Here is a 57,671-nt window from a genome sequence, read left to right on the forward strand (position 1 = left end):
TCTCCCAGATGATATTTGCGTCTTTCCCATCAGATTTGCGTCTTCCAGTTGATATTTGCGTCTTTTCCTCCGGATTTGCGTCTCCCGGTTGATATTTGCGTCTTTCCCATCAGATTTGCGTCTTCCGGATGATATTTGCGTCTTCCGCACACGATATTTGCAGTTTCGCACACGGATTTACATCCCACCCAAGTCGTCATTTCCAGAATTTCATCAGCTTCCTGCTCACAAGGGACCAGGAGAACCGTCCCTCTGGCTCACCCTTGGTTCACAAATGTGTATTTTGTTTCCCAATGGTATTGTTCGTCCTTTTTGGTTACGACGGATGGGAAGTTTGGGTGGTGAATGGCGTCTGGTAATCCTTGTGTCTCTAGGCAAACACCTAGGTATGGTCGAGCTTCGCCACCTCGCATGTTGAAGCCTTTTAGCGTGTTACTTGTGTAAACGACGACTGCTGGTTGGTTTGTTTCAACAACAAGGCGACGACCAGATGCCTCATCATATAGGTGAACGACTTTTTCGTCTAGCATAAATGGATGGTCATAGCCCTGGCCAACTAGTGCAATTTGTTCGTCATTTGATTTCGGTCCATCACTGATTTTTCTACCATTTTGAAAATCAAAAACGGTTCCTGTAACATCAAGGAGTTTGCCGGTTGGTAGAAATTCTTCGTCCAGTTCAAGAAACTTACTACTTTTTATCGTAAGCTCATGATCAAGTACGTCATTTTTGACATCACCTGATAGATTAAAATACGCATGGTTTGTAATGTTAAGAAGGGTGTCTGCATCCGGAACGCCTTTTGCTGAAATCACAAACTCATTTTCTTTATTAAGTGTATAAGTAACAGTCATTTCAACGGTTCCAGGGTAACCCCCTTCACCATCTTCACTACGATATTTGAACTCAACACCGACTCTATTTTCTTCATTCAAAATCTTTGAGTCCCACACTACCTTGCTAAATCCTTTTACCCCACCATGGATATGGTTATTGTTTTCATTTTGGTCAAGGGAATACGTTTCACCGTTTAGTTCAAATTGTCCGCCTCTGGTACGACCTGCGGTACGACCGACAATTGCGCCTTGGTAGCTAGTATCAGCAAGATACCCTTCAAGGTCGTCAAAACCAAGTACGACATTTTCCAGGTTACCATTTCGGTCTGGTGCGAGAATTTCTGTGATAATGCAGCCATAGTCAATGCAAGTCACAGTTAGCCCATTGTTATTTTTTAATGTAAATGCTTGAACCTCTTGATTTTCGAATGCTCCGTAATGATATGCAGTAACTTCCATATTCGTAATCTCCTATCTATTTTATAAAATGCCTTTTTTCGCCTAGGTTACAGCATATGTATCCTATTATTTAGTAAACTTTTCTATAAATCTCTTAAACGCCGTTTGGCCTGCTTCATCGCGTTTGTATACGCCAGCATCCTCGAGCACACGCATGAACTTTTTACCAACTTCGCGTTTAACAAGTTCATGAACGTCCTCTTTTGTTGGAGTATACGCTTTCAGCTCTTCTGCCCATTCCTGATGAATTGGATTGACTGAGTCGGTTTCACCGATTACGTATTTTTCAACCTCTAACAACTCGGTTTTCAGTCGAGCTGGCAATACCGCTAACCCCATCACCTCGATTAACCCGATGTTTTCCTTTTTAATATGATGCACATCGGCGTGAGGATGAAAAATGCCTAATGGATGCTCGTCGTTTGTGCGGTTGTTACGAAGCACAAGGTCGAGCTCGTATTTTCCGTTTCGTTTCCGGGCGATTGGTGTAATCGTATTATGCGGCGTGTCATCTGTGAACGCAATGATATCAACCACTGGGTCACTGTATGCGCGCCAAGACTGTAAAATATGGTCTCCCGCTTCAACCAAGGCATCTCTGTCACTACTTCTTAGGCGAAGGACAGACATCGGCCATTTTACGGTTGAACATTCAACATTACTGAAACGATTCCATGTGAATTTTATATCATCCTCCGCTTTCGCCATCGCAAAATCATAATTTCCACCCTGATAATGATCATGGGTTAAAATCGAACCTCCCACAATCGGAATATCCGCATTTGAACCAATGAAGTAGTGTGGAAATTTTTCAACAAAGCCTAACAGACGTGCAAATGTTTCCTGACTGATTTTCATATCACGATGCTCTTCACAAAGCAAAATACAATGCTCGTTGTAGTACACATATGGCGAGTACTGCAAATACCAGTTTTCGCCATGTAGTGGAACCGGGATAATGCGGTGGTTGGAGCGAGCCGGATGACCGATGCGGCCCGCATACCCTTCATTTTCCACACAGAGCAAGCATTTTGGATATTTCTCACCGGTGGTTTTTGTTTCTTTTTCAAGTGCAATTTGCTTTGGATCCTTTTCCGGCTTTGACAAATTAACCGTGATATCAAGCTCGCCGTACTTTGTTTCCACCTTATATTCAATATTTTTTTCGATTCGCTTCATTTGGATATAGTTGCTATTCTTACTTAACTCATAAAAATAGTTCGTCGCGGCAACCGGATCTTTTTGATGCAGCTCGTAAAAATGACGTGTGACCGCGGACGGAAGTGGAATCATCGTGTTCATAATTTTGCTTGCGAGAATTTCTTTTGCATCAAAATAGTCCTCAATGATGCCATTCTCACAAGCATAATCCACCAATTCCTCAACCAACGTTGGGATGTCTTTTTGGGGTGAGGCAGTTGGCTCAAAGTCCTCAAGCCCAAGTAAGGACAAAACCTGATTACGAACGTAAACACTGTCTTCTTTTTCAATGAGTCCGACTTTGGCGGCTTGCTCCGTTAGCTGTTGTACACTGCCGTAAATATTCATTGCTCATCATATCCATTTGGATGATTGACATGCCAATTCCAAGCATCCTTAATAATTTCGTTGATAGACGTGCTCTTTGGCTCCCAGCCAAGCACTTCCTTCGCCTTTCCAGAAGATGCAATAAGAATGCTTGGGTCACCAGCACGGCGCTCCCCAATTTTTACTGGAATGTCACGCTCTGTCACTTCTTTTGCGGCCTCAACCATTTCTTTTACAGAGAATCCACTGTTGCTTCCAAGGTTAAAATAGTTGCTGTCTCCACCATTTTGGAGGTATTTTAACGCTAAAATATGCGCATTGATGAGGTCCTCGACATGGATGTAATCACGGATACATGTGCCATCTGGAGTGTCATAGTCTTCACCGAAAATTGTAATGAAATCTCTTTTTCCTAATGCTGCTTGTAAAATAACCGGGATTAAGTGTGTTTCAGGATCATGGTCCTCACCAATTTCACCAGTTGCACGTGCACCTGCCACGTTGAAATAGCGAAGTGACACAAATTTGATGTCATGCGCAATCTCAGACCACTTCATCATTTTTTCCATCGCAAGCTTTGTTTCGCCATACGTGTTCGTTGGAACCGTTGGCATGTCTTCTGTGATTGGTACTTGCTTAGGCTCACCATAAGTTGCAGCAGTTGATGAAAAGACAATGGATTTGACATTGTTGTTTTTCATTGTTTCAAGGACAACTTGAGTTCCAAACACGTTATTATCGTAGTATTTTAACGGATCAACCATTGACTCACCAACAAGGGAATTCGCTGCAAAATGGATGACCGCGTCAATGTTTTCTTTTTCAAAAACGGATTGTAGAAAAGCTCGGTCACGAATGTCACCTTGATAGAACTTCGCCTTTGGGTGAACCGCATCCTTATGACCTGTTTGAAGATTGTCAACGACCACAACGTCCTCATTTGCGTCAATTAATTGATAAACGGCATGTGAGCCAATATAACCCGCTCCACCTAAAACTAAAATACTCATTTTGATTCGCTCCTTTTGGGACAGTACTTTCTCGTCCCATCCTATTTTAAAGGGTCAGTAAACCTGTCCCCATGTCCCGCAGTTCTTTCGCACCATCGCCAATGCTCACTTCATAGAAGGATGCTGGATAGCCAATGGTTTCTTCGTAAATTTTCCCGATAGTTTCGATGATCTCTTGCGCTTTGTCTTTTTCAACCAGGGCAATGGCACAGCCACCGAAGCCAGCACCTGTCATACGCGCACCGAGCACACCATCTTGAGCCCACGCTGTTTCTGCAAGTGTATCAAGTTCCTTGCCAGTCACTTCATAATCATCACGTAATGAAAGATGTGACGCATTTAGTAAACGGCCGAATTCTGTAAGGTCCCCCGCTTTTAGCGCCTTAAGAGCCTCTAGTGTTCTTTCGTTTTCATATACCGCATGCTTCGCACGTTTCTGTAGAGTTCCATTCTCGATTAGATGCTTGTGCTGTTCGAATTGCTCACTTGTGATGTTACCGAGCGCTTGAACGTCTAGTTCCTTTTGAAGTTGGACAAGTGCCTGTTCACATTCACTACGGCGCTCATTGTATTTTGACTCCGCAAGCTCACGGCGCTTGTTCGTATTCATGATTAAAATAAGATGTTCGTCTAGCTCGATTGGTGCGTATTCATACTTTAATGTATCACAATCTAGTAAAATTCCTGCATTCTTCTTACCCATTCCGATTGCAAATTGATCCATGATACCGGTATTGACACCAATAAACTTATTTTCCACAATTTGACCAATTTTTACAAGTTCAACGCGGTCAATCGTAAGGTCGAATAATTTTTCAAACATCACACCAGACACGAGCTCAATCGAAGCAGAGGAAGAAAGGCCGGCTGCATTCGGGATGTTACCGTAAAAAAGAACGTCCACACCAGTTGAGATATTATAACCATGTTCACGCAAGTAGCGGAGCATGCCCTTCGGATAATTTGCCCAATCGTGAGCCTTATTGTAATCAAGATTAGAAAGGTCGAACTCAATCACACCAAGGCCCTCAAAGTTCATCGAGTACATTCTAATTTTGTCATCTTGTCGTTTTCTTGCAAGCGCATACGTTCCTTTCGTGATGGAAGCCGGAAACACATGACCGCCATTGTAGTCGGTATGCTCACCAATGAGGTTGATGCGCCCAGGAGCGAAGAAAGTTCTGTAATCGCTTTCGTTAAAGACTTCTATAAATCTATCAGAAACTTGTTTAAAATCCATGATTTGCCTCCCATTAATTCGTATCTATCTCCATTGTAGAAGGCTAAGTAAAAAACGTCAATAAGTTTTAGTTAAAGTTTTACTAAAACTTTTGTGGTGGGGGGCTATTCTCCTGCGCCAAGGGGACGGTTCTCCTGGTACCCAAAAGTCTGAATTGAGTGACAAAAAGGAGCCACAGGAACCGTCCCTGTGGCTCTGTGGCTCTTAATGAAAATACATTCTAAATCCAATGATAATCAGCAAAAAGGATAGCATTTGCATAATGACTCTGCTTGGTATTTTTTGCGAGAGATAGACTCCTATTTGTGAGCCAATGATAATCCCAGCTCCCCCGAATGCGACGATCATCCAATCGATATTCCCGTGCCATACTTGAAGTAAAACACCTACAGAAGAATACAAGCATAGGGAAAAGATAGAGGTTGCGGTAGCGATATGAGTTGGAACACGAAAGATGTATACCAAAATCGGAACAAGCATCCAGCCTCCACCAATCCCAAGATAGCTTGAGAGAATTCCCATGAAAAAACCAAGCGGAATGAGCCACTTGGCACTTAATCTTGTATTTACTTGAAGAGTAGAGGTGAGGTTAGTGGTTAATTCCCCCGTTGCTGCGGCTTCATTTATCACTTCCTTAGTCACATTCTTCTTTTTTAGCAAATTTGTATTTTTTATCACTAAAAAGAAGCCTAAAAAGACGAGTACACTAGCAAAGAAAAAATAAAAATAAGAAGAAGAGTAGGTTTGAAGAAGCTTCACACCGATAAATGACCCTGGGAACGCACCTATTCCTAACTTGATTCCTGTGCGGTAATCAATTCGATTTTGTTTTGCATATCCAAAAACACCAGACAATGAGTTAATTAGTACAATGACTAGTCCTGTTCCTGCAGCAATAATGGGATCGATATGAAAGAGTAGCAAAAGTGCCGGTACAAACAGAAAGCCTCCTCCAGCCCCAACAATTGCCCCATAACCACCGGCAAATATCCCAATTGCCACGAGTAAAACACCTGTTACGATATCCATTATTACGTTCCCCCTATGTATGACTCCCTATTAACCTATCAAACTTTCTAGTTGTAGTAAAATAACAATGTATAATAGGGCATAACAAAACGTAATATTGCTTACGATGTAGAATACTATGTCCACATTCTTATATAATGAAAAAAATGCTACGATTGAAATGGCGGTTAAAAGGGGGCATACCATGAACATTGAGAATTTTAAACTCTTTTGCCTCGTGGTTGAAGAGGGGAGTATCACGAATGCTGCCCGAATGAGTTATATCTCTCAACCAGCTGTTACTAAAAAAATAAGCCAGCTTGAAAATGAGTATGGTACCCTGCTTTTTGAGAGAAACGGCGGGAAACTTGAACTAACAAACGCTGGGGAGGTTCTCTATCCATATGCGAAAGAAGTTATTGAAAATGTCAAAAGATCATTTGATGCTGTTCAAAAAATGATAGGCAATGAGGGTGTAAATTTACATATAGGCGCAAGCTTAACGATTGGTGAATATCTATTACCTCAGATTCTCGGAACGATAAAAAGAGCATATCCAAATATAACGTTCAGTCTAACAATAGGGAATACCCCACATATGATTGCATTGCTAGAAAATAATGAAATTGATATTGCTCTGGTAGAAAGTCATGTAGAAAATCCAATTTTAACAATTGAAAAATTTGCCGAAGATGAGCTGATTTTAGTCACTTCGAATGAACACCGATGGAAGTATCGCAATTCAATAGAAATAAGTGAATTGGTCGATGAAAAAATGATTTGGCGGGAACCTGAATCTGGTTCTCGTTTGATTGTTGAAAATTACCTTCGTGACTATGGAATCCTAGAGGACATTGAGAGTGAAATGGAACTTGGCAGTATTCAATCTATCAAAAGTGCTGTCGAAGCAGGTCTAGGGATCAGCATTCTCCCGAGGATTACAGTCTTGAAGGAACTTGAACTAGGAACATTGCGTCAAGTCAATGTGACCAACTTTTCACTCACGCGGACACTATGGTTGGTTCAAAAACCTCACCGTTTCCCAAAAATAGGCTTGCAACATTTCATTGATTTTATCCGGAATCATTAGGGGAACCAAGGGGACGGTTCTCCTGGTCCCCAAAAATCTGAATTAAGTGACAAAAGGGAGCCACGAGAACCGTCCCTCTGGCCCAAAAGGGTACCACAGGAACCGTCCCTCTGGCCCTGGCCACCTCTGGCCCAACATAAAAGAGGAGCAACCTATGCAGGTTACTCCCCTTTTATTATGCGCTTTAGTAGTATGGCTAGTTTTGGTTTAAGATATGCTCGATTTTGGTTAATTCTTCTTCTGTAAAGGATAGGTTTTGTAGGGCAGCTACGTTATCCTCGACCTGACTCACCTTACTTGCTCCTACTAACGCTGATGTTACACGACCCTCACGGAGAACCCATGCTAGTGCCATTTGTGCGAGGCTTTGTCCTCTCTCAACTGCTACTTCGTTTAATTGTTGGATTTTTTTCAACACATCTTCTGTGATTTGATCTTTTTTCAGGAATGTGTTTTCCTTTGCCGCTCTTGAATCAGTTGGGATACCGCCAAGATATTTATTGCTTAACAATCCTTGGGCCATAGGAGAAAATACGATGGAGCCTACGCCATTTTCAGTTAACACATCCTGCAGGCCATCCTCAATCCAGCGGTCAAACATTGAATATCTTGGTTGATGAATGAGCAATGGTGTGCCTAGTTGTTTTAAAATGCGAATGGCTTCCAATGTTTGCGTTGGATTATAGTTAGAAATCCCGACGTACAATGCTTTGCCTTGTCGTACGATTTGGTCAAGGGCACCCATTGTTTCCTCAAGTGGTGTGTTCGGGTCTGGACGGTGTGAGTAAAAAATATCAACATACTCAAGGCCCATTCGTTTTAAGCTTTGATCAAGGCTGGAAATCAGATATTTTCTTGAACCCCAGTCTCCATATGGTCCTTCCCACATATGGTAGCCTGCCTTCGTGGAAATCACCATTTCATCACGGTATGGCGCAAAATCTTGTTTCATCATCTTTCCAAACATTTCTTCTGCACTACCTGGCGGTGGACCGTAATTGTTCGCCAAGTCAAAGTGGGTAATTCCAAGGTCAAAGGCCCTTCTTAAGATGTTTCGACCATTTTCAAACGAGTCGACACCCCCGAAATTATGCCATAACCCTAAAGAGATGGCTGGTAACAATAACCCGGACTTGCCCACACGATTATACTTCATTTCATGATAACGACTTTCATTTGCTTGATAAACCATATGTATCCCCTTTCATTTCTTGTTTTTACCATTTTACTACAATAAAACAGCATGGTCACTGTTTTTAATCACAAAACAGGGCGGCCCTTTATGAGAGCCACCCCCGTTAAGTCTATTTTTCTTTAAAAATCTCCATCAGTTCAGCCGTTGCATCATCTGTGTTTTGAACATACGAAACAAGGTTCTGCATTTGATCGTTCTGGTTCTCAATGGAGGCTGTAATTTCCTCAAGCGATGCAGTTGTTTGTTCAATGATTGCTGCAAATTCACTAACGGATGTTTCAATGGAAACAGAAGAGTTCCCGATTTGGTTCGAGATTTTTTCAAAATGCTTCACTGTTTCATTTAACTCAGAAACAGTGTCATCGATTACCGTGAATACCCCTTTTGTATCCTTCGTAAGCTTGACACTCTCGTCCATTTTTTCTGCGTTTTCCGTCATTTGCTTTTGCGTTAAAGTGGTGCTTTCGTTTACCTCTTTTAAATTCTCGGAAATGAGGTTTGCTGTGTTAGATGTTACCTCCGAAAGCTTGCGAATTTCAGATGCTACGACCGCAAATCCTTTGCCACTATCACCCGCTCTAGCTGCTTCGATTGATGCATTCAACGCAAGCAAATTCGTTTGTGATGCGATTTCCTGAATACGGTCCGTAAAACCGTTTGTCTCATTAATTTTTTCAACTAAAAGATTCATTGTCTCAGACATTGAATTTACGGAAGCCTGGAAGTCCGTGATTTTTGAGAGTAAAAGCTCAATCGTTTCGTTTCCATTGTCAGCCGCTTGATTCGCATTTTCTGTTTGAAGGCTCAGGTGATTTGACCCTTTTACAAGTTCTTGCACAATTTTATTAAGGTCCTCAATCGACTCGGTGATGGTTGACGCTGCCTCATTTTGCGTATTCATTCCAGATGAGATTTCAGAAACGGCGATTGTCATCTCATTAAAGGAATGCATTTGCTCCTCACCTTGGCGACGGATGTTTGTAATGTTCTCACTGATTGTCTGTGAATTCTCCTCAAGCTGTGCAGCATGCTGCTTTCTCATTTCTAACAGTTGCTCGGTATGCTTATGAGTCTCCTGAATATCCTGAGTTAATCGCCCTGTAACTAAGCTTTGGAAAAACAACGTCGCAATAATTATCGCAAAAATCATATAGTAGATGATAATTTCCTTCGGTGCATAGCCAAACTCCTGACCTCTTGTTACAAAAAATAAAACCGTCAACGTAATCGCACATGCTACCCCAAAGAATAGCGTTTGTCGCTTATTGTAGATTGCAACCGTTGTCAATAAGTATAAAGGCAAAAGAATAATGGGCGGTGATTGCGAACTTAACATAATGACGAAAAGAACGGATGTAATCCCAACCATCGCAATGTAAGGTAAAGCAGATAAAAATAACTTCCGGTAAACAAGTGAAAAAAAGATGGATAAAAAAACCGCCCCACCAATGGCAATCGTGAGGATCATGTGAAGTGGCTGCTGAATCGAAACCTCTACAATGATTGCTAGAATGATAGAAATAAGTGAAACAATACCAACCAATTTGTTTTTGCGGATAAGGTCTTCCCTTTTTAAATCTTCGATGGATAAAATGGTTTCATTCATTAAATTGTCCCCCAATTGTTTATCTTCCTCTATTTTACATTTTTTTCATATAAATGAACAGACATTCACCATGGAAATTTTTGTTTAAACAAACGTTTGTTTAAACGACTTTTTCGTGTTCAATCAAACGTTTGTTTAGCAGTTGGGACTTACAGTCACAAGAGGTTGAGAATTCAATCAAACGTTTGTTTGAATTAAAATGTAGAAGTCAAACAAACGATTGTTTGAGGGGTATGTTCGGTAAAAAATATGCTTGTCACCACGATTAAATTTAAACCGTATATTAACCCACCATTTGTGTTAGCTTAAGTAAAAAATGCCTTAGGAGGAGTTGTATGCAAAAATCTGCATTTGCGCTATTGTTGCTATTCATGATGGTTCTTTCTGCTTGTTCTGGTGATAAGGAAGAAAACAAAGCAACTAAGGACAAGGAATCAACGGAAGAAACTCAAGATGAACAGATTAATGTGGACAAGGGTCTAATTAATGTCGAAGTCACACTGCCCGCATCCATGTTTGAAGGGCAGGATATTGATAAGGTTATTGCCGATGCAAAGGCAGAGGGAGTGAAAGAAGTTACCAAAAATGAGGATGGCTCCCTGACATATAAAATGTCGAAGGCGAAACATAAAGAAATGATGAAAGACATGGAAACATCGATAAACGAAACGATTGAAGACATGAAAACGGGTGAAGATTATGTGTCAATCAAGGATGTTACCCATAACAAAGATTTCACAGAGTTCACCTTAGTAGTTGATAAATCGGCATACGAAAATAGTATGGACGGTTTTGCTGTATTTGGTCTTGGAATCTCAGGTGCCTATTATCAAATGTTTAATGGTGTTAGTGAAGACGATTATCAAGTAACCATATCGGTAAAAGACCAGGCTACAGGTGAGGTATTTGATAAAGTTGTGTACCCAGATGATTTAGAAAAAGAAAATACCGAAGAAACAGAATAAAGCATAAATAAAGTTAGAGGAGGAAGAAATGTGATTACCCATTTCAAACTGATTGCAATCGGATTTTTGTCCATTTTTTTACTAGTAGCATGTGGACAAGATACAAAGGACATCGAGGTAAAAGAGGATGAGCCTCAACAAGAACAAGCTGAGACAGAAAAAGCTGATGATACGGAGAAAAAGGAAAACACGGAATCAAAACTCGGTTCAAGATCTAACCCTGTACCGTTTCAGAAAACGGCAACTGTGGATGATGAGCTTTATAATGACCAAGGAGATGCCTTCGCGATCAAATTTGATTTAACGGTTTTAGAAGTAACTCGTGGTGAAGAAGCATTCAATAAGCTGAAAGGGATGAATGAGTATAACGAGCCTGCCCCTGAAGGATATGAGTGGGTGTTGGCAAAAACAAAAGTAAAATTTGTTGAATCTGAAACGCAAGATATCCCACTTTTTATTGATGGTGTCATGAATTTTACCATGGTAAGTGAAAGTGGCGATATTTTTAGCGGCGATGTTTATGCAGTCACAGATCCTGATTTTAGTTTTGAAATGTATGTAGGGAATGAAAAAGAAGGCTATATTTCAGGTCTAGTCAAAACAGGAGAAAAGGCACAGCTTCGATATGAGGAATTCTTAGGTGGAAATGTCTTCTTTAATTTGCAGTAACACACAAAAAGCAGGCTAGACGTAGTCTGCTTTTTTATTTTCACATAAAAAAGAACCGAAAAAAGATCCGGTTCTTTATCGTAAATGATTATTTTTTCTTAAATTCATTGTAAAGAGCAACAATAATATCAATGTTATTATCAATAAAGTTTAGACGTTCTCTTGAAACCTGTGTCCACTCATCAGATAAATGGCTGGTCGATAAAATATGTCGAAGGCTGAAAGAATAGGTCTGATTCAATTCTGAAATGACATAGCTAACGCCAGTATGTTGTGACTTACTCACAATGCTATCGATATCCTTCTTTAACCAGTCTGGTGCCAATTCAACAGCTCGCTTTAAAAGTTGTTCATATTCTTCATTAAACATGATTTTTACTCCTTATGTGAGTTTTCTTCATCTATCATACAACTACAATAATTATACCGCTAATGCAAAATTAGACAAACTAAATAATCGATTTTTTTGCAGATAAAATAAATGACTGATACTGCTATGAATTCATTACAAGTTTTTCATTTATTAAAAAGGGGTAACAATTCATTTAAGAGTTGGTAATTCCAGATATATCGACAATTTATAAAGAATCGCTGCACTATAATAACAAGTAGTAAAGGTGAATTTTGTAGTAATCAAATTTCAATACTACATACAGTAAAAGTTCAGACCCTCAAACTAACTTCAGTATCTTTAGCACCTTTTCCTGTCATTTGCTTTTATCGGAAAAGGACAAATGATGGAGGAATTTTATCATGGCCATAGTTAGCTACGTAAGCATATATCTCTTCGGTTCTATTTGTATAATTGGGCTGATGAATACGATTTTTAATCTAGTAAGTGAGACAAATACTAGAATCAATGAGGAAAGCGAATCTAAATAGATAGATTATGCAATTGCTAATATTAGAGAACAGTCTTTTTCGAAACAGAGGTGATAAAAATGGGAACTTTTCTACGATATGCGGTGCAGGTAAAAAAGAAAGACCTTATTAACAAGCTAATTAAACGAGGCATTTATAAAAAAAATGACAAACATCTGTATGAATTAACGTTGAGTGAACTTGAAAAAGAGTATGAAGTATATGACGTTACGAATGACCTTGTGGCTATTTCAGAAGAAAGATCAAATCCTTAGGATCCATCCAACTGTAGTTTGGCCAATAATTTAAATTTATAGCTGTTAGCCATGACTTATTGAACAATAACCTTCTCTTCTGGCTGTTATTCCACTTTTTCGGCCAATAGCACTACCTCACAAAAAATGCACATTAAAAAGGGCAGCCCACGGCTGCCCTCCAACATATTAATTCAACTTCGATCTCAAATACGCATCAATAAACAAATCAATTTCGCCGTCCATGACGCTTCCTGTATTACCAACCTCTACATTTGTACGGTGGTCTTTCACCATGGAGTATGGGTGGAAGACGTAGGAACGGATTTGGCTGCCCCAGCCGATTTCCTTTTGTTCACCACGGATTTCGTCTAGTTCGGCTTGCTGTTTTTCAATTTCGACCTGATACAATTTAGACTTTAACATTTTCATTGCTTGTTCGCGGTTTTTGATTTGGGAACGCTCGTTTTGACACGTTACAACTGTATTCGTTGGTAAGTGGGTGATACGAACGGCAGAGTCGGTGGTGTTAATGTGCTGACCGCCCGCTCCACTTGCGCGGTACGTATCAATTTTTAAATCTTCACTGCGAATTTCGATTTCGATGTCATCACTAAACTCTGGCATAACTTCACACGATACGAATGAGGTGTGACGGCGACCTGATGAGTCGAACGGTGAAATCCGTACAAGACGATGTACCCCTTTTTCAGCCTTCAAATAACCATAAGCATTGTGACCTTTGATTAAAAGGGTCACACTCTTAATTCCCGCTTCATCTCCTGGAAGATAGTCAAGTGTCTCCACTTTGAAGCCCCTTTTCTCGGCCCAACGAGTGTACATGCGAAGAAGCATGGAACCCCAGTCTTGTGATTCCGTACCACCTGCACCTGGGTGGAGCTCTAAGATTGCATTATTTTTATCATAAGGTTCGCTTAAAAGAAGCTGTAGCTCAAATTCGCTTACGCTCTTCGACAATTCCTGGATTTCCTCGTCTAGTTCAGCCTGTAAATCTGCATCTGGCTCTTCCTTCACAAGCTGATAGGTTAGCTCAAGATTCTCATAGGAATCATGTAGGTTTGTAAATTCAACTACCTGATCTTTTAATGCATTTGCTTCATTAATAATCGTTTGTGCTGCATTCTGGTCATTCCAGAAGTCAGGCATTGACATCATTTCGTCAAGCTCCGTGATGCGCGCTTGTTTGGTCTCTAAGTCAAAGAGACCCCCTGAAGCCCGCTAATTTCTTAGCCATTTTATCTAGTTCATGCTTAATTTCTACTAATTCCATAATCTTTCCTCCAAGATGTAATGTGTATTTTCTATCATTAGCTTACTCACTTTTTCAGGATTAGACCCATTTTTTCGAAGGAAAAGGTGAGAGCCATCTCTCACCTATCCAAACGTTATGATTTGGGACAAGGAACCTGTCCCCATGTCCCATTATTTACCGTGACAGTTTTTGAATTTTTTACCGCTACCGCAGTAACATGGGTCGTTACGGCCGATGTTAACTGCTTTTTGAACAGGGCGTTTCTTCGGCTTTTCATCTTCGCCGCCTTCTTTTGGCTGAACAGCCTGGCCCTTCGCTACTTCTTCACGTTGAAGATTGTTGCGAATTTGTGCTTTCATCACGAATTTTGCAACATCGTCTTCGATGGAAGCAACCATGTTTTCAAACATCGCAAAGCCTTCAAATTGGTATTCGCGAAGTGGGTCGTTTTGACCGTACGCACGTAAATGAATACCTTGACGAAGCTGATCCATTTGGTCGATGTGGTCCATCCATTTGCTATCAACAGAACGAAGTACAACTACACGCTCGAATTCACGCATTTGTTCTGGTTCAATTTGAGCTTCTTTTTCATCATAGCGCTCTTTGACTTTTGCAAAGATAAGCTCGGACATTTCTTCTGGTTCTTTTCCACGTAGGTCGTTCTCATTTATGTCGCCTTCATTTAATAGGTTTGCATTGACATAATCAACGATACCTTTGTAGTTCCAGTCTTCCTCCACCTCATCCTTTGGTGTATGGGCATTAATAACTCGGTCTAGAGAAGACTTAATCATATTTTCAACAACATCACGAAGATTCTCGGAATCAAGAACCTCGAAACGCTGTTTGTAAATAACCTCACGTTGCTGACGAAGGACATCGTCATATTGTAAAAGTTGTTTACGAGCATCAAAGTTATTACCCTCAACGCGTTTTTGTGCAGACTCAACCGCTCTTGAGACCATTTTACTTTGAATTGGCTGGGTATCATCCATGCCAAGACGCTCCATCATATTTTTCATATTATCAGAACCAAAACGACGCATCAGCTCATCTTCCATTGAAAGATAGAACTGTGTGACACCTGGATCCCCTTGACGACCAGAACGTCCACGAAGCTGGTTGTCGATACGACGGCTCTCATGTCGCTCTGTACCGATAACAGCAAGACCGCCAAGTTCTGTAACACCTTCGCCAAGCTTGATGTCAGTACCACGACCAGCCATGTTTGTTGCGATTGTTACCGCACCTTTTTGACCCGCTTGCTCAATGATTTCAGCCTCACGTGCGTGGTTTTTCGCGTTCAAGACATTATGCTTAACGCCTTTTTTCAATAAGTACTTCGAAATAATTTCAGACGTTTCAATCGCAACTGTACCAACTAAGACAGGTTGTCCTTTCGCATGGCGCTCAGCGATATCCTCCGCAACCGCGCGGAACTTGCCCTCAATGGATTTATAAATTAAATCAGGACGGTCATCACGCGCAATCGGACGATTCGTTGGAATTACAACAACGTTCATATTGTAAATGTTGCGGAATTCCTCTTCCTCTGTCTTTGCAGTACCCGTCATACCTGAAAGTTTCTCATACATACGGAAATAGTTTTGGAACGTAATTGTCGCAAGCGTCATACTTTCATTTTGAATTTCGACGCCTTCCTTCGCCTCAATTGCTTGGTGAAGGCCTTCACTATAACGACGTCCCTTCATGAGACGACCTGTGAATTGGTCAACGATGACAATTTGATCTTCTTCAACGACATAGTCAATGTCACGATGCATACTTGCATTCGCTTTTAACGCTTGGTTGATATGGTGAATCAACGCCACATTTGAAATATCAAACAGGTTTTCAACGCCAAACACTCTCTCAGCCTTTGTAATCCCCTCTTCAGTAAGCTGAACACCTTTCGTTTTTTCATCATAGGTGTAGTCTTCTTCTTTTTTAAGAGTGGTTACAAATCCGTTTGCTTGAACGTATAGTGATGTTGATTTTTGAGCGGAACCGGAAATGATCAAAGGCGTACGCGCTTCATCGATGAGGATTGAGTCAACCTCGTCAATCACGGCAAAATAAAGCGGACGCTGCACCATTTGTTCCTTATAAAGGACCATGTTATCACGTAAGTAGTCAAAACCGAATTCATTGTTCGTACCATACGTAATATCAGCGCGGTATGCTTCAATTTTTTCCTCACGAGACATCGAGTTTAAGTTCAACCCTACAGTTAAGCCTAGGAATTCGTAAAGCTGACCCATCTCGTGGGCGTCACGGCTTGCAAGATATTCGTTGACCGTAACAACGTGAACACCTTTACCAGTAATCGCGTTCAAATAAACAGGCATTGTGGAAGTTAAGGTTTTACCTTCCCCAGTTTTCATCTCAGAAATATTTCCTTCGTGCAGGGAAATACCCCCCATGAGCTGAACGCGGTATGGATGAAGACCCAAGACACGCTTCGCTCCTTCACGAACAACAGCGAAAGCTTCAACTAGTAAATCATCAAGTTTTTCACCTTTTTGATATCGTTCCTTGAACTCTTCGGTTTTGTTGCGAAGGGCCTCATCAGAAAGCTTCTCCACTTCAGGATGAAGAGCCTCAATTTTATCGGCAAGTGTTTCCAAGCGCTTGATTGTGCGTTTGTTTGGATCAAAAACTTTGTTTAAAATTCCAAGCATTATGTACGCTCCTCTATCGTAAAATTCACATCAACTCTGGGCTGAATGATTTTCTAGAAAACTTTAATGAAATAAATATCTTCTATTTTACCACTAAATAGGACAAGGGTAAAATATTATCAAGTTTCGCGATGTGAGGGGTTTCGACAATAATGAAAAGTACAAACTATTATAAGATGAAGTTTTTTTAGCATTATGGTTTTTGAGTGTATATAAGCTGAAAATATCAATAAATGAATAAAAGCCTGCATATTTTCAGCATATTAATGATTTTGGGTAAATAAACAAACGGACCAGTTAGTTGAACAAATTAATTTATGTCTTCTGCAATTCTTTTTAATTCTTTCGCACGAGAAATGATAAAGTTAGTCATATACTTTTCCAAAAATAATTTATCCGCAATAATTCCAATTGGTCCAAAAGGGGGCTTATATTCAAATGTATCAATCATTATCGTCCCACCTTTTTTTCTATGAATTGATGGGTATGTGTAAAAGAACTAAAAGCTCCTTTTACCATAACGTCAACAAAAACGGTGGGCTTTTCCATATGAATGATTTTTGCTGTTAATCTTTGTTTAATACCAAAGTGAGTAGCTTCCCAAGTAACGGTATCTCCCTTTTCTAACAACCCCTGCGTGACTCCATCAATAGCTTTTTCCTTAGTTTTAGCAGTAGTTTTAGTATGTATTTCTACGTTTCTTGCAAGGTCAAAACATACATCCACAGGTGCTTGGATAAATTGCTTATGCTTAATAATAGGCATACGCTATCTCCTTTGTAAGAACATTTTTTTTCATAGTTACTATTCCGCTCTTCTGCCCCGTTTGCTTAATAAAGAATTCAATAAAAAAGTGCTTAATCCTTCTTAAATCAATACACCCGTTACTTGAATAGAAAAATTAAAATTATTGAGTAGGTTTCTTTGTCTTTTTACTAATAAATAACTCTTTAATAAATGCACCTAAACCCAAAAAAGTACCCCGTAGGATACTTAAATTGCATAACTTATTTGATTCCGGCCATTTTGTTTGGACGCATATAAAGAGTTGTCTGCTTTTTCGATGGCTTGATAGAGTTGTGTCGGGTGTGTGAGCTCGGAAACGCCAATTGATACTGTGATTGTGAGCTTTTTGTTTTCCGCATAAAAAGGTGTTGACTCAATCCCGCTGCGAATATCAGAAACAATCTTCATTAACTGTTCCTTCGAATCCGCCTCTAAACATAAAATGAATTCCTCGCCACCATACCTTCCGAGTAGAGACTTCTGGGATGGGATGATTTTACCTAAGGTTACTGCGACATTTTTTAAAACCATATCACCATTCAAATGTCCGAACGTATCATTGATTTTTTTAAAATAATCAATATCAATCATCACAATGTAGTTCTTCTGGTCGTACGAACTCTTTTTAATACGATTTTCAAAATAACGCATATTATAAAGCCCTGTTAGAGGGTCACGTTCTGCATAAAACCGAAGCTTTCGCTTAAGCTCGACTTCCCGGTTCAGCTGAAAAATGAAAAAATACAGGATTAGCGCGGACACCTGGAGTGCCAACAGTCGAACCATATAAATCTCTTTAAAAACGTCAACCCCATTTGGCACGAGAAAAAGAATCGGTATATCCGATATGAGCCAGCAAATCGTCATTAACATGAACAAGGTACCGGGTCCTGGCATCGCTTTTTCTTTTTTATAAAAAAGAAGGGCCAGGAATACGGGTAATATCATGCCGAAAAACACGCCTGGCAAAGCTCCCACTCCACCTAAGCCAAGCCTCCAGCTAACCGCTATGAGTAGGGCAGGAATCGCATGCTTCCATCCCAACAAAAGAGAAAATATCACCAAAGGCACAAGACGAAGGTCAAACTGATAATCCCCATAGCGAATAGGCAAATAGAAAAGCGTAACTACGCTTGCCGATGTGATGATGAGAACGCTTGCGGAAAAGAGGTACTTGTTTATCATTTTTCGATTCGATACTAATATACTAATGCATAGATACATGAACAATATGATTGCGATATTGGAAAGAGTGGATTGCAAAATAGTCGTCATCAGGATCCCTGCTTTATTTTATAATCAATTGTGAGAGTTGTCCCTCAATTGTATTATCTACGATGTGGAAGGAAATGTCATGAGGGTTTTCCCCTATTTTAATAGGAAAAAGTTCCTGAAATCAAAGAGACACAGCCTAAGGAATAGACTGTGCTCTCAAAATATAGTTTATTTAGCTTGGTTCAATAATACCGTATTTGCCATCTTTACGGCGATACACGACATTTGTTGTATTGGTTTCAGCGTTTGTGAAAACGAAGAAATTGTGGCCAAGCATATTCATTTGTAGAATCGCTTCTTCACTATCCATCGGTTTCAAATCAAAACGCTTTGTACGAACTAATTCGTAATCTTCGTCTTCGATGTCCTGAACCGCAGTAGCTGTAGCAGCTCCACCATTTCCAAACATCGTTTTAGTAGAACCTTTTTCACGAAGCTTACGATTGACTTTTGTTTTATGTTTACGGATTTGACGCTCTAGCTTATCGGTCACAATGTCGATTGCCGCATACATGTCTTCATGAGATTCCTCTGCACGAAGTAAGAGCTGTGGCATCGGAATCGTAACCTCTATTTTATGATCCTTTGCATTATTCACTTTTAAGTTAACATTTACGTTTGCATCTGGAGTGTTGTCAAAATAGCGTTCAAGCTTTCCGAGTTTCTTCTCAACATACTCTCGCAATGCTGGAGTTACCTCAATGTTTTCACCACGAACGTTGTAATTCATACATGAACTCCTCCTTTTAACTTCGACTAGCAATCGCCAGTCATTATAATGCATTGGACACAGCCAAGACCCTTTTTAGGGTATCCAACCTGTGTAACAATATAACCTTATCTGATTTAAGGTTATAATAACTAATTCTACATATCCCTCCCCAATTCCTCCTTTTTTGTAAAGGAATTATGAAGAAATTGTGAATTGTGGGACGAAAGGGACAGGTTCGTTGTCCCAGCTGGGTTGTGGCCTTGGGACACAGGGACAGGTACATTGTCCCACAAAAAGTTGGACATAGTCACCCCTTCTGCTCCTCTTAATCTGCTATTAATGTAAATTTGTAAACAATATGTGTAGGTGTAGAAATATATGCATGTCTAAGGTGAGTTATGAATGGTTCTTGTGTGGTTTCCAAAGTGAGAGTGTTTGAAGAATTCTTCAGTAGTAGTATGTCCAAATATTGGGTTTATAAGTACCCTTTTTCAGATGACATAAAAAATTGATTAGCGTTTATCTAAGGATTCTATTTTCTAGCTAAAGGATTTTTCCCCAAGCAAGCTTTCGCCTAATTCTGTTAATGAATACTCCACTCTGGGAGGAACTCGGGATAGACCCTCAGATGAACACCAGCTTCCTCTAACTCCCTAGCCTGGATCGTTAACACTTTATATGTAGTTTTTTAAAAATAGTCGTTTGACTTCATTAATCCTTTACTATCTAATAAATCTCCCCACTACTAAATAACTCTAATTTGCAAAATTTATATAAAAATAGCTTCTACTATTTACTCATTCATTCTCCCTTACATTACAAAATAGAGTATTTTAACTAAACTAGTTCATAATAACAATGAACTTTTCTTTTAAATATAAGAAAGGAGCATTCACTTTGCTTGTAAAAATTTACGGTTTCTTTATTCCTATTATTTTATTCGGTTTCATATCAACCTCAAATGCAGCAAGTGCAGAAAAAACATTAAATCTTGATCTTCCTACTTCAAATGGAACTATATTAATGAACATTCAGGAAAACACGACTAATGGTATTAAATTTAAAAATACCTCTGAAAAAAATTATTATAATCGAATAAGAGATATCGTGTATACGTACGAGATTGGAACAACACCCACTTCCTACTTAAAAATATCCAAAAGAATGGTTGATAATGATGATTATTTTGTTTTTACAACATTGGAGAATCATAGTAGTAAACCAATTGATTTGACTGTCACTTTTCCTATTGCAGAAACGGGCTATTACTCCTTGGATTCGTTTGATCGGTACAGGACTGGCCCAAGAATCAATGATGATATTAATGCTGATTTAACCACAAATCCGTTTGGTTTATTAACAACTTATAAGGACAAAAAATTTCTTTCCAATCTTATGGTAGGTAAAATATATCACTCTAAGGAAATCACGGAAAAGTATGAAGACGGCAGGCAAAGTATCATGAGAGAGCTCATCACCGAAAATCAAAACTTTGAAATTGATGCGAAAAAGGATGCACTTTTTCTAAAAATGGATTTGAAGTCCGATGGTGAGGATATCATGGACCATTGGTTATTAGCCTCTGAAAAACCATTATTTGAATCAGATAAAACATATGAAAATTGGATGGTAACCTACCGTAAAAAACGGTATAAAAATAACAGCTGGTACACAGCAGATGGTCCGTACTCAAAAGTAGTGAAGTCGGCTGAACCAGCACCAAAATCACAATTACAATACGCACGAAATTTACTAACTGTTCGCGAAGATATCGCATTGTCAAAGTACAAAGAAACTAGGGAAAGATATTTTTATGATATTCTTCTTAATTCAATTGCGAATCTCAAGATTTTTAAAGGTGGAAAAGACTTTTGGGAGACGGAATATACAAGTTATTGGTTGCATCAAAAATACGGAATCGAAGCACCTTATATCGATACTCGTCATAATGAAGGGGTTGCATTATTTCTGGAGGAAGTGGGCAGGTTGTTGGATTTCCCTGAACTGACAAACGCGTTAACCAATTATGCAGATTTCCTAGTAAACCAAATAGAAAACGGGTATGTAGTCCAGGTTGGGCCAAATGCCTATTTAATAAGTGATTATTTCACGTATCACCAGAAAACTGACAAGACACATAGTTCCTTAAACCATGTACTAGGTGGCATGAATCTACTTCTTGAAACATATCAAAAAACGGGAGATGAAAATATCTTACCGCTGCTACCTATGTTCAGAATGGTATCGACAAAATTGGCACTGACTGGCTAACCGATAAAGGGGATACTTGGTACCAAATTAATCCAGATTATACTTTTCAAGGTGAGGATTACACCTTATTAACATTAACAGACTTACTGAAATCATTAGAACTATGGAAAAAAATCGATAAGAACCGAACAGAGATTTTTGAAACCTTAATTAGATCAAAAGCAAATTACTTAATTGAGGAAGATATTAGCTTTTCAAAAGAAGTAATTAAACGTCTTCAATCAAGTGGATTTAAGGATATTTTGAAAAAAGCGGGATAAACCTTGACGTGTTCTACGTGGGGTTTATCCCGCTTTTATAAAGTGGAGGCATTCAAACAATGGATAATTGTTTTCTTAACAACTATCAGTTTGTGACGATTGATTTAATCTTGATTTCTCTTTGTCTAATGAGTCCTTCAATTGATGTTAGTTTTTGAAGTAGTTCTTCTTCAGATGTAGTACTTACTAATCCCATAATTTGCTGTCTTATGGAATATTCGAGATCCGCAGTATTTGGATTTGAAATTATTTGTCCATATCTTAATAGTTCAATCACTTCTTCAATTTTTTTATTGTACTTTTTTGCAACAGAAGTGCTTTTAAATTGTTCAAGAATCGCAATATTTTCTTTAACGAAACTTATATTTTTCCGTTCAGTTGCCATTTGCTCTTCTGTATGCTTGTTCATTAATAGATTTGAAAATAAGACAAAAAGATAAATGCCAAGTAGGATAAAGTAAAGGACAAAAGTTACTTTTACAGAAGCAAATTCAAAAATCACAACGGCTAACGTAAGTATGAATGAAGCAATGAAATAAACAACAGATAAATAGATAACAGGATACCCTAGTACCACATCTGTACGTTTATTCCGTAAATAGTTTGCAAAGAAAACAGCAAGAACGTAGGACACATGTAAAAATGCGAAACCTACCCACTGAACATCTGATATTGGGTTAATTAAAAGAAAGAAAACAACATCGAAAACAACGATAAAAATGGAATTTAATATCCACCACAAAGTAGTACTGTTCATTTCTTTACTCCCTTATAAAGTTAATTTAAGAAAATCCACTTACACTTGCTTTGTTCCACACTCGCCACAAAACTTAGCTGTGGAAGAAATAGGAGCTTGACAATTTTTACAAGGCACTTGCATTTCTTGAAGCTGTGTTCCACATTCTCCACAAAATTTTGTAGTTAAAGGATTCTCCGCCTGACAGTTCGTACATTTCTTCGTCGCAGGTGCCTGTGGAGTTGGCTCCTTCACGGGTGCATACTGATTTAATCCACCACGATGGACTTCATTCGTCATGCCACCCATTAATGGAAGTGAGGAGAAGCCCATCCCCATCGCTGCACCTGCAGCAGCAATGCCACCTGCTCCTTCGTTTGTGACCATACCTTTCATAATGTCTACCGATTGTTGGGCTTGCCAATTATCGCCAAGAATACCCATAACAGCACGATTGGCGTACGCTTCTTCAAGCTTTAATCGATTTGGATCATCATCAGGAATATCAATAGCACTTATGTAAAAGTTAACTAATGTAACACCGTATTCATCAAGTACTTCTTCCAAAGAATTGAATAGCTTTGCCGCAATTGTTTCTTTTTCGGTAGCAATATCAAGAATTTCTCTACCACTATCCCGAATCGTTCTAGCAATCTCGTCTTTTATAAACTGTAAAAACGCGCTACGAAAATACGAATTTATTTCTTCCGTTGTAAAATATTGAATATTATTTCCGATTAACTTTAACAAAAACTTTTTAGAATCTTTTATTTGAATGGAATAAGATCCTCTTGCTTTTATTTTCGTCTGTAATTTATACACAGGATCTCTTAATTGAATTGGAGAATCAGTACCCCAGAACAGTTCTAGCTTATGTACTTTATTAATAAAGTAGACTTTACAATGAAAAGCACTTGTCCCGCCAGAAAACATATTACGGAAACGAGAAATAAATGGATAGTTACTAGTTTGTAACGTATATTTTCCACCATCAAATGTTTGTTCAATTACGCCATCTTTATAAAATAACGCCTCTTCCGATTCAGCAACAATAAGCTGTGTTCCATTATTGAAATCCTCGCCGTGAAACTTCCAAGCAAGCACATCACCAGGTCCATCATTTTTAATCACACTATATAATTGCATCTTAAAACCCCCTTTAATGAAATTATCCTTAAAAACAGAAAAGGGGCTTGTCCCGAGGTCCAAGCCCTCACTTGGAGGCGGACGCCCGGGGACAGCCCCTATCGATTATGCACTTTTCTTTTCACGAAGTAAGTTTTTCATGCCACGAATTTGTGGTTCAACTGTAACGGAATCACGGATTGCACATTCCATACTGGTAGCCCCAGAAGTCGTAAGTTTAAAGATTTCAAGGTTGAATGTCTCCTCTTTCTTCGTCCGGCTATCCAGATAAGTTGTTGACGTAGATGAAGTAGATACGGAAACAACATCACGATAAAAGTACTCGTCCGTACTTTCATTTTTCTCATCTTCAATAAAAGAAAAACTGTACTTGTAAAAATACACCTGCTGTTCACTGAAGAAAAATGTCATGATATCATGGTTTGAACTTCGTACAAAACCATCTTTTCCTGCCTTAGTCAAATACGGCTTACCAATTCTACTAAATCTTGGACCATGAATAACAATTGGTTCAATCAAGTTGACTTCATCAGGATCCACACCTAATTTATCGTACCCTTTTTGTATAGCGAGACTAGCTTCCTTTTCAACTAAAGCATCGATCTCCGCGTCTGTAGGACGCCCTTTTATTTTGAAGAATAAGTACGCTACAGGAATTGCAATAATGATAATACCAACTACTGGTGAAGCTGCTAAAAAGATAAGACCAATAATAATAGCAATAATCGAGAACTTCCAATTAATTGGTTCAAAGTAACGTTTATTACGTTTAAAATCCATGACCATTTCCCCTTTTATATAAAATGATTAATGTAAAACACTAGGTTGTTGTACCTTAAGTAAGTCAAACAGAATCCGCTTGTCTTCCTCAGTTACATTTTGTTCTCTCGCATTCATGAGATCTACATCATATGAAGGTTGAATATTCAATGCCTTCCGGAAATAGAAATCATATTTTAAATAGGCACCAAAGTAAAAAGCAATCCCTCTCTGTTCAATGGATTGAGCAGTATTAATTAACTGTATGGCTTCATCGACTCTTTTTTTCGGTGTTAAAAAGGCTTTTTTGCCTTGCAGCTTACAAACCGCAGAATAAAAATATGTATCCGTATGATAGGGATTATCGATAAGTGCTTGCTCAAAGTATTTTTGGGCGAGATCATAGTTAGATAGTTTCAAATGGCAGATTCCAGCCGAAACATTAACTTGGAAGTCATTAGGATTTTCCTTTAAGGTATTTTCATAACTTGAGAGATATTTAGAAGATGACAATGGATTGAATTGCATCACATCGGCAAACGTTGTAATTGTAACGGGGTTACCACAGTATTTACAATTCTTCATGTCAGAACTAACACTACCACCACAAGAAGGACATGAAAGATCAATGACTTTGTAGTTTTGCATATATTTGTATCCTTTACTAGTATTTTCTATATCAATATAGTACCAAAAGACTAGTACTTTATCAACGGTTTTTTTCATTTTCCGACAATTCTTTCGTTCTAAAGTTCTGTGTTTTCTTCTAGTCAGTATTCCCAGCTTGTGAGTATTTCACCAAAACCGCTACTTTACCACTGTAGTTTTCGATTAAAGAATAGTTGTTATTGATGTATCCAACTTATTTGTTGGGGCTGGGCACATCAAACGGCTTTTCCCGCTCTACGCGATTCTTACTAGTCTTTTACACACTTTCGAAAAAGTTAATTTCTGAAGCTGTGTCACAAAAAAATACACCCTCTCATTGTTTGGTGTGTCTAACAATAAGGGATGCACCTTACATTGGTTTACCTATTTTATGAACATAATTTCGATAATGAGCTAATAGCCCTGTAACAAAGCAGTAAAAACAGAATACTTATTTTCTTTTATCAAAATATCTACCATCTATGTTATAAGATTCATAAGGATTTCGATATTTTTTTTGTGGTTCTTTTGTTTTGTTTAATGTGGAAATATCTTGTTTAATTGTTGTAAAAAGGACAGTTAGTTTTTGTTTAATTACCTTATCCATTCCAACGATTTTTTCTCCAATTTGTTTATCTATACTATGACTTTGAGTATTAATTTTCGTTAACACTCCGTCTCTTTTTTCTACGAGTTCCATGATTCTTTCTATATACTCATCTCGGTCATCCTTATCAGGTTGTGTCTCCAAATGCAAAAGGAGTTCTTCAGTTAGAGTATATAGATGTTCAATAGTCATTAGGCCATTCCACCAGTTTTAAATTGCTTTGCTCTGTTTAATCGAATGACTTCTTTCCACGTATCACGGAATTCAATTACAAGATCTTCAGCTTCTTCCAATAACTTAACATCATTTTTGATATTCGCTTCGATTAGTCTCCTGTTTATAAAATCATATAAGCGGCGCATTTCTTTCGAGATTTCATAATCCATGTTTAAAGTTACCATAAGTTCGCTAATAATATTTTGTGCCTTACTAATATTGATATGTTTAGTTTCAATATTCTTTTCTTGAATAGATTTTTTTGCCTGTCCCATAAACTTGAGGCATCCATTATATAACATAAGTGTTAATTCACCAGGTGTTGCTGTAAAAACGGAATTATCCTGATAAGTTTGATACGGATTGTGTAAAGACATCTTTCATTCTCCTTTTAAAAATTCTAATTATTCCTTAGTATCCCATCATTCCCATGATGCTACTGGACTGTTCATTAAACTTAGAGATAGCCTGTTCCATTGCCGTAAATTGTTTCCAATATCGATTCTCAATCATCGCTAACTTATCTTGCCAAGTACTCATACGGTCGCTAAGTTCGGATAAATCTCGACCGATTACACTATTATCTAAATTAACAGGGCTTCCAACACGGCCAGCCTTCTTATTCAACTTGTCAATTGCACTATTGATTTCATCATATATTTTTGTAGCAATTCCATCATCTTTTGTGAAAAGATTCATTATTTCATCAGGGTTATTCGCAATGGCCTCTCTTAGCTTTTCCTCATTAAGTTCTAGCTTTCCATCAGTCGATAGGTACTTGGTTGTGATACCAATTTCAGATAACATTCGAATATTTCCAGTTGGTATACTCTCTACGGGTTTGTACATACTTTCTCGGAGCTCTGTCAACGTTCCTCTAATAATAGAGTCATTGTAAAGAAGCCCTTTTTTCGCAGCCTCATCCCACTTTTCAGCTTCCTTTTCTGATAAACCTTCTCGCTGCTCATCGGTTAATGGTTGATAATCTCTGTTTCGTTTTTCTTTTACCTTTGTGTTTAAACTATCAAGTAATGAATTATAGTCATCTACAAATTTTTTGATATTATCAAAGATTGATTGGGTGTCGGAGGAAATGCTAATAGTTGTTAAAGTACCTGGATTTGCCTTTAATACCTTAATGTCCATTCCATATACACTCAAGTTATTCGTAGAACTAGTAACTTTAGCACCATCTACCCAAACTTCTGCATCATTACCATTAACTTCTACTGGGGCAGCTAAAGTGGTTCCGGAAATAGCCCCACCATTTACAATCGCATAAGCTACACCATGTTGAGATCCTACTTGGTCTGAAATTGTAATCTTCTGATTCGCACCAGTATCCTTTGTCGAAATGACAAACCTTGATGTGGCTTCATCAAAACTGGCACGTAAACCAAGTGATTTCCCACTAGTGGCATCAGTCAAGTTAGCAATTTGATTTGCAAGACCACCGTAAGTAGTCACTTCATCAATCGTAATATCTCGATTTCCTGCTGGTGTCGCAATATTTATTACTGCTGATTGTCCCGTAGGTAAAATTTTGTCAGTCGATTTGACTTTAGCATTACTGGAAGTAATCGCATCTCCAGATGTTAGCTTTGCTACCTCCGCAATAGACTTTACTTCTAACGTATAATTCCCAGGCACCGCAGACCCTTTTGTAGTAACTGTCGCTAGACTTGAATCAGCTATTGATGCAGCATACCCATTAAATGCGTATTGAAAACGCAGTTTATCAACACTTTTATTAAAGGTATCCAATTCAAGATTCACATCACGGTAGGCATCACGTTGCCATTCTAGCCATTCCTTTTTTTGAAAGAGCTTATCAAGGGGCATTCTTTCCGCTCTCATTAAGTCAGTTATAATCTGTGTTGTATCTAACCCTGAGGCAAAACCTGTAATTCTCATTTGGTTACTTACCACCTCGGTCACCTCCGTTAAATTTTATTATCAACAAATAAACCTAAGTATTCTTTCATTGAAGCATACATATCTAATAACTTTTTGGGTGGTATCTCCCTCACTATCTCTTTTGTTTCATCATTAATTAATGAAACATAATAGCTCTGAAGTTTTTCATGGTACACATATTTTAATGAAGTATGTGTATTCCCTAACATTAGGTTCATATCCTTGAGAACTTTGTTTATTTCTTTTTCAGTAATTTCTTTTTCATTTATCTCTTTTGGTACATTGCTTTCAGGATGCTGGTCTAAGTTGTTTTGTTTCTTTTCCATAAAGTTAATAGAAGATATACTATTATTTGCCTCTTTAATAGAATACCTTGAAATAGAATCAACAGAGCCCATATTTATCCCCCTAAAGGTTTTTCTATCTTTTATATCGGTAGATTCTGATTAAGTTTTACATATTTATAGGTTCATTAATCGTTTTTTCGCTGGTTCATAATGAAAACTTGAAGAAAGCTTGTACAGATGCTTTGCTTTTTCCTTTTGATTAAACATTTCATAATAAACCCCGAGGTTGTAAGCAGCTAGAAATGTACTTGTACCTAGAACTATTTCCTTTGCTCCTTTTTCACCTAAGGCAAGACATTGTAAATACGACTTTTCTATCAAAGGCAGAAAGTCAATATTTCGTTTTATATCACTTAAAACAAAATTCATATAGAACAAACCAGTAACGAATTGATAATCAGGGCTATTTAGAAGAAAGTTATTTTCTCTATCAATTACTTCAAAAGCTAGATAATATTCCTTCATGTCAATCAGTGTATAAATATAGTTAACCACCAAATCTATATAGTAATCCTCAGATTTATCTGCTAAATGATAACTTTGTTGATAATATAACAGTGCTTCTGGAAACTGATTTAAAACCTTATATTGCCTTGCAAGTTGATAATTTATATAAACATTTTTCGGATTATCGGAATACTGTGACTTCAAAATAGATAAATTGCGTTCAGATTTGTCGGTTTTATAATAACCCATATGGAGTACTTCAATAGGTAAATCAATTCTTGGTAAATCTGAAACTACCTGTTCATGGATTTTCCCCGTGTAGTATGTTCCTTTTGGAAGAAGACGGGAGATGTAGGTTTGAGAATAACGTACTTCATTGTTTTGGACGAATTGGTTTTTGATATTAATTCTTCCAATAAGATTCTTAGATTCAAGAATGTTGTTTACTTTGTCCTGGTCCCATTTTATGACCTGCTCATCTGCATCGAGTATGAGATTCCAATCTGAATTAGATTTGGAAAGGGCAAAATTTCGTACTTCTGAAAAATCGTTGTTCCATTCAAAGTCATAGACTTGTGCTCCGAATTCCCGAGCTATTTCCTTCGTTTCATCAGTTGAACCCGTATCAATTATAACGAGTTCATTAATATATGGTTTACTATTAACTAGACAATTACGTAAATTTTCTTCCTCATTTTTCACAATCATTACTAATGAAATGTTTGGCATAATACCCTCCTAAAGAACACTCTTCTGTTCATTATAGACTTTTTTCATTTTTCCTTTACCTATTATTAAAAAATTTGATATTCAAATCATATATCTAATAACAAAAATTGTTCAAAAATAAAAGAAGAGTAATTAGTTTCTTTCTAATAACTCTTCTCTTCAAATAAAACTGTGCTTTGTAATAATAATTTTTTGTTCTTAATTATGTTTTTTATAACTATTAATTACCTCAATTATGCGATTTGTATCATCAATTGGCTGTATTGGTGAAAGTGGGATACTAATTACTTCTTTATGAATTTTTTCGGTAATTGGAAGATGTATATTGTTCCACTCTGAGTATGCTTTTTGTTTATGTGGAGGTATTGGGTAGTGAATAACCGTTTGTATGCCGTGTTCTTCTAAATATTTTTGAAAATGTTCTCGTTCCCCTGTTCTTATTACAAACACATGCCAGACATGTTCTTTAGTTTTTTTTGGAGCAGTAGGTAATGTTATGTGCTCATTTTTAATATTGTTAAGATACATAGATGCGATTTGACGTCTAGCTGCATTTTCTTTATCTAAGTAATTTAGTTTTACTCTAAGGATTGATGCTTGTATTTCATCAAGTCGGTTATTGCTTCCTATAAATATATTTTCATATTTTTTCCCAGATCCATAGTTCCTAAGCACTCGAATTTTTTCTGCAATTTCATTATCATTTGTAGTAATGGCACCTGCATCCCCAAGTGCTCCTAAATTTTTTCCTGGATAAAAACTAAATCCTGCTGCATCTCCTAGGTTTCCTACTTTTTTCCCTTTATACACAGCTCCATGAGACTGTGCAGCATCTTCAATAACTTTCAGTTGATATTTCTTTGCAATATCTATTATTGGATCAATATCTACTATTTGACCATATAAATGCACAACAAGAATTGCTTTTGTATTTTTTGTAACTTTATCTTCTATTAATAAGGGATTTATATTATATGTAAATATGTTAGGCTCTACCAAAATTGGAGTAGCCCCGACCTTTGTAATAGCAAGTATAGATGCAATGTAAGTATTTGATGGAACAATCACCTCATCACCCGGTCCAATATTATGGGCTTCCAAGATTAATTTTAATGCATCTAACCCGTTACTGACCCCAATACAATGATTTACACCACAATATTTTGCGTATTCCTCTTCGAACTTATTTACTTCTTGGCCGAGAATATACCAGCCACTATTAATAACTCTATAGACTGCACTCTTCAACTCTTCTTCATATTGGGCATTTATATCTTTTAAATTTAAAAAAGGAATCACAGTTTATTATTACTCCTTCTATTAATATAATTCTAGTGTGCCGTGTACCCACCATCTACGGGAATTACAGTACCAGTTATCCATTTGGACCCTTCAGATAATAAAAATGCAATCGGATATGCAATATATTCTGGTCTCCCTAACCCAAGTGGATGTTGTCCTTTAATAAGCTCCCATTGATCCCTTCCAATCTTTTCATATATTGATTTTGACATTGGAGTATCAACAATACCTGGTGCTAAACAGTTTACTCTAATATTGCGCTTTGCTAGTTCCATGGCTGAGGATTTTGTAATTGAAATAACCGCACCTTTAGTCGCACTATATGCAACTATTCCCGGCTCCCCAACCATTCCAGAACTCGAAGAAAGTAATACAACACTTCCTCCATCCGACATTACTTTCTTATTACTACAGGCTTTTAAGAGTTGAATAGTAGTTTCAATATTAGTCGAGAAAAGTTCTCTTGTCTTTGATATTGAAACAGTTCTAAGTGGAGTTATTTTATGAATACCAGCTGCATGAACTAATCCATGTAATTCACCATATTCTTTCGAGATATCTTTTAATAAATTTACTATTTTTTCTATCTGATTCATTTCAAAACCTATCGTTTTTTGATTAGGCATTAAATTCTTTAATCTCTCAAGATGTTCTTTATTTCGTCCCAATAAAATCAAGTTTGCACCTAATTCATGTAATAAGAGAGCTGTCTCACGTCCAATTCCCGAAGTTGCTCCTGTAATTAGGATAGTTTTTCCTTTTAAAGAAAACATGATTAAACCCCTTTATTATTTCAATAATCGTGATACAACCAGTTTAGATTCTTAAAATAGGCCTTTTTTTATAATTAAAGACTAAGTAATAAAATTTGACTACTTGTTATTCGTCTTTTTAAAATTAACTTGAAGTGATAATTTCTTATTTATTATAAGGCTTAACTAATACTACAATTTAGTAATTCATAGGTAAAAGGTATTAATAATTACAAACGTTTTGAATTATATATTAGACTTTTTATTAATGATGGTAAGTATATCACTAACACTTTCTAAGTTTTTAATTTCTTCCTGATTCAAAGTAAAACCAAAATGCTCATCTAAAGCGACGTTTAAAGAAATAATTGCCAATGAATCCCAATCCTCTAATTCATCCAATATCGTATCAGGTGTAACATCTTCAGGTTCCAACATTACAATATCCTCTGCAAATATTTTTAAAAATTCCTGTATATCCAATATATTCACTCCCAAGTTTATATTAATAAAATAACGAACCTACTGCCCAAGAAAAGCCAACACCAAACCCTACAACTAGTATATGGTCCCCATCTTTTACTTTCCCAGAATCAATCTCCCTCTTAAGCGAAATAGGAATAGATGAAGAGACTGTATTCCCACAATCCTCTAAATGAATTGAAAATAACCCTTCTGAAATCTTCATCTTTTTTTGTAAATACTTTAACATATGTTTATTCGCTTGGTGAAAAATGACTTTATTGAAATCACCAAAGTTTAAGTTATTTACCTCTAAAAACTGATTAACAGTCCTTGGTATTTCTCTCAGTGTAAAATTAAATACCTCAGCGCCATTCATATAAAGATTTGCTTTACTTCTGGTATTACCATATTCATCTGTAACCTCTATGAGTGATTCCTCATCAAGTCGCTGTCTTAAACCACCCACAGGTACGATTAAATTGTTTCCACCGCTACCATCAGTACCAAAAGCAAACCCTTCAAGTCCTTTTACTTCAGAGGCCTCTATAAAAGTTGCTGTTCCAGCATCACCGAATAACAACTCCACACTTCGATCTTTTGGATTAATAAATTTACTATATGTATCTCCTGTTAGTAAAAGGACATTTTTTACCTGTCCTGTTTCAATTAAGCCTTTTGCCATGGATAATCCATATACATATCCCGAACATCCAAGATTAAAGTCCAAAGCACCTGCACTTGTTTTAACCCCGAGCAGATTCTGAATTAAGCATGCTGTTGTTGGCAAAAAGTAGTCTGGTGACTGAGTACAATATAATATATAATCAATATTTTTGGGATTAATATCAAGACGTTCTATTAGCTTTTTTGCAGCCTTTACTGCAAGGTCTGAGGCAAATTCATCCTCTGCTGCTATATGCTTTTCAAATATACCTACTTTTATTACAGTCTTGTTTTCACTATTATTTTTTACCACCCTATCTGGTAGGTAATATTCAATTCCTTTAATTCGTGCATATACCACATTAATCCCCAACCTATCTTAAATTAATTAGCTTATTCATTTTTGAAATCCTTATTAATTTGCCAAGGATACCCTCTGAAATCTTTTAAATACTCTTTCCATGGATAAACTCGTTCTTTTTTATCATTTAATATATCTCTTACGGAGCACAAATCCTTACCTGGCACTCCTACAATAACACGTTCTGGTAGTACATTTTTCCTAACAAGTGAATATGCCCCAATTAATGAATTTTCTCCTATTGTAATACCTGGTAAAATAACTGAAGCCGTTGCAACTTGAGCATATTGTTTGATTGTAACTCCTTTTAGTTCCCCCATTGGAGGATATGGGTCGTTAGTTAATACGACATATGGGTAAATCCAAACAAAATCCTCAATACGTGACTTTTGACCAATATGTACATTAGAATGTAATCGGACGAAATCACCAATTTGCAAATCTCCCTGCAAATCACATAGGGTGCCAACACTGCAGTTTTTTCCAATGATTGTTTTTTCTCTTATAGTTATCCTATGTCCTGATTGAAAATTCTCTCCAATAACTACATCTTCATAGATAATACTATGAGATCTTATAATAGAGTTTTTTCCAATAAATGTTTTTTTTGAAATATATTCTTTATTTGAATATGCCTCAGCCACTCGTTCACCAATAATTGAATATGGACCTATAACCGTGTTAGCACCAATTTCAACATTGCCATAAATAATTGTTCCAAAACCAATTTCTACATTTTCTCCTATTGTAGCCGCAGAATCGACATGCATATTTGTAAATCACCTTTCAAGGAATTCTTCGTAATCCCTAATATAATCTTGTTCATCATAATGTTCACTAGCAAGAACCATTAAGATACAATCATTAGTAAAATTGTGCATTTCGTGCCATATCATTTTATCAACGTAAAGACCTTGAGAGGGCCTATTTAAGTGGAATGTTATCTGTCTCCTTCGATTATCTAACACCACGTCACATGAACCATTTAAACATATTAATACTTGTTTCAAGTCTTTGTGAGCATGAAAACCTCTTGATGTATTTGCTTTTGTGTTATAAATATAATAAACACGTTTTATTTCAAACGGAATATTTTTGAATGCTTCAAGGGACGCGAGTGAACCACGGTCATCGTTTATCTCTTTAAAATTCAATAAACTATTCTTCATTATTCCACTTCCATTTTCTTGTACTTCTGAATAAACCAATTAATTGTATTAACCATTGCTACATCAAAAGAAATCTCTGCTTTCCATCCAAGCTCTTTTTCAATCTTACTTGCATCAATAGCATATCTAAAATCATGTCCTGGACGATCGTTTATAAACTGAATTTGTTCTTTATAACTATTACTTTTTGGTAAAACTTTATCTAAATAAGCACATATCTCTTCTGTTATCTCTATTGTTGTCCGTTCATTATGCGCTCCAATTAAATACGTTTCTCCTGCTTCTCCTTCATGGAAGATAAGATCGATTGCACGGCAGTGGTCATCCACAAATAGCCAATCCCTGATGTTTTTCCCATCCCCATAAATCGGTAATTCCCTACCATTTATTGCATTATAAATTAATTTTGGAATCAATTTTTCATTATGCTGTTTAGGTCCAAAATTATTTGAACAGTTTGAAGTTACCACATTCATTCCATAAGTGTGAAAATAACTTCTAACTAGCATATCTGAGCTTGCTTTACTGGCGCTATATGGACTATTTGGTGCATATGATGTCTGTTCAGTAAAAAAACCAGTACTCCCAAGGGACCCGTATACTTCATCTGTAGAAATATGATAAAACCGTGCACCAATATATTGGTCTTTATATACAAATGGCTGTTTCATCCATTGATTTCTTGCTACTTCTAATATATTTAATGTACCTATTATATTTGTTTCAGCAAAAACAGTTGGATTTTTAATTGAATTATCAACATGAGATTCTGCTGCAAAATGAATCACTCCATTTATTTCATATTTTTGAAATAAAAGATAGAGTAACTCCTTATCACGAATGTCACCCTTAACAAAGGAATAATTCTCATTATTATCAACTTCTTTTAAATTTTCCAAATCACCTGCATATGTTAATGCATCGAGATTAACTAGGTGATAGTTATTATACTTTTGTAATAAGTATGGAATAAAATTGGAGCCAATAAATCCTGCTCCACCCGTAATCAACAACGATTTCTTTTTCATGGTACTCCTTTGGGGATTGGTATGAATTGTATTTTTTGAACCTATAAAAACTCAAGTTTCAAAAGAAATATTAATATCTTTCTCTTCCTTCTTTAGATTTCTTAATTTACTTTTGAAGTATTGATATTTTTCTCTCAATCTCATTTTGTATTTTTTCATCAGTACATATAGTAGATGCTAATAAGTAATATTCCAAAGCCTTGACATATAATTCCGAAAGTTCATATACATAGGCCAAATTATATAATAAATCGAAGTCAAATTCGTAGTTCTCTAATCCATTCAATAAAATAGTTTTAGCCATCTCTAGATTATTTTCTTTTATTGAAATTGCCGCTTTCAAAGAATATATATCGATATCATGTTCAACTAATTTTTCATAATTCTCCAGGATTTGTTTCGCTTCATTTGTATTCCCATTGTTAATTAATTTTTCTATATTATTTTTAATTTGGGTTCTTAATAATAATTGCTCTTCTTTTTCAGCTTTTATCTCTTTTATTAGCCTCCCAGGATTTCCTGCTACAATTGTATTTTTCATTACATCTCGAGTAATAACACTATTTGCAGCAATAATTGCATTATCCCCTATATTTACTCCTTTTAAAATTGTAACATTTGATCCAACCCATACATTGTTACCTATTCTAATAGGTGCACATTTTCCAAATGAACTTCTTCTTGATGTTGGGCTTATTTCGTGCCCGTCATGATCAAACATTGTTACCCTGTCACCTATCAGACAATCTTCACCGATTACAACACTATCTGCAGTAATTATAGTAATATCGTTACTTAAATGACTCCTACTGCCAATATTCACATAGGAATTTTCATATCGAGCCTGTATTAGGGTATGCATCCCATAAAAATGCGGAGCCAGTTCATAACCAACAATTACGTCATCACCAAATACTACTTTACCTAACCCATTAAAAATAGTAGTTTGATTGAATTTCACATTTTCTCCCAATATTAAATTTTCATAGTTTGTTGCAAAGAGATTCCCATTTTGCTGCATATTTTCTCCTATCATTCAATTCATTTATTTATAAGAAAATCAAATGGTTATAAAAAATCAACTTTAACAGTGTATTTCATGCAATTATGGCTATAACAAGAATTATTCACATAATTTACTCTAAGAAGATTTTGAAATCACTTAATTAGTAATTATTAATTGGTTATTTGACTTTAGAACAATTTCATTTGCAAATTTTAAGGATTCAAAAGTACCCGCGTCTGTCCAAGATCCCTCTAGGATATCGTATTCCAATTGGCCATTTTCAATATAAAGATTATTGACAGATGATATTTCTAACTCTCCTCGATTTGAAGGCTTAATTTCCCTTATAAAATTAAATACTTGGCTATCATACATATAATATCCAATAACGGCATAATCTGATTTTGGAATATTTGGCTTTTCTTCAATTTGTATTACTTTTTTTTCATCAATAGCGGCTACTCCATATCTTTCTGGGTCTCCTACCTTTTTTAGTAAAATCCTAGCACCATACTTTTGATTTATAAAACGATCTACATTAGGCTTAATAGACGTAGTAGAAATATTATCTCCAAGGATGACAACAATTTTTTCACCTTGAGCGAAGTTTTCAGCCAGCGCAAGAGCTTGTGCAATACCTCCCGCTTCTTCCTGAACTTTATATGTAAAAGAACAACCAAGTTCTTTTCCACTGCCTAATAAATTCACTACGTCCCCCATATGCTGGGTGCTCGTAACTATTAATATTTCTGTAATGCCAACTGATATTAATTGTTTTATTGGATTGAAAATCATTGGTTCTTTTCCTACGGGGAGAAGATGTTTATTAGTAACTTTTGTAAGAGGGTATAATCTAGTTCCTTTACCTCCTGCAAGAATTATTCCTTTCATTACTTACCTTCCTTATTAGCTAATAATTATCTATTAATTCGGCCAATTTTTATAATTGATATCCCAATTTAAAGTTTTCTTTTAAAAAATAGAAAACACCTAATATGTCCCTACATTTCACTGGTAATAACTTATATCAATTATTACAAAAAATGATTAGGAGTCTTTTCTTCAAATCGTTTTTTTAAAATCAGATACTAGTTAAAATTTGATTTACAGAGGTTGGTTGAATTCCCTTAAAGTTATTTAATAAATCTAGGGCTTCTCCTCTTCTTCCAACATTCCAAAGTTCATAAAATCTCCAACTTAAATATAAATAGACTTGGGTCTCGAACCATTTATCTATTTCTTCATCAGAAAATCCATTTTGTAAACAATAGTTCTTAATAACCTTTAATTCATTAATTGTTGTATAATCAAATTCAAGCGGAAGCGATTTTGATATATTTTGGCTATGCAGAGTATATACCCCAACATAATCTTTCAGTACCCAGACGTCGCCTGCCAGCATTAATTTTAAATGTAAAAATAAATCCTTGCAGTGGGTTACTTCTTTTAAGCACCCCATCTTAATTGCAGTTTCTTTCCTAAATACCGTTGATAACCCACTATTTATATTATAATAATGGCCTATTTTATAATTTAAAAAGTAATCTCTTCCACTTATAACAGCATCTAAATCATATCCATTTGCATATACTTCATTAGTATGCTCATTTTTAATATATGCATTTCCAACAACCATCGAAATATTACTATTTTCATTTAGTATTTTTACAGCTTTACAAATAAAATGATTATCAACTAGATAATCGTCGTGGTCGATGAATATAACATATTCACCACTAGCGTAATTATAAAATGCTTGCATGACGTTAAAAATCATTCCATAATTTGTTGGATTTTTAACATAGATAATTTCATTATTATTTCGGTATTTTTCCATTTCTATGTTCGTTCCATCAGTTGAGCAATCATCCACAACAATTATCTCTTTGTTTAAATACGTCTGATTTTTAGCACTTTCTAATGCCCTTATTAGCATCTCTTTTCGATTATAAGTAGTAATGATAATACTGACTTTGGGTAAAGATTCGGCTATCAAAGATAATTCATCTATCGAAACTTGAATTTCATTTATAATATCGATTTCCTGAGTTAAGCTTTTAGCAAGTTCATAATAATGATAAGCTAACTCGATGTTATAAAGTCTTTGGTGAAGATATCCTTTATTAAATAGTAAATCAACATCATTTGGTGCTATTTCTAACCCCTTGTTAATATATAGTTCAGCTTCTGAGTAGTTTTCTTCAATTATTGATATTATCCCCAAAAAACAATATATTTCTTTATTTATATACCTTTTACCGAGATAGATTTCAATTTTATGCGTAGCTTCAACTATCTCGCCACTCTCAATTAATTTAGAAATCTCATTTATATATAATGTTTCTTCCGGGTATTTTCCCATCCAAGAACCTCCCCAATTCCTTATTTTACGAATTTCCTCCAAGTATGATCAATAAGATTAAACCCTAATGAGGATCCAATTGCTCGTAAGTTTTCAATTGGTTCATTATAATCTGGGGCTAAATATATTGCATTCAAAAAGTGCTTTTTGGCAGTGACAAAGTCACCTTTAAAACAATAGGACTCTCCTATATAATTTTCCGTTATGGCATCCTTATCTTTTACCAACTTGAAATTACTAATTGCTTGATCATAATCTTTTAATAGCATAAATCCCATGCCAACAATAAATTTTTCTGTCTCATTTGAAACTTCATAACTTTTAGCTTTCTCTATGTAATCATTCGCATGAATAAAAAGACCTCTTTTGGCCAAAAGGTATGCAAGGATTATATATGCAATCGCTTCATTATTTACTTGATTATTATTTTTCCAATTTATTTCAGGAAACAAATCCATTAATGACGTCCTTTGTAAAAACTTGCTTAAATGGAGATTAAGGACATTATAATTATTTTCTAACGAAGTGAGGCTACTTCCGTGTCTCCTATATAATAATAACGGCTTATTTACATGCACCGTTTTTATATTAAGATTAGTAAAGATTTGAGAGATAAAATCAGTGTCCGTACCAATCCTTAAATCCTCATCAAAATTTACTCCTAAAAATGTATCTCTCTTAAACATAATTGAAGGATTATTAAACGGAGTTCCTATTTTGAGAAAATAACTAAGAATATTTTTGCTGGATACTTGTTTAGATTGCCAGTAACCAATTGGTACACCTTGCTCTTCTATTAAAAGCACATCAGAATGAACAAAATCCGCATCATATGCTTCTATTTCATCTTTCAACACCTGTAGTCTGTTCGGTAAACTAACATCATCAGCATCTTGCCAAACAATATATATCCCTTTTGCTATTCTCAAACCTGCATTTCTTGCCGCCGCCTCTCCCTGATTATTCTGATATACATAGACAATTCTTTCATCATCATAAGAATTAATTATCTGTTCACTTCTATCTGTCGATCCGTCATTAATTATAATAAATTCATATTTTTGCTCCGTTTGATTCAATATACTTTCAATAGATTCCTTCAAATATTTTTCGGCATTGTAGACCGGCATTATTACACTAATCATTTAGCAAATCTCCTTATATAGCTATATCAAATCACAATACATTAAAATGATTTAGCAGCACATTATTAATATCTCCAATAAATTCCGGAAAACTATATGCATCTTGCATTAACATTACTTGTCCCAGTAGTTGCTCTCCTATAACTTGATTGCCTTTTTCGATTAACAAGATGCCATATATATAGAGTAAATCTGTATAGTATGGATATTCTTTTATAGCTTCCACTAAAAGCTCCATTAGAGAATTATCAAAATTCAATTCATATAGGCATAGTGCAACCCAACGTAAACAGACTGCATGTTCATTCGATCCTATTGGCAATGACCCTAATTTTTTATTAAAAAATTTCAAAGCTTCCTGAAAATTTTTGTTTTTAAAATATAGTAACCCCTCAGAGTAGAACTGATTATCTTCTATACCTTGTTTCAGTTTCACATTAAGTTTTTCAACAATTCCATTACCATTTATATTTTTTCTTTTCACCAAGGATTCCCATCTATATATAGAAAGCCCTTGGATTACATTTATTTCCCTTAGAAGTTGAATTTCATCCGCGTTCGTATTCACTAAAAAAGAGTTTATTAACTCTTCATCATTTATATTAGCAAGTTCACTAATTGTGTAATTTTTTTCCCATTCATTCAATGTATATTTTTTTGTTAATTTATGAGATGCTACTTCCCTGTAATAAATAAGTAAATCAGATAATATATTTTCCCACTTATAATCTTCTGACGTTTTAATTCCATTCAATTTTAACCTGGTATACAGTTCATCATCTTCAAGTAATTTTATTATTTGTTCAACCATTTCAGGTACATTGCCTGGAGCAGTCATTAAACAGTTATAATTATTTATGGCGTATTCATTAATACCTGTATTATCTGTTGTAATTACAGGTATTCCACAAGACATAGCTTCTAATGAAGGTAGTGGAAACGACTCATAATAGGAACCACACACGTAAAAGTCTGCTTTTCTATAGATTTCTCCTATGACCTTTTGTGGCGGGTTAACATAAACTTCGCCTAATTTTTCAATTGGTTCAGTTTGTGTTATCCACAAAAGTTCAATATTATATCCTCTATCCTTTACCTTTAAATATGATTCTTTTAAGTCTTTGATTCCCTTAAATTCTGAATGCTCACTTCCTACAATAAGCATGTATTTCTTATCGGAAACAATTTTACTTTTAGGATAAAAGATTTCATTATTTAATGCATTGTGTACAACATCTGAATCCCTATTAAAATTTTTCTTAATTAATTTTGAAATTTGACTAGAAACAGCCATTATTTTATAGGGAAGTTGAAAATTAGAATAAATTATATCCTTTTTTTCTCCATCCAAAATATCCCAGTCGAATAGATGGAAATCCCCTTGTTCAAAATAAATAACAGGTGCAACACCCATTTCTACACATGCCCCTATATGCTCCCAGTATGTAGCTATAATTAAATCACACTGAGGTATGAATCTAGTTATTTCTATTTGGAAAGGAACAAAAACATAATTGGCCTTTATTGGAAACCAGTCAGGTTTAGCGAAATGTGATAATATTGTTACTGTTACGCCAAGTTCAGTTAACCCGTTCGCATGCTCAAATATAATCTTTGTTCCGCCACAAACTCCTACATGGTTCATTACATATACGACATGGATATCCTCTTTAATAGTTGAATTAACTTCAACCTTGTCAACTATTTGTTTATTTATCTTATTTACTCGATTTGCTCTACTAATATATTCATTAATTCTTAGTTTTTCTATTAGTCCCGTCATAAGTTAATCCCTCATCATTTGTATAAGTAAAAATTACTTTCTAAAACCCTTGTAACATCGACAAATCATTTAAAGACATTTCTTTTAAAATTATATTCATTCCATCTGTATCATTTATTTTCTCGTAAAAGTTATATAAATTATTTAAATGTTGATAATTTGGAGTTTTATTATACAGTTCGTTATATACCTGAATGGCCTTTGACAAATTTCCGCTAGCAAGATATATATCACCTTGGAGGCTGAATAAATTATCATTCACTACTTTACTTTCAATACTATTAAGTATATTAATCATATATTCTGAAAGGCCTAGTAAGTACGCTTGTTTACTCAACTCAAAAGTAACTTTGCCATATCTACTTAGCCCATTAGCCATCTTAATGAATATCTCTTTTTCATTCATATTAATAAAATTTGATATCGATTTAACAATAATCTTACTAACGTTATCTGTTAATTTAGTATAATCAACATTGCCATCGTCTAAAATTTCAAGTAGAATTTCCTTCTCTTCTTCTACTAAATCTAATTGTAATACAATCTCATCCCTTAATTTTCTATCATTTCTTAATATGGCTAAACTGAGAATATCAGTTAAATATTCACCCTTAAAAACACTTATGTCCTTCAAATATAAATATGCCTCGTCATATTTATTCCCATATAAAAGTGCTATAAATAATAGCTGCTCATCTACTTTTAAATTGAATTCTGTTATCAATTCTAATAGTAGATTTGATCTTTTTGCTAGCAAGACGCCTAATAGAAGGAGCATTTCTTTACTGTTATTCATCGGAAAAACCTTTTTAATATTTTCATTTATGGCATTCTTATCTATCCCCGATTGAGTTAATACATTTATATACTGAGAAATGGCCGGGGCAAAATTCTTTTTTTCTGTGATAGCACTAATTGCATGGTTTAAAGCCCCTAGTAGCTTTCCTTGCCGTTGTAATACTTCAGACAACTTTATACTAGCTAAATAACTTCCAACACCTTCAATTGTCTGAAAATATTCTACCTCTCCGAGTTCCAGACACTTTTTATATGCAAATTCAGCATCAAGCAAAAAGTTGTTTTGGCTGTATAAATTTCCTAACATAAAATAGAATCCAGTATATTTAGGATAAATTTTCGTTGCATCTTTAATAAGGCTAATTCCATCTTCTAATTTCCCCATTGTTAAGAGGCTGTCACCCATTAAATAGAGGAGATAAGGAACATATACTTTTTCTTTACTTAAAAAATATGATTTTTTAAAAGCCTCCAAAGCTTCTTTGGGTTTTCCTCCAACTTTGAGTTGAACACCAAGATTAAATAAATTATATCCAGTTGGAAATTCTTTCGTCTCTTTAAGTAAAATCTCTAGATTTCGATTATATTTATCCCTTTCCTTATACATTTCTTGCGTATAACCATCATGGTGAATGAGAACATCACCAAATTCACTTGTAAGATTAGTAAACTCCTCAATATTTAGATGCTCATGAATTTTACCATAATAAGATAATCCTATATTATTTTTAAAAAGTCTTATAGCTTGATGATAGGATACATATCCATTACTCATATTATTTTTAATTTTTAAAACGTAGTAATCTTTACCGGATAAAATTACTTCTTCAATTTTCGTATTATGATCTAAAAATTCATCAGCGTCCAACACTAAAATATACTCACTTGAGGCTTTGTTAATTGAAAAATTACGAGCATCAGCAAAATCATTTTTCCACTCATAATTATATACCTTAGCTCCATATTCTTCGGCAATTTTGATAGTTTTATCCGAAGATCCAGTATCAACAATAATGATTTCATTTACTTCATTCCGTAAACTTTCCAAACATTTAGGTAAAAACTTTTCTTCATTTTTTACAATCATACAGACTGACAATGTTTTTTTAACCAATCAAATCACCCATATCCTGTATTTAAACATAGTGTTCGTATTTTACATATCATTACTAATATCGACAAATTTCCTCCTTTCTTAACAGGAATTAATTTACAAGGGGTTAAATCTATGCCTAATATGAAAATAGGCCCTTAGTTTCCTAAGGACCCTTACTCAATAAATATTAACGAAGAAGTTGAAGAACCCCTTGTGGTTGCTGGTTAGCTTGAGCAAGCATAGCTTGTGCAGCTTGAGTAAGAATATTATTCTTAGTCATGTTCATCATTTCTTTTGCCATGTCTACGTCACGGATACGAGACTCGGCTGCTTGTAAGTTCTCAGATGTTGTACCTAGGTTGTTAATTGTGTGCTCTAAGCGGTTTTGTACAGCACCTAAGTTTGAACGATTTTTAGATACAGTGTCAATTGCATCTTGAATTTTGTCAAGGTTTGCGGTTGCAATTGAGTTTAATGATGATGAAGCACTGACTGTAGAACTTAAATCAGATAATTGAGTAGTAGCCACCCCTAGTGTTGATGCAGTAGCATCTACTAAGCTCATCGAAATAGTCTCGCCTTGGTTTGCTCCAACTTGGAATGTTAATGATGAAGTTGTGTTTAATAAATCTTTAGTATTAAATTGTGTTTGATTAGCAATATCATCAATTTGTGAAGTTAATTGAGTTATCTCCGCTTGAATTTTAGCAGTATCATCAGTTGTTAATGTTTCGTTAGCTGCTTGTGTAGTTAACTCAGCCATACGTTGTAACATTGCATGTGTTTCGTTAAGTGCACCTTCAGCAGTTTGGATTAATGAGATAGCATCTTGAGAGTTACTTTGAGCTTGGTTTAATCCACGAATTTGGTTACGCATTTTTTCAGAGATTGCAAGACCTGCTGCATCGTCTGCCGCACGGTTGATACGGTATCCTGAAGATAGTTTCTCCATAGATTTAGATGCATTTGTATTGTTGTAAGCTAATTGACGATGTGTATTCATCGCTGAGATATTGTGATTAATTCTCATTTTGTATTTCCTCCTTGAGTTTGACCCACATCCATGTGGTATGTTTAATTTTTGAACAGTTGTAGAATATAGTCGGCCGCACTTTACTCTATCACTGCTTTCACTATTATTATCGACAAGATTTTCAGATGTTTAATAGATTACTAAATTTTTTTAAGAAAATAATTAAAGACTCATCAACCGATGAGCCTTAATCTGTTTTACCATTTATCAAACCTATTTTTTTAACAAGATTGAAGTTTACATTTGAAGCATCTGTGTTCTCTTTTGAAATTTTATCAAAAATTTCTTTGCGATGTATTTCTACATTTTTGGGTGCTTTTATTCCTAGCTTCACCTGGTCTCCGTCTATTTCTACGACTACTAGTTCAATATCTGATCCTATCATGATAGACTCTTTTAATTTTCTTGTTAAGACTAACATTGATTATACCTCCTGCCCGATGGAGGATTTTTTTCGATAAATTTTATGTTTTGTATTGTATGTTGAGTCATTTAAAATAATTTGCTTTCCTTTATTCCTATTCCGATTTATCACTAAAGGTGCTTGTAAGTTGGCGGTGGTTTCTTCAATAGGTTCAACTACTGTAATAATAGAAAAAATAACAACATCATCTTTCTTTTCTATTTTTAAAATGTCTAGGTCATCTTTCGGAATATCGAATTCATACTCCTTAAAATGGATAAATGGATCTGAAATGATAAATGCTAACTCATCGGTCTTAACAGATTGAAGAATGTAGAACACAGAATCATCCGATAATGGTAAGATTATATACTCCTTTTCATCCGGAAAGCCTGGTATACCAAAATCAAATGATATTACATCTTTTTCCTCTAACTCAACTTCGTCTTGATATTTTGTTTTTATTTTCATAAGTTATCACCAAAATTATTTTATTTTATCAAAATTCATCCCAACAAAATCGATTGAAAGGGAATTTCTCGGATTCACATATGCAGTCACTTTACCTGGAGTGTATGTATGCACTGGTTTATTAACATTCACTTCGATTTGGGGCTTGTTTACCGTCCAATCAATTGATACATGAGCTGGGTCATATTGTACACTAACACTAAACTGAGAAGGAGTTGAACCAGTATGAAAAACTGTTTCATTTTGACTATTTCTCACAGCCTGGTCAATAATAGGGTTTCCCCCATTCTCAATTTTCATTAATTCATTTCCCTCCTCAGCAATTCTACCAATCGTTTCAAAGGAAACACTCATGCCCAATTCAGCATTCTCCTCAACCCTTTTAAATGGAGATTTTAAGTCTAAATTCTCCCATGCGAGTGTCTGATCAATTGTAAGTCTTCCAGGAGTTCTATTGATTTTCATTTCCGCAGATGGCTGTTCTATTATCATATCTGCAGGTCGTTGCTCAATTTCTTGGCTAGGTTTTTGGATTTCAATATTTAACTTTGCATACTGAGATTGGATACGAATTTGTGGTAATTTCATACGTTCTTTCCCCTATTAAAAAAGCTATCATAAACGATAGCTCTTATTTCTTATCTTATAAAGTCTACAAGAGTTGGTTGAATTATGCTAGAACCGACACTTAATGTAGCTCGATGAATGCTTTCTTGTGTCTTTAAATTCATAATCACTTCTTCAACATCGATATCTTCATTTTCCGAAATCATTTTGGTAGCAATTACTTTCTGTGAGCCCAATCTTGATTCAATTAACTCAGCTCGATTTGTTACTGCTCCAATTTTCGAACGAGCAGCTGTAATCGTGTTAAGGTGATTTTGAAATCCTTCAATAAATCCACTTAAATCAGGATCATTGTCTCTTAATGATGGGTCATTTATTTCACTCTGTAAATCATGTAAATCCTTTAATGCTCCCACAAAAAGATTATCAGCTGTTTGATTCACTTGTAATTGGACACCTTTGGAGACTTCAATCTCAATTTTATCTTGATTTCCATTATACGTGAAATTTGCACCATCATAATTTACTGGCTTTTCGTTTGTGCTTGAACCACTAAAAATATACTTTCCGGATACTTGAGTATTCGCTATTGATATGAGCTGCTCTTTTAACTGTTCAATTTCCGTCTCAAGCTTTTGGCGATCATCATTTGTTAATGAGCCATTATTTGCCTGTGTTACTAACTCACTTACACGATGAATGACGTCTCCTGCTTTTTCCAAAGAATCTTCACTATTTTCAAGCCAATTATATACATTACTTAAATTGCGTTCGTGCTGTTCTACTTCTATTAGACTTGTCCGGTTTTGCATACCTTTTACCGCAATAACGGGATCGTCAGATGGACGAGTAATCTTCTTTTGAGTATAAAGCTGCTCTTGATATTTCCCTAATCTCTCATAGCTATTATTTAAATTGCGAAGCATATTGTTAGAAAGCATTGTCTGGGTTATTCTCATTTATATCACCTATCTCCCTACTACGCCCATTCCATTAATGATTTTATCTAGCATTTCATCAATCACTGTTATTTGTCGTGCTGAAGCATTATAAGCATGCTGAAATTTAATCATATTCGTCATTTCTTCATCAAGTGACACAGCCATAACCGATTGGCGACGCAATTCTACTGAATCCTTCGTATACTCAGCATTTGTTTTTCGTAAATTCGTTTCTCGAGCTGTTACACCTAGTGTTCCAATCATTCCAGCATAAAATGTTTTTACATCTCCTTGAATTTCTAAATCAGAAGGTACATTACCTGCTCCAGAAAATGACGTAAAATCCTTCGTCATAACTTCAGCCAATGCATTAGCATTTCCACCATCACCAAAGTTTGTTTGAGTACTATTTGGAGAAGCAGCAATGTCATCTCTATTGGAAATAGCAACTTTTAGTTTTGAAGCAGCTCCCATCCAGTTTGATGGATTTGTCGCATTGTTAATGATTTCAATGTTCCCTTCGTATTCAAAAAATGCTTGTCCTGTTGTACCATTTAGTGTCTTCCCATTTTGATGTACCTGATTAAATTCAGTCACAAATGCAAAAGCAAGTTTATCTAGATTTTTCAAAGTATCTGAATATATTCCAACCGTCGTTCCATCATCTTGGACATATCCATATGATTCTATTAATCCCTTAACCTTTCCATCTGAGAAACTTTCGGTTGAAATAGCTGCACCATTTATCGTTATCTTGTCTATATAGGTTTTGTTTGTCGGGTCACCAGTCTCAGTAGAAGTTGTTAAGCTTACAGCATTGGTAGATAGGTTTCTTCCATCAACAAGCAAACCTAAAGATGTTCCATCATTACCTACTATTTCAATAGAATAAGTTCCGACTGCTAGTGGGTCTTTATTTCCACCACTAGGATTAGGAGTAATTTTAACATTAACTAACTCTGATAACTGATCAATTAAACGATCTCGTTCATCATATAAATCATTCGGCAGAAAACCATTTGGCTCTATACTATTAATCTGCTGATTTAATCCATTAATTTGCTCTGCAATGGAATTGATAGTACTAACAGATAAATCAATTTCGCTCTTAATATTGTCACGTACTCCATTTAAAGACTCCGAAATGTATTTAAAAGAATCAGCAACAGCTTGTCCTTGAGTAAGTACAACATCCCTGGCTCCAGTATTTTGAGGGTCAGCTGCTAAATCCTGAAGTTTCTTCCAAAATTCATCCAATGATGCTGATAAACCTTCCGTAGATGGTTCATTCATGATCTCTTCCATTCTTTCTAGCGCGTCTGCACGTGAATCCCAATAGCCTAATTTATTATTTTCGTCACGAAATTGTTTATCTGAGAATTGGTCACGAATACGTTGAATAGAACCTGCTTGAACCCCAGTTCCCATTTGACCAGGAATTTTCGGGGCATTCATCCCTACACCAGGGTACGGAGTTGTCGATTCAAAATTAACACGTTGCCTTGAGTAACCAGGAGTATTTGCATTTGATATATTATGTCCAGTTGTATATAACGCACTTTGTTGTGTGTTCATTCCACGGCGTGCTGTTTCTAATCCATGAAAGGTCGATACCATTATTTTATCCTCCGAATGCCCTATGCCTTTGAATCGAACATAGAACGATGTTCTTTTTTATTTTGATTGGCTAACGGATTTTCATAATTCACCGTTTTTTCAGTTGGATATATCATATCTAGTGTCATAGTTACAAACTGTAAAGATTGATTTGTAAGTTGTTGATTTAAAAGATTTCGTTCTTTTAGTTCATTTACAGTGTTAACTATCTCAATTTGTAAGTTAGATAAAGTTGTTCGATATGGTTCTTCACTATGTTCAATTACATTTGATAATGTATATTCGTTATCATTAATATGATGATTACCAAAAAGCTTTTTCACCATCGCTATTCGTTCATTTTCAAGCTGTTTTATTGCTAATATATACTTTTGTTCTTCTTTCATATGTGCACTGAGGGTATCGATATCATCTTTTTTTAGAATTTCTGTTTTCTGCTCAGAAAGTTTATATAATTTTTTGTGTAAAGTTACTATCTTTTGGAGCAAATTGATTAAGATTTCAGTTGACACGTTATCCCTCCTTTTGTTTTTTACAAGATTAGAATTTCAACTATTCCTAATCTTGTAAAAAACAAAATCAGTACATGTAAATACTGATTTTATTTTTTGAAATAAAAATCGTACACACTCTTCGCAACGTCTTCTGCATTTACCTTATAGCTTCCGTTTTGAACCTGTTGCTTTAGCGCTTCTACCTTTTGCTGACGAGCAACTGTAATCGGTGATGTTTCTTGTAATTGCTTGGCTGCAGATGAAATTTCAACCTTATCTGTCTGAGTTGACTTTTCTGTTGCAGCAATTTTATTCATTTGTTTTTTATAAGGATTCATTCCAACCGGCCCGAACTGGTTAATTTTCATTATAAAACCTCGCTTTCTATCCGAACTTCAAGACTATATCTTTAATATCGGCAATAACACGAATAAGTTTAGAATTTTTTCTCTGCAAAATATGTACTTTTATTGCGTTCTTTTAACTCTTTCATCCGTTCTTGTTCTTTTTCAAAGGTCGAAAGTTCCGTACGAAGTTCTTTTGTGCAGTCGATGCATAAGTTTCCTTCACGTATTATCGTGCGACATTTTTGACACGGATATCCAAGGTTTGGGAATTGTGCCAACTGCAAGCGCCCAGTACGGATAAACTTGATGATCAATTCTTCATCCACGCCTGTACCTTCAGACGTTTCAAAAATGGTTGCAGTACGGTTTTCTCTTCTACGAATAAATTTATAAACCATTTCAAACGCTTTGCTTTCTTCCTTATAACAATTTTCACATACATCACGTATATTTGTTTTTACAAAAAGACCGCCACAGTTTGGGCAATTCATTAGTTCTGCCATGTTGTTTCTCTCCTCAAACACCTTATTTCTAACTATTATATCGGAGTATTTGACGGATTTTTTAGTGTTAGATATTTGAAAAAGTTACCCCCTCATCAACGTCAAAGCCGATACTGTCTTAGCCCCCCCCTCTAACAGCACCTGCCCAGCATGACGCAATGTCGATCCTGTCGTATAAATATCATCCACTAATAAAATGTCTTTATCCTGGACTGAACCAATTACTCGAAACACATTTTGACCAGAAATACGTTCGTCACGGCCCTTTTTCGACTGCTTTTCTAAATGGGCCCGCACAAGGATTTCATTTACAGGCACATCCAATAATCTTGCCAAAGCACCAGCCTGGTTAAATCCACGTTCATATAAACGCTCATCACTTAATGGAATTGGAACAACAAAATGAGAAGATGTAAAGTAAGTTTTGAAAGTTTTTTTCAGAGGTGTTTTAAAAATAGAAGAAATGACATAGTCACCGCGGAATTTGTAGAGGGAAATGACTTCTTTAGCAAAATCATTATAGAGGTAAATCGAACGATTCTTGGTGAGCACACTCTGCCAACGTGGGTCTTTTTCCCACCGCACACAGTCGTAACAGAGGTTTCCTTTGCGATACTCACTAGACAACTCAGTAAATGGACGGCCACAAATCTCACAAAGTTCACCTTCAATTTTCTCAAACTTAGCACTGCAAACAGAACATAACGGATCTGGCTCAGCTAACGAAAATAAAGTTGCCCACGAATCCACTTCTTCAAATGAATTGTGGCATAGTAAACAAGTAGACATAGATTAACTCCTTTATCAAATACGCCATGGCGTATTTGCGCCCAGATTTTTTCGAGCTTGCTCGAAAAACTTCCTTTGAAAATCTGAGGCATCCGCCGGAGGCTTAACTTTATTCCAAAGTATTTTATACTGATTATATATACTTTATTACCTTGTTCTAAAATTAAAGCTGTGAGTTCGATGGAATAAAGTTATAGTTTTCACACTGAGGATTTTCGGCCACCTTTCGGACTGCCTCCCCAATTTTCACATACATATCAGCTTTCATCTGCTTATCAAAATATTGTGCTTTCACAAATGCCATACCGTAATCCTTAGAAACATAACGCGGTTTTAAGCTATTTAACGTAATGGCAATCACATCATTTTTGCATGTGTCACATTTACAAGGCATATTGATATCAGACCAATTTTCATGTAAAGCTTCAGCTACCAGTGGCTCCATTGCATTAAAAACCCTCATAACCAACTCTCCATTCTATGTATGTGAGTTTATTATCACACATATTGCATTTTTTGGAAATCCCCTTTTCAACTATGACTTATATTAATTTTGTACCTTTTTCCCATAAAAAATATATCGATATGGTGCGTCTCCGAGGTATCCGAATGGATAACAGGTTGTTACTATTAGCTCCTCGTTTGGTGAAGTTGATTTAATGATGGTACGGTCGTCCGCATCTACAATTTTCGTATCGACAATTTCATAGGTAAAGTCACCGTACTCTAATTTCACAACGAAAGTGTCACCAATTTCGAGTTCGTCAAATCGCTTAAATAATGTGTCACGGTGGCCCGATAAGACAATTTGGTCATTTTGTGTTGGTAGCGCGGTTCCAAGATAATGTCCAACTCCTTTTGAGAGTTCTTCTTCATCCGTTCCCTCGATGATAGGCATTTTCTCACCAAACTTTGGGACCTCTAAAACTCCCATTGTCTCACCTTTTTCGTAAGTTGGAATCATAATTTCCTTTTCCACAGCTTCTTGGACTGGAGGTGTGGATACTATTTCTTCCGCCTGAACCAATGCTTCTTTTTGAGCTTGATTCGAATCCCAAATTTGAAAAATCGAGTAGCCTGTCAATGAAACTCCACCGATAATTAACAAAAGTGCAATTGAATAAACAACCTTTTTCATTGGAAATCACCACCTAATCCGTTCTTTGTCCATTACCTTTTATCATATTAAAAATGGACTATGAAATCAATTTATAAAGCCGTTTTGGAGAGCCTCGTTATTCATATTTTCAATATGCTGTTTGGCCTTAATCATTTCTTTTGTTCTCCCATAATGAAAAAACAAAATTTCCCCGTTAGGATACTGAGCGCTTCGTCCTACTCTGCCCGAAATTTGAACCAAGGCACTCTCTGTAAAAATTTTATCTTCCGTACCTATGACGGCTACGTCAATGTTTGGGACTGTTACCCCTCTTTCTAAAATGGTGGTCGTAACAAGAATGGGAATTTCTCCGGAGCGGAAACGTGCTACCTTGTCTTTACGGTCAGAATCCTCAGCATGAACTCCTGCAATTCGGATATCGACCGTCCTTAAGATATCAACAATACTTTCTAGATAAGTAATTCGCGGTACGAATAAAAAGGCTTGTTTGCCAACATTTAAATGTTCCTTGATCCATGCCAGCACATTTCGTGGCAGTCTTTTCTTCTTCATCATCTTCTCCCAGTTTCCGCACCACACGAATTCTGGAACTGGTAATGGATGGCGGTGATAACGTGCCGGGATAGTGACGGCTTTTCTTTTACCATTTGCAATTTCATTTTTCCAAGCCTGGTTGGGTGTAGCAGTGAGGCAGATGGTGGAGGAGATGTCCTTTTTCGCTTGGTTGACTGCATATTGAAGCATTGGTTCCACTGAATACGGAAAAGCATCCACTTCATCGATGATAATCATATCGAATGCCTTGTAATAGCGGAGTAGTTGGTGAGTTGTGGCGAGTGTAATAGGAGCAGCCTTGTTACGGTCTTCACTTCCGCCATATAAGGCGATGACATCGACCTCTGGAAATGCGGATTTTATCCTTGGAGCAAGTTCGATGACGACATCTGTTCGTGGGGTGGCAATGCAAACCTTTTTACCGGACTTTAGTGCATTTTCAATTCCCTCAAAAAGAATTTCTGTTTTCCCCGCTCCACAAACAGCCCAGATTAGCAATTGGTCATTTTCCTGAACGGTATTTATTAGCTCTGTTGATGCTCTTTTCTGTCCATCCGAAAGAGTCCCATCCCATACAAGTGGCTTCTCAGGGATTTTACTTAAAGGACTTGGCCCTGTCCAACTCACCAAAACAGTACACTGACTCATCCGTCCCATATTTATGCATTTCCTGCAATAAGCGCATTCCTGCCTGCATCTTGCACAACTAAATGACGCAAACAACTTTTGATCAGAGTTTCCACATCGAACACAAAAATAGCCGTCTTTCATTTTCTCGATGCATTTTCTATATTGTAAAAAACCATTTAAATAGTGATTGTGTATGTCTTCAAAGGGAAAGGGGATTTCTTCAAGTAGGAGTTGTTTGCCATAGAGTAGTCGTTGAAGTTCAGAGGAATACTTAAATATGGGATTGAATGATTGTGGATAGCTGGATTTGTGTTCGGATATCCGCTTGGCACCAGACTTGTCCGATAATGCTTCAGGAATTAACATTTCATTTTTTAGTAAAAATCTCATAAATAACCTCCATTTTTTATTTGGATAATATATTCAAAAATTTTAGGCGACATGTTTTAAGAAGTTTTGGTTGATATATTCAGATTACGGGCGGTTAATTTATAAATTGGACCGATATAATCAATTTTTACATCGATATCACCAGATTGAGTACTTGCAGATGACTGGATTCTACTTTTTTCCATAATTTTATGTTTAACAATCCAATTTTGGGGGAGATTAAAATAGTGAAAGGTAGGGGATTGAAATGATGAAATGGATCATAAAGCATGGAATGTTGCTTTGCATCGGTTCGATTCTACTTATAGGAGCAATGGTAGTTATATTTCAAGAGAGAATCCAAATTACGTCTTCAATATGGACCGCTCTGCTGTTACTCTATTTTGTTGTGCTTAGCCTATACAGTAGCTATGAGTATCGAAAGGCTCAGGTAGAGGACAGTCCAGAAAAAGCCCCTCAAAAATAAAAATTAGGAGCACATCCTAATTTCTTTTTTTGTCCAAAAACAGCGCCGCACCCAAGCACGGCGCCAAAATTCTATTTCATATACCAACCCAAGCCAATCGCACCTTCACCAAGATGAGTCCCAATAACCGGTCCAAAATAACTCAGTAAAAATTCAACATGTGGGTATTTTTTTTCAAGTTCAGCCTTTAATTCCTTCGCTTCTACCTCGATATTTCCATGGATCAAAGCTGCTCGCATCGGAACTCCTTTACTAGCATCTTCATCAAACAATTCAAACACACGGTTCAACGCTTTTTTACGTGTGCGAATTTTTTCGAAAGGAACAATCACTTTATCCTCAAAACATAGTATGGGTTTTACTTGAAGCAAGCTACCGACGAAAGCTGCAGCACTGCTTAACCGGCCTCCACGTTGAAGGTTTGTTAAGTCATCTACCATAAAATAAGCACGAACAGATTTCTTAATCTCATCTAGCCTAGCCACAATTTCTTCTACGGGCTTTCCTTCATTCGCCATTTCCGCCGCCTCAAGTGCGTAAAACCCTTGTACAATACAACTGATTTCAGAGTCAAAAGCATACACCCTTACACCTTCTACCATGTCACCAGCTGTAATTGCGCCTTGGTAGGTCCCGCTAATTCCACTTGAAAGATGAATGCTGATAATCGCATCATTTTCTTGTCCTAACTTTTCGAAAAGCTCAACAAATTCACCAATGGGTGGCTGTGAAGTCGTTGGTAAATCCTTTCGAGCCTTAAGTTCATCGTAGAAGGCTTCTGCTGTAATATCGACTTCCTCACGATAGCTTTCCTCGCCAAATACGACACTTAGCGGAATCATATGTATATTGAGTTCTTCACGAAGTTCCTTTGGTATGTAAGCTGTACTATCCGTTACAATCGCCGTTTTCATACTTTTTACCTTCCTGTCCTGTTTCTTTATAATTTCCATTTTAAATGAAATGGACGGGGATGTCACTTGTTTGTCAAAAACGAAGTCCACTCTTCTAAAATAATCACTTGTATTTACTTTTATCATGTTAAACATACTTAATCATGTCATATTTCAAAAAAACTGATCCTAAACATGTTTAGGACCAGTCCTTTAAAAACTTATAACTTAAATCTCATGATCAATTCCTGCAATTCCTCAGCCATTTGCGACAGAGTTGCTGCAGATGAAGCAATTTCCTGCATGGATGCCAATTGTTCTTCAGTTGCAGCTGAGACATCTTGGCTTTGTCCTGTTGTTTTACTTGCGATTTCATCAATTTCACTGACTGATTCAACCACATGTTGAGCGCCTTGTGCCAACTGTTCGATAGAAGCGGATACCTCTTGGATTTGGGAGGTTACTACATCTACGAATTGTTGGATTTCTTTAAAGGAATTTCCAGTGTCACTTACAACACGGATTCCTTTTTCGGTTTCCTGTGTTCCTTTATTCATAGATTCTACTGCTTGTTTTGTATCATCTTGAATAGATGAAATTAACTCACGAATACTTTCTGTTGATTTGGCAGATTGTTCGGCTAACTTTCTTACCTCGTCTGCCACTACCGCAAAGCCTTTACCATGTTCTCCAGCTCGTGCTGCTTCAATTGCTGCATTCAAGGCTAGTAGATTTGTTTGCCCTGCGATTTCAGAAATGACATTCACAATTTGATTAATTTCTTCTGATCGTTGACCTAATGAAGTAATCACTGTTCCTAGATCTGTTACCGATCCACTAATATTATTCATTTGTTGTACTAAATGCTGTATGGATTGTTCACCATTTGAAACGATTGTTAATGCTTCACCAGATGTGATTGATACATTTTGCGCATTCAGTTTAATTTGATTGATTCCTGCTGACATTTCTTTAATCACTTCTGTTGTTTCTTTTACCATTTCAGTCTGGTGATTCGTACCTGCTGCCACTTCTTGAATTGCATTTGCCACTTGCTCAGTTGCTTGCGTATTTTGTTCCGAGCTAGCAGTCAATTCTTCAGAGGATGCTGCTAAAAGCTGTGATTTTTCCTCTACATGTGTTAAAAGTTCCCTCAATGATACCAACATCTTATTAAAGCTATTTCCTAACTGTCCTACCTCATCATTGTTTTTCACTTTTATTGATTGAGTGAGGTCCCCATTACTTACCTTGTCCGTAATGTTTACTAATAAATTTAGAGGTTTTGTAATGCTTCTTACAATTAAAATGGCGATAACAATTCCAATTAAAATAAAAATGCCTACTACAAGAAATGTGGTTTGAAGAATACCTTCAGTTGCTTTATCAATCTCACCTTGTTCCATCACGCCTGCAATTTTCCAACCAGTAAGTTCGTTCGTGACAAAGGTCGTTTCATATTTATTGCCCTGAAATTCATCGGATAGGATTCCACTTTGCTTTTCGTAGATTAATTTGCTATAGGTTTCCCCTTGTGGTTCTGAACCCACTTTTTGAGTTGGGTCGACTAAGTATTTTTTTGTGCAGTCAGGATGAACGCATATCCATTCTCACCAATTTTAACGCTTGATGTAATTTTCTTTAGTGATTCTAAGTTAATGTCTAGACCAATAACACCAGAACCATCCTTTATCACTTGTGCTACAGTCACAAGGATGTCGCCAGTCGCTAAATCCTCATAAGGCTCTGTTATGATTGTCTTTCCTGGAGTAGCATTGGCTTGTTTGTACCAATCCCTTTCTCTTGGATCAAAATCTTTAGGGAGATTAGCATCAGGATATAAAAACATTTTTCCATCTTTGGTTCCTGAAAAAACTGTTACAATTTCAGGATGTAAAAGCGAATATTGTTTAAATGTCTGAATCGTGTTTGGAACTTCTGATTCAACAAAAGATTTTGCATTAAGTCTAGATACGAAATACTCAACATCTGCGATCTTTGAAGATAAGTCATCTGTAATAAAATTATCAAGGAGATTCACATTAGCAGAAGAGCTGGCGAGTATTTCATCTTTTATTTCCTTTTGAGCGTTAGCGTAAGATATAAACCCAATTGTAAAACTTGGCAATAAGATGATGAAAATAAAGGTAAGATACAACTTCTTCTTAATTGTAAAAGTAAAGAATTTACTTCGTTTAGACTTTTCTTGGTTGTTTTTCATCGTTGAATTTTCCTTTCTGTTTTGTATGGATAATATATAAATTAGTTCTATCAACATACTAAATATCGACATAATTTGAATTTTTTCAACAAAAATAGACAAAAAACACCCATTAAAATCAAAAAAAGATGAACCCTGTTCAAATACAGAGATCATCTACTAGACTACCTACGTTTTGTATCCCCTTACAATTTACACCTTTACATTACTGAACAATAACCGCATGTTTACCCATTTGATGATAGCTATTAAAAAATGCATCCAAATTATAAGTTACTTGTCCAGCCAACGGATTCATAACATGAACTTTATTGCCTATAACCCCGTTTAATACAACAACATGTAAATTTGTAGTTGCTGCGTAATATTCTCCAGAACCTTGTAAATACCAATGTGAATTAACCTTAGGCTTACTTAAATCAAGTGTAACCCACATTACAACAGGGGTTCCGTTTTTAATGTAATTTAAAATTTGCTCTTTACTACTACCCGTAATATCAACTGCTTTTTTCGCACTTCCTTGTTCACTTAAATACTTATTCCCAGCAGCCACGATTGGAGGCGCATAACTGTACCAACCACCAGTTTGTTGCCTTGGATCGCCTACATAATATTCATATGGATTAGCTCCAAAACGTTTTCCATTTTCATATGTAAAAGGTTTCTTTGGTAAATAATTGTCTGCCATAACTGTATGTGAAACGTTGTGCCCATGGTAATTAAGTATGCTAGTTAAAGATGTAATTTCACAACCATTCGGCAATGCAG

The 57,671-nt window shown here is 36.1% G+C and carries 56 protein-coding genes and 4 pseudogenes (1 of these 60 only partly in view); 6 read left to right on the forward strand and 54 right to left on the reverse strand.

All coding sequences use genetic code 11. From position 1 onward, the window contains the following. Window positions 1-257 precede the first annotated feature (257 nt). The 5 genes from BTHG_RS11400 to BTHG_RS11420 form a co-directional block, all read right to left on the reverse strand. The gene (locus BTHG_RS11400; RefSeq protein ID WP_010676872.1) at window positions 258-1,295 is read right to left on the reverse strand and encodes an aldose epimerase family protein; all 1,038 of its coding nucleotides are present in this window, start codon (window positions 1,293-1,295) and stop codon (window positions 258-260) included. A gap of 66 nt (window positions 1,296-1,361) precedes the next feature. Beyond that, window positions 1,362-2,843 (reverse strand): UDP-glucose--hexose-1-phosphate uridylyltransferase, encoded by a 1,482-nt coding sequence (galT, locus tag BTHG_RS11405; protein WP_010676873.1) that lies wholly within the window; start codon window positions 2,841-2,843, stop codon window positions 1,362-1,364. After that, the gene (gene galE, locus BTHG_RS11410) at window positions 2,840-3,832 is read right to left on the reverse strand and encodes a UDP-glucose 4-epimerase GalE (RefSeq protein WP_010676874.1); all 993 of its coding nucleotides are present in this window, start codon (window positions 3,830-3,832) and stop codon (window positions 2,840-2,842) included. Before galE ends, galT begins: the two co-directional genes overlap by 4 nt. Window positions 3,833-3,878: 46 nt before the next feature. Next, window positions 3,879-5,072, reverse strand: a complete 1,194-nt coding sequence (locus BTHG_RS11415; RefSeq protein ID WP_010676875.1) for a galactokinase — start codon at window positions 5,070-5,072, stop codon at window positions 3,879-3,881. A 204-nt stretch (window positions 5,073-5,276) separates the two neighbouring features. Next, window positions 5,277-6,101: a sulfite exporter TauE/SafE family protein gene (locus BTHG_RS11420; RefSeq protein WP_010676876.1), complete on the reverse strand. Its 825-nt coding sequence runs from the start codon at window positions 6,099-6,101 to the stop codon at window positions 5,277-5,279. 184 nt (window positions 6,102-6,285) lie between these two features. On the opposite strand from BTHG_RS11420, the gene BTHG_RS11425 reads away from it, so the two are divergent. Then, the gene (locus tag BTHG_RS11425; RefSeq protein ID WP_010676877.1) at window positions 6,286-7,170 is read left to right on the forward strand and encodes a LysR family transcriptional regulator; all 885 of its coding nucleotides are present in this window, start codon (window positions 6,286-6,288) and stop codon (window positions 7,168-7,170) included. Between the two features lie 196 nt (window positions 7,171-7,366). Here the strand turns inward: BTHG_RS11425 and mgrA are convergent, their stop codons facing one another. Continuing rightward, window positions 7,367-8,362, reverse strand: coding sequence for an L-glyceraldehyde 3-phosphate reductase (mgrA, locus tag BTHG_RS11430; RefSeq protein ID WP_010676878.1), 996 nt, complete (start codon window positions 8,360-8,362; stop codon window positions 7,367-7,369). Between the two features lie 112 nt (window positions 8,363-8,474). After that, complete coding sequence (locus BTHG_RS11435; RefSeq protein ID WP_010676879.1) at window positions 8,475-9,971, reverse strand: methyl-accepting chemotaxis protein; 1,497 nt, start codon at window positions 9,969-9,971, stop codon at window positions 8,475-8,477. Window positions 9,972-10,306: 335 nt separating this feature from the next. Here BTHG_RS11435 and BTHG_RS11440 point away from each other — a divergent pair, with 335 nt between their 5' ends. Together BTHG_RS11440 and BTHG_RS11445 are read left to right on the forward strand one after the other, a co-directional pair. Continuing rightward, the gene (locus tag BTHG_RS11440) at window positions 10,307-10,936 is read left to right on the forward strand and encodes a hypothetical protein (protein ID WP_010676880.1); all 630 of its coding nucleotides are present in this window, start codon (window positions 10,307-10,309) and stop codon (window positions 10,934-10,936) included. 30 nt (window positions 10,937-10,966) lie between these two features. Further along, window positions 10,967-11,605, forward strand: coding sequence for a hypothetical protein (locus tag BTHG_RS11445; protein ID WP_010676881.1), 639 nt, complete (start codon window positions 10,967-10,969; stop codon window positions 11,603-11,605). An 88-nt stretch (window positions 11,606-11,693) separates the two neighbouring features. On the opposite strand, the gene BTHG_RS11450 is transcribed toward BTHG_RS11445, so the two are convergent. Next, window positions 11,694-11,975: a hypothetical protein gene (locus BTHG_RS11450; RefSeq protein ID WP_010676882.1), complete on the reverse strand. Its 282-nt coding sequence runs from the start codon at window positions 11,973-11,975 to the stop codon at window positions 11,694-11,696. Window positions 11,976-12,546: 571 nt separating this feature from the next. On the opposite strand from BTHG_RS11450, the gene BTHG_RS11460 reads away from it, so the two are divergent. Further along, a complete protein-coding gene (locus BTHG_RS11460) occupies window positions 12,547-12,741 on the forward strand; it encodes a Fur-regulated basic protein FbpA (RefSeq protein ID WP_010676883.1) in 195 nt (64 codons plus the stop codon). Window positions 12,742-12,909: 168 nt separating this feature from the next. On the opposite strand, the gene prfB is transcribed toward BTHG_RS11460, so the two are convergent. The 6 genes and pseudogenes from prfB to BTHG_RS27935 all read right to left on the reverse strand — a co-directional run. Continuing rightward, window positions 12,910-14,011 (reverse strand): peptide chain release factor 2 gene (gene prfB / locus BTHG_RS11465; protein ID WP_148361201.1). Its coding sequence is split into 2 segments (ribosomal slippage): window positions 12,910-13,938 and window positions 13,940-14,011, totalling 1,101 coding nucleotides; the frame shifts between segments, so codons are not numbered across the junction. A gap of 152 nt (window positions 14,012-14,163) precedes the next feature. After that, entirely contained in the window at window positions 14,164-16,677 is a 2,514-nt protein-coding gene (gene secA / locus BTHG_RS11470) for a preprotein translocase subunit SecA (RefSeq protein WP_010676885.1), read from the reverse strand. Between the two features lie 310 nt (window positions 16,678-16,987). After that, window positions 16,988-17,442, reverse strand: a pseudogene (locus BTHG_RS24730) (SRPBCC family protein). 228 nt (window positions 17,443-17,670) lie between these two features. Continuing rightward, entirely contained in the window at window positions 17,671-18,738 is a 1,068-nt protein-coding gene (locus BTHG_RS11480) for a GGDEF domain-containing protein (RefSeq protein WP_083849086.1), read from the reverse strand. A gap of 172 nt (window positions 18,739-18,910) precedes the next feature. Continuing rightward, on the reverse strand, window positions 18,911-19,468 hold the full coding sequence (gene hpf / locus BTHG_RS11485; RefSeq protein ID WP_010676887.1) for a ribosome hibernation-promoting factor, HPF/YfiA family: 558 nt from the start codon (window positions 19,466-19,468) through the stop codon (window positions 18,911-18,913). A 542-nt stretch (window positions 19,469-20,010) separates the two neighbouring features. Then, window positions 20,011-20,114: pseudogene (locus BTHG_RS27935) on the reverse strand (winged helix-turn-helix transcriptional regulator); the annotation flags it as partial. A 233-nt stretch (window positions 20,115-20,347) separates the two neighbouring features. Between BTHG_RS27935 and BTHG_RS11490 the strand changes: the two are divergent. Beyond that, window positions 20,348-21,721 carry a hypothetical protein gene (locus BTHG_RS11490; protein WP_010676888.1) on the forward strand — a complete coding sequence of 458 codons (1,374 nt, stop codon included), beginning with the start codon at window positions 20,348-20,350 and terminating at the stop codon, window positions 21,719-21,721. A 345-nt stretch (window positions 21,722-22,066) separates the two neighbouring features. On the opposite strand, the gene BTHG_RS11495 is transcribed toward BTHG_RS11490, so the two are convergent. From BTHG_RS11495 to BTHG_RS11665, 35 genes and pseudogenes are all read right to left on the reverse strand, one after another. After that, window positions 22,067-22,738 (reverse strand): hypothetical protein, encoded by a 672-nt coding sequence (locus BTHG_RS11495; RefSeq protein WP_010676889.1) that lies wholly within the window; start codon window positions 22,736-22,738, stop codon window positions 22,067-22,069. Between the two features lie 39 nt (window positions 22,739-22,777). After that, window positions 22,778-23,863, reverse strand: a complete 1,086-nt coding sequence (locus BTHG_RS11500; RefSeq protein ID WP_010676890.1) for an SPFH domain-containing protein — start codon at window positions 23,861-23,863, stop codon at window positions 22,778-22,780. A gap of 105 nt (window positions 23,864-23,968) precedes the next feature. Continuing rightward, window positions 23,969-24,643 carry a hypothetical protein gene (locus BTHG_RS11505; RefSeq protein WP_010676891.1) on the reverse strand — a complete coding sequence of 225 codons (675 nt, stop codon included), beginning with the start codon at window positions 24,641-24,643 and terminating at the stop codon, window positions 23,969-23,971. Between the two features lie 27 nt (window positions 24,644-24,670). Beyond that, window positions 24,671-25,270, reverse strand: coding sequence for a zinc ribbon domain-containing protein (locus BTHG_RS11510; RefSeq protein ID WP_148361202.1), 600 nt, complete (start codon window positions 25,268-25,270; stop codon window positions 24,671-24,673). 451 nt (window positions 25,271-25,721) lie between these two features. Beyond that, the gene (locus BTHG_RS11515) at window positions 25,722-26,069 is read right to left on the reverse strand and encodes a hypothetical protein (RefSeq protein ID WP_010676893.1); all 348 of its coding nucleotides are present in this window, start codon (window positions 26,067-26,069) and stop codon (window positions 25,722-25,724) included. Beyond that, complete coding sequence (gene fliS, locus BTHG_RS11520; protein ID WP_010676894.1) at window positions 26,069-26,470, reverse strand: flagellar export chaperone FliS; 402 nt, start codon at window positions 26,468-26,470, stop codon at window positions 26,069-26,071. The genes BTHG_RS11515 and fliS overlap by 1 nt, the downstream gene beginning before the upstream one ends. Window positions 26,471-26,504: 34 nt before the next feature. Continuing rightward, window positions 26,505-28,022 (reverse strand): flagellar filament capping protein FliD, encoded by a 1,518-nt coding sequence (gene fliD / locus BTHG_RS11525; RefSeq protein WP_148361203.1) that lies wholly within the window; start codon window positions 28,020-28,022, stop codon window positions 26,505-26,507. Between the two features lie 14 nt (window positions 28,023-28,036). Further along, window positions 28,037-28,408, reverse strand: a complete 372-nt coding sequence (gene flaG / locus BTHG_RS11530; protein WP_010676896.1) for a flagellar protein FlaG — start codon at window positions 28,406-28,408, stop codon at window positions 28,037-28,039. Window positions 28,409-28,471: 63 nt separating this feature from the next. Beyond that, on the reverse strand, window positions 28,472-29,533 hold the full coding sequence (locus BTHG_RS11535) for a glycosyltransferase (RefSeq protein ID WP_010676897.1): 1,062 nt from the start codon (window positions 29,531-29,533) through the stop codon (window positions 28,472-28,474). Between the two features lie 198 nt (window positions 29,534-29,731). After that, complete coding sequence (locus BTHG_RS11540) at window positions 29,732-30,832, reverse strand: DegT/DnrJ/EryC1/StrS family aminotransferase (protein ID WP_010676898.1); 1,101 nt, start codon at window positions 30,830-30,832, stop codon at window positions 29,732-29,734. Window positions 30,833-30,864: 32 nt separating this feature from the next. Further along, window positions 30,865-31,608, reverse strand: a complete 744-nt coding sequence (locus tag BTHG_RS11545) for an SDR family NAD(P)-dependent oxidoreductase (RefSeq protein ID WP_010676899.1) — start codon at window positions 31,606-31,608, stop codon at window positions 30,865-30,867. Between the two features lie 225 nt (window positions 31,609-31,833). Beyond that, the gene (locus tag BTHG_RS11550; RefSeq protein ID WP_010676900.1) at window positions 31,834-32,070 is read right to left on the reverse strand and encodes an acyl carrier protein; all 237 of its coding nucleotides are present in this window, start codon (window positions 32,068-32,070) and stop codon (window positions 31,834-31,836) included. Window positions 32,071-32,092: 22 nt separating this feature from the next. After that, window positions 32,093-33,076 (reverse strand): 3-oxoacyl-ACP synthase III family protein, encoded by a 984-nt coding sequence (locus BTHG_RS11555; RefSeq protein ID WP_010676901.1) that lies wholly within the window; start codon window positions 33,074-33,076, stop codon window positions 32,093-32,095. Between the two features lie 32 nt (window positions 33,077-33,108). After that, entirely contained in the window at window positions 33,109-33,846 is a 738-nt protein-coding gene (locus BTHG_RS11560) for an acyltransferase (protein WP_010676902.1), read from the reverse strand. Window positions 33,847-33,855: 9 nt separating this feature from the next. Then, the gene (locus BTHG_RS11565; protein WP_010676903.1) at window positions 33,856-34,245 is read right to left on the reverse strand and encodes a sugar 3,4-ketoisomerase; all 390 of its coding nucleotides are present in this window, start codon (window positions 34,243-34,245) and stop codon (window positions 33,856-33,858) included. Then, complete coding sequence (gene rfbB / locus BTHG_RS11570; protein WP_010676904.1) at window positions 34,245-35,273, reverse strand: dTDP-glucose 4,6-dehydratase; 1,029 nt, start codon at window positions 35,271-35,273, stop codon at window positions 34,245-34,247. Before rfbB ends, BTHG_RS11565 begins: the two co-directional genes overlap by 1 nt. Before the next feature lie 499 nt (window positions 35,274-35,772). After that, window positions 35,773-35,919, reverse strand: a pseudogene (locus tag BTHG_RS27940) (DapH/DapD/GlmU-related protein); the annotation flags it as partial. 516 nt (window positions 35,920-36,435) lie between these two features. Then, entirely contained in the window at window positions 36,436-37,170 is a 735-nt protein-coding gene (locus tag BTHG_RS11580) for a sugar phosphate nucleotidyltransferase (RefSeq protein WP_010676906.1), read from the reverse strand. A gap of 190 nt (window positions 37,171-37,360) precedes the next feature. Next, entirely contained in the window at window positions 37,361-38,641 is a 1,281-nt protein-coding gene (locus BTHG_RS25800; protein ID WP_010676907.1) for a glycosyltransferase family 2 protein, read from the reverse strand. 20 nt (window positions 38,642-38,661) lie between these two features. Then, window positions 38,662-39,786 carry a glycosyltransferase gene (locus BTHG_RS11590; RefSeq protein ID WP_010676908.1) on the reverse strand — a complete coding sequence of 375 codons (1,125 nt, stop codon included), beginning with the start codon at window positions 39,784-39,786 and terminating at the stop codon, window positions 38,662-38,664. A gap of 31 nt (window positions 39,787-39,817) precedes the next feature. After that, complete coding sequence (locus BTHG_RS24745; protein WP_010676909.1) at window positions 39,818-41,569, reverse strand: glycosyltransferase family 4 protein; 1,752 nt, start codon at window positions 41,567-41,569, stop codon at window positions 39,818-39,820. 40 nt (window positions 41,570-41,609) lie between these two features. Next, on the reverse strand, window positions 41,610-43,481 hold the full coding sequence (locus BTHG_RS11600) for a glycosyltransferase family 2 protein (RefSeq protein ID WP_010676910.1): 1,872 nt from the start codon (window positions 43,479-43,481) through the stop codon (window positions 41,610-41,612). A 169-nt stretch (window positions 43,482-43,650) separates the two neighbouring features. After that, window positions 43,651-44,493, reverse strand: a complete 843-nt coding sequence (locus BTHG_RS11605; protein ID WP_010676911.1) for a flagellin N-terminal helical domain-containing protein — start codon at window positions 44,491-44,493, stop codon at window positions 43,651-43,653. Window positions 44,494-44,683: 190 nt separating this feature from the next. Continuing rightward, window positions 44,684-44,917: a carbon storage regulator CsrA gene (csrA, locus tag BTHG_RS11610; RefSeq protein ID WP_010676912.1), complete on the reverse strand. Its 234-nt coding sequence runs from the start codon at window positions 44,915-44,917 to the stop codon at window positions 44,684-44,686. 3 nt (window positions 44,918-44,920) lie between these two features. Continuing rightward, complete coding sequence (fliW, locus tag BTHG_RS11615) at window positions 44,921-45,370, reverse strand: flagellar assembly protein FliW (protein ID WP_010676913.1); 450 nt, start codon at window positions 45,368-45,370, stop codon at window positions 44,921-44,923. A 15-nt stretch (window positions 45,371-45,385) separates the two neighbouring features. Further along, a complete protein-coding gene (locus BTHG_RS11620; protein WP_010676914.1) occupies window positions 45,386-45,958 on the reverse strand; it encodes a DUF6470 family protein in 573 nt (190 codons plus the stop codon). 50 nt (window positions 45,959-46,008) lie between these two features. Further along, the gene (gene flgL, locus BTHG_RS11625; RefSeq protein ID WP_010676915.1) at window positions 46,009-46,896 is read right to left on the reverse strand and encodes a flagellar hook-associated protein FlgL; all 888 of its coding nucleotides are present in this window, start codon (window positions 46,894-46,896) and stop codon (window positions 46,009-46,011) included. A gap of 9 nt (window positions 46,897-46,905) precedes the next feature. Beyond that, a complete protein-coding gene (gene flgK, locus BTHG_RS11630; RefSeq protein WP_010676916.1) occupies window positions 46,906-48,495 on the reverse strand; it encodes a flagellar hook-associated protein FlgK in 1,590 nt (529 codons plus the stop codon). Between the two features lie 20 nt (window positions 48,496-48,515). After that, a complete protein-coding gene (locus tag BTHG_RS11635) occupies window positions 48,516-49,007 on the reverse strand; it encodes a flagellar protein FlgN (protein ID WP_010676917.1) in 492 nt (163 codons plus the stop codon). 89 nt (window positions 49,008-49,096) lie between these two features. Beyond that, window positions 49,097-49,357 (reverse strand): flagellar biosynthesis anti-sigma factor FlgM, encoded by a 261-nt coding sequence (flgM, locus tag BTHG_RS11640; protein ID WP_010676918.1) that lies wholly within the window; start codon window positions 49,355-49,357, stop codon window positions 49,097-49,099. A 68-nt stretch (window positions 49,358-49,425) separates the two neighbouring features. Beyond that, the gene (locus BTHG_RS11645; protein ID WP_010676919.1) at window positions 49,426-49,839 is read right to left on the reverse strand and encodes a TIGR03826 family flagellar region protein; all 414 of its coding nucleotides are present in this window, start codon (window positions 49,837-49,839) and stop codon (window positions 49,426-49,428) included. A gap of 84 nt (window positions 49,840-49,923) precedes the next feature. Continuing rightward, window positions 49,924-50,628: a ComF family protein gene (locus tag BTHG_RS11650; RefSeq protein ID WP_010676920.1), complete on the reverse strand. Its 705-nt coding sequence runs from the start codon at window positions 50,626-50,628 to the stop codon at window positions 49,924-49,926. 163 nt (window positions 50,629-50,791) lie between these two features. Next, on the reverse strand, window positions 50,792-51,091 hold the full coding sequence (locus tag BTHG_RS11655) for a late competence development ComFB family protein (RefSeq protein WP_010676921.1): 300 nt from the start codon (window positions 51,089-51,091) through the stop codon (window positions 50,792-50,794). A gap of 84 nt (window positions 51,092-51,175) precedes the next feature. Beyond that, window positions 51,176-51,766 (reverse strand): class D sortase, encoded by a 591-nt coding sequence (locus BTHG_RS11660; RefSeq protein WP_010676922.1) that lies wholly within the window; start codon window positions 51,764-51,766, stop codon window positions 51,176-51,178. A gap of 66 nt (window positions 51,767-51,832) precedes the next feature. Next, entirely contained in the window at window positions 51,833-53,323 is a 1,491-nt protein-coding gene (locus BTHG_RS11665) for a DEAD/DEAH box helicase (RefSeq protein WP_026021789.1), read from the reverse strand. Window positions 53,324-53,573: 250 nt separating this feature from the next. On the opposite strand from BTHG_RS11665, the gene BTHG_RS11670 reads away from it, so the two are divergent. Further along, on the forward strand, window positions 53,574-53,789 hold the full coding sequence (locus tag BTHG_RS11670; protein ID WP_010676924.1) for a hypothetical protein: 216 nt from the start codon (window positions 53,574-53,576) through the stop codon (window positions 53,787-53,789). Window positions 53,790-53,860: 71 nt separating this feature from the next. Here the strand turns inward: BTHG_RS11670 and BTHG_RS11675 are convergent, their stop codons facing one another. The 5 genes and pseudogenes from BTHG_RS11675 to BTHG_RS25805 form a co-directional block, all read right to left on the reverse strand. Then, window positions 53,861-54,703: a DegV family protein gene (locus BTHG_RS11675; protein ID WP_010676925.1), complete on the reverse strand. Its 843-nt coding sequence runs from the start codon at window positions 54,701-54,703 to the stop codon at window positions 53,861-53,863. A gap of 200 nt (window positions 54,704-54,903) precedes the next feature. Continuing rightward, window positions 54,904-55,851, reverse strand: coding sequence for a methyl-accepting chemotaxis protein (locus tag BTHG_RS24750; protein WP_408605277.1), 948 nt, complete (start codon window positions 55,849-55,851; stop codon window positions 54,904-54,906). A 39-nt stretch (window positions 55,852-55,890) separates the two neighbouring features. Continuing rightward, a pseudogene (locus BTHG_RS27945) lies at window positions 55,891-56,088 on the reverse strand (HAMP domain-containing protein); the annotation flags it as partial. A 161-nt stretch (window positions 56,089-56,249) separates the two neighbouring features. Beyond that, a complete protein-coding gene (locus tag BTHG_RS27375; RefSeq protein WP_010676927.1) occupies window positions 56,250-57,059 on the reverse strand; it encodes a cache domain-containing protein in 810 nt (269 codons plus the stop codon). Window positions 57,060-57,108: 49 nt separating this feature from the next. Continuing rightward, on the reverse strand, window positions 57,109-57,671 hold the 3' portion of the coding sequence (locus BTHG_RS25805; protein ID WP_010676928.1) for a C39 family peptidase. 664 nt of this gene lie beyond the right edge of the window; only the last 563 of its 1,227 coding nucleotides appear in the window; its start codon lies beyond the right edge, outside the window; the stop codon is at window positions 57,109-57,111.

Source organism: Bacillus timonensis, from assembly GCF_000285535.1.
In the GTDB taxonomy this organism is placed as follows: domain Bacteria; phylum Bacillota; class Bacilli; order Bacillales; family Bacillaceae_L; genus Ferdinandcohnia; species Ferdinandcohnia timonensis.

What these genes read in the sequence shown, in the direction of transcription:
- BTHG_RS11545 (WP_010676899.1), bottom strand. Translation starts at nt 31,608, where the DNA reads ATGTTTTCTTTAAAAGGAAAAACTATCCTAATTACAGGAGCAACTTCG.
- galE (WP_010676874.1), bottom strand. Translation starts at nt 3,832, where the DNA reads ATGAGTATTTTAGTTTTAGGTGGAGCGGGTTATATTGGCTCACATGCC.
- BTHG_RS11510 (WP_148361202.1), bottom strand. Translation starts at nt 25,270, where the DNA reads ATGCAAAACTACAAAGTCATTGATCTTTCATGTCCTTCTTGTGGTGGT.
- BTHG_RS11590 (WP_010676908.1), bottom strand. Translation starts at nt 39,786, where the DNA reads ATGATTAGTGTAATAATGCCGGTCTACAATGCCGAAAAATATTTGAAG.
- galT (WP_010676873.1), bottom strand. Translation starts at nt 2,843, where the DNA reads ATGAATATTTACGGCAGTGTACAACAGCTAACGGAGCAAGCCGCCAAA.
- BTHG_RS11645 (WP_010676919.1), bottom strand. Translation starts at nt 49,839, where the DNA reads ATGGCAGAACTAATGAATTGCCCAAACTGTGGCGGTCTTTTTGTAAAA.
- BTHG_RS11515 (WP_010676893.1), bottom strand. Translation starts at nt 26,069, where the DNA reads ATGACTATTGAACATCTATATACTCTAACTGAAGAACTCCTTTTGCAT.
- fliS (WP_010676894.1), bottom strand. Translation starts at nt 26,470, where the DNA reads ATGTCTTTACACAATCCGTATCAAACTTATCAGGATAATTCCGTTTTT.
- BTHG_RS25800 (WP_010676907.1), bottom strand. Translation starts at nt 38,641, where the DNA reads ATGGGAAAATACCCGGAAGAAACATTATATATAAATGAGATTTCTAAA.
- BTHG_RS11460 (WP_010676883.1), top strand. Translation starts at nt 12,547, where the DNA reads ATGGGAACTTTTCTACGATATGCGGTGCAGGTAAAAAAGAAAGACCTT.
- fliW (WP_010676913.1), bottom strand. Translation starts at nt 45,370, where the DNA reads ATGAAAATAAAAACAAAATATCAAGACGAAGTTGAGTTAGAGGAAAAA.
- BTHG_RS11500 (WP_010676890.1), bottom strand. Translation starts at nt 23,863, where the DNA reads ATGCAATTATATAGTGTGATTAAAAATGATGGACCTGGTGATGTGCTT.
- flgL (WP_010676915.1), bottom strand. Translation starts at nt 46,896, where the DNA reads ATGAGAATAACCCAGACAATGCTTTCTAACAATATGCTTCGCAATTTA.
- BTHG_RS11450 (WP_010676882.1), bottom strand. Translation starts at nt 11,975, where the DNA reads ATGTTTAATGAAGAATATGAACAACTTTTAAAGCGAGCTGTTGAATTG.
- BTHG_RS11425 (WP_010676877.1), top strand. Translation starts at nt 6,286, where the DNA reads ATGAACATTGAGAATTTTAAACTCTTTTGCCTCGTGGTTGAAGAGGGG.
- BTHG_RS11655 (WP_010676921.1), bottom strand. Translation starts at nt 51,091, where the DNA reads ATGAGGGTTTTTAATGCAATGGAGCCACTGGTAGCTGAAGCTTTACAT.
- flaG (WP_010676896.1), bottom strand. Translation starts at nt 28,408, where the DNA reads ATGGGCTCTGTTGATTCTATTTCAAGGTATTCTATTAAAGAGGCAAAT.
- flgM (WP_010676918.1), bottom strand. Translation starts at nt 49,357, where the DNA reads ATGAAAATTAACCAGTTCGGGCCGGTTGGAATGAATCCTTATAAAAAA.
- BTHG_RS11665 (WP_026021789.1), bottom strand. Translation starts at nt 53,323, where the DNA reads ATGAGATTTTTACTAAAAAATGAAATGTTAATTCCTGAAGCATTATCG.
- BTHG_RS11675 (WP_010676925.1), bottom strand. Translation starts at nt 54,703, where the DNA reads ATGAAAACGGCGATTGTAACGGATAGTACAGCTTACATACCAAAGGAA.
- BTHG_RS11650 (WP_010676920.1), bottom strand. Translation starts at nt 50,628, where the DNA reads ATGTCTACTTGTTTACTATGCCACAATTCATTTGAAGAAGTGGATTCG.
- BTHG_RS11580 (WP_010676906.1), bottom strand. Translation starts at nt 37,170, where the DNA reads ATGAAAGGAATAATTCTTGCAGGAGGTAAAGGAACTAGATTATACCCT.
- BTHG_RS11505 (WP_010676891.1), bottom strand. Translation starts at nt 24,643, where the DNA reads ATGGATTTTAAACGTAATAAACGTTACTTTGAACCAATTAATTGGAAG.
- BTHG_RS11660 (WP_010676922.1), bottom strand. Translation starts at nt 51,766, where the DNA reads ATGAAAAAGGTTGTTTATTCAATTGCACTTTTGTTAATTATCGGTGGA.
- BTHG_RS24745 (WP_010676909.1), bottom strand. Translation starts at nt 41,569, where the DNA reads ATGACGGGACTAATAGAAAAACTAAGAATTAATGAATATATTAGTAGA.
- csrA (WP_010676912.1), bottom strand. Translation starts at nt 44,917, where the DNA reads ATGTTAGTCTTAACAAGAAAATTAAAAGAGTCTATCATGATAGGATCA.
- BTHG_RS11560 (WP_010676902.1), bottom strand. Translation starts at nt 33,846, where the DNA reads ATGCATGTCGATTCTGCGGCTACAATAGGAGAAAATGTAGAAATTGGT.
- BTHG_RS11480 (WP_083849086.1), bottom strand. Translation starts at nt 18,738, where the DNA reads ATGACGACTATTTTGCAATCCACTCTTTCCAATATCGCAATCATATTG.
- BTHG_RS11495 (WP_010676889.1), bottom strand. Translation starts at nt 22,738, where the DNA reads ATGAACAGTACTACTTTGTGGTGGATATTAAATTCCATTTTTATCGTT.
- BTHG_RS11620 (WP_010676914.1), bottom strand. Translation starts at nt 45,958, where the DNA reads ATGAAATTACCACAAATTCGTATCCAATCTCAGTATGCAAAGTTAAAT.
- flgK (WP_010676916.1), bottom strand. Translation starts at nt 48,495, where the DNA reads ATGGTATCGACCTTTCATGGATTAGAAACAGCACGCCGTGGAATGAAC.
- BTHG_RS11435 (WP_010676879.1), bottom strand. Translation starts at nt 9,971, where the DNA reads ATGAATGAAACCATTTTATCCATCGAAGATTTAAAAAGGGAAGACCTT.
- BTHG_RS11440 (WP_010676880.1), top strand. Translation starts at nt 10,307, where the DNA reads ATGCAAAAATCTGCATTTGCGCTATTGTTGCTATTCATGATGGTTCTT.
- BTHG_RS11415 (WP_010676875.1), bottom strand. Translation starts at nt 5,072, where the DNA reads ATGGATTTTAAACAAGTTTCTGATAGATTTATAGAAGTCTTTAACGAA.
- BTHG_RS11400 (WP_010676872.1), bottom strand. Translation starts at nt 1,295, where the DNA reads ATGGAAGTTACTGCATATCATTACGGAGCATTCGAAAATCAAGAGGTT.
- BTHG_RS11670 (WP_010676924.1), top strand. Translation starts at nt 53,574, where the DNA reads ATGAAATGGATCATAAAGCATGGAATGTTGCTTTGCATCGGTTCGATT.
- hpf (WP_010676887.1), bottom strand. Translation starts at nt 19,468, where the DNA reads ATGAATTACAACGTTCGTGGTGAAAACATTGAGGTAACTCCAGCATTG.
- secA (WP_010676885.1), bottom strand. Translation starts at nt 16,677, where the DNA reads ATGCTTGGAATTTTAAACAAAGTTTTTGATCCAAACAAACGCACAATC.
- BTHG_RS27375 (WP_010676927.1), bottom strand. Translation starts at nt 57,059, where the DNA reads ATGATCTCTGTATTTGAACAGGGTTCATCTTTTTTTGATTTTAATGGG.
- BTHG_RS11605 (WP_010676911.1), bottom strand. Translation starts at nt 44,493, where the DNA reads ATGAGAATTAATCACAATATCTCAGCGATGAATACACATCGTCAATTA.
- BTHG_RS24750 (WP_408605277.1), bottom strand. Translation starts at nt 55,851, where the DNA reads ATGTTGGTATCATTGAGGGAACTTTTAACACATGTAGAGGAAAAATCA.
- rfbB (WP_010676904.1), bottom strand. Translation starts at nt 35,273, where the DNA reads ATGAAAAAGAAATCGTTGTTGATTACGGGTGGAGCAGGATTTATTGGC.
- BTHG_RS11535 (WP_010676897.1), bottom strand. Translation starts at nt 29,533, where the DNA reads ATGCCAAACATTTCATTAGTAATGATTGTGAAAAATGAGGAAGAAAAT.
- BTHG_RS11565 (WP_010676903.1), bottom strand. Translation starts at nt 34,245, where the DNA reads ATGAAGAATAGTTTATTGAATTTTAAAGAGATAAACGATGACCGTGGT.
- BTHG_RS11420 (WP_010676876.1), bottom strand. Translation starts at nt 6,101, where the DNA reads ATGGATATCGTAACAGGTGTTTTACTCGTGGCAATTGGGATATTTGCC.
- mgrA (WP_010676878.1), bottom strand. Translation starts at nt 8,362, where the DNA reads ATGGTTTATCAAGCAAATGAAAGTCGTTATCATGAAATGAAGTATAAT.